Raw genomic sequence first — 57,671 nt, forward strand, 5'->3', positions numbered from 1 at the left:
GGAAATCACCTTCATTTGACTTAGTAGTGTTCACAAAGAATCCTTTGACCATTTAGTTTTTCAACACTATGAAAGTCCAATAAACTTAATTTTAGTTTATTGGACTTTTACCTTTTTTGGATACAAGCAGTACTTGAAGGGTTATTTATTGACGATAGGGAAGAATCTCTGAGACTGTTACAAATTCATAGCCTTGCCCCTGTAAATAGGCAAGTACGGCATCCAGTCCATCCGCAGTTGATTGATGAATATCATGCATTAAAACAATGGCATTATTGTGTAGATTATTTTTTACATACGGTAATAGTTGCTGTGCATTACGATGCTTCCAGTCTAATGTGTCAATCGTCCATAGTACGACAGGAATTGGTATTTGCCCGTTAATAGCATCGTTTGTTGCCCCGTATGGAGGTCGAAATACAGTAGCATCTTGATTAATTGCTTTCTTTAGTTCTGCAGAAGTTGATGTGTACTGCTTCAATACCTGCTCTTGTGAAAGCTTTGTTAATACAGGATGGTTCCATGTATGGTTACCTATTTCATGACCACGAGCAAGTACATCCTTAGCAATATCAGGGTAATACTGTACACGACCACCAAGCATAAAGAAAGTAGCTTTTGCATGGTATTTATCAAGTGTATCTAATATTTGTTCAGTGACCTTTGGATGTGGACCATCGTCAAAAGTTAAGGCGATACGTTTCGTATTGGAATCACCTGTGTTAGTTGGTTTCGTAGGTTTTATAGTCTCCATAGCAATTTGAAAATCAGAGGCTAACAACGGGTTAATTAGCGAAAGAGGAAGCTTCACTATTGGTGCACCTGCTGCTCCACTAGCAATCTCGTACTCATCGAAATAGAATTGTAACGAATCCTCTACAATGGAGAAGCGATTGAAGTTAGACCATTTAGGCTCTGTTGCTTTTTCTAGCTCATCTGTAAAGAGATCATCCTTTAATTGAAGATTTTGCTGTAAATCTTTACGTACTTGAGCTGCCAATGAAGCTAAGTTGTTTTCATCGCCTTGCAGTAATGTTTTAATGGTAATTTGTTCGCCTGTTTCGTTATTGATGAAAAATGTCTTAGTTGATACCTCATGATTTGCCCCACCTAAGTACACCATTTTTGTTAGTACAAAGGAGTAATAGTGCTCACGATACGGGAATGTTTCTAAACTAATGTTAAGCTCGCCCATAGCCTCTTTGTTTTTATTTTTTTTCATTGATGACAAATAGGTTTCTTTTGAATCCGATATGTACTGTAAAACGGCTTCATTAAATGCTTTATTGTCAGTCTGTGGATAATGAATAGCAAAAGGTGTTTGTTTATCATTAGAAACGTCTGTTACAATACGTATACCTGGAAACGCAGAGCTTTCTGTGGATAAATTACTAGGTACTGATTCTGTCTCTTTTGAGGCACTAATTTTTTGAAACTTAAAGTCATCCTTCGATAGGATAATAACTAAAATAATAGTTGTTAATGTAATAATGAGGCCGATTAATAGAAAATCAATCATCGGGCCGCGTCTTCTTCTGCGTTCCGGCATTTTTATGGATACGCTCCTTTCCTAAATTATTTTTCTATACAATCAGACGTGTTAGCCATTGAAAAAGTTATACGAATCTACAAAGTTTTGCTATCAATTTATGGGAAATTTATTTTCATATAAAATCAATTTGCTTTAATCAGCATATTACAGCCAAAGTATAGAATTAATAATTGAAATTTCAGTTGAGTTTTTTTGGGCAGTTCGATACTATTGGCAAGGAACCTTTTGAAGGAGGCAGATAGCTGTAATGGTTTTACATGAAGCGGATAATGAATTTACGATTGACTGCTTATTGCTTGCAGGGCGTATTATGATTGAAAGTGGTGCAGAAACATACCGTGTGGAGGATACGATGCTACGCATGGCACATTCTCAAAATATGCTTGATGCGCAGTGTTATGCCACACCAACTGGGATCATTTTTTCGTTAGGCAAGACACAGCCAACGAGAATCACATCAATTTCCAATAGGATTACAGATTTACAAAAAATAGCCTTGGTAAATTCAGTATCTCGGAGACTCACATCTCACATGATAACATTAGAAGAGGCTTATGACGAGCTAAAGTCGATACAAAAAACAAATTATTTTTTACCAACCTATTTACAAGTCATAGCAGCGGCTCTTGCAAGTGGGTGTTTTCTTATTATGTTTAAGGGTGGATGGGCTGATTTTCCGATTGCTTGTTTAGCGGGGGGACTAGGCTTTTTAGTGCTTGTCATGATAAATAATTTAACCAAAGTAAAGTTTTTCTCAGAATTTACAGCATCACTCGTAATCGGCTTTGTTGCCTTCTTTGCAGTCAAGTATAGCTTCGGAACAGAGCTTGATAAAATTATCATTAGCTCTGTCATGCCACTTGTACCAGGTATATTGATTACAAATGCAGTGCGTGATTTAATGGCAGGTCATTTTATGTCAGGGATGGCAAAGGGGGCAGAGGCCTTTCTAACAGCCTTTGCCATTGGTGCAGCAATTGCTGTCACTCTAGCATTTTAGGAGGCGCACAATAGCATATGATGGATATTATCATTCAATTAGTTGTTAGTTTCTTTGCCACTGCTGGGATTGCTGTTATTTTTAATGTACCTAGAAAAACACTACTTCATTGCGGCCTTGTTGGAGTTATTGGCTGGATCATCTATTATCTTTTAACAGAAAAAGGAATGGATGTCGTCAACGCTTCTTTCTTCGGATCATTTGTCATTGCGATAGTTGCTCATTTATATGCGCGGCGCTTTAAAATGCCGATGATTATTTTTATAGTAGGTGGGATCATCCCATTAGTGCCAGGTGGTATGGCCTATAATGCCATGAGGAACGTTGTAGAGGATGATTACTTACAAGGTCTACAGTATGGGTTAAAAGCATTTTTAATTACAGGAGCTATCGTTATGGGTCTTGTTTTTGCAGAGGTATTTATGCAATTAATATTCAGGTCGATTCGTTCAAGTAAAGCAAAATTACAAAAAGTCTATAAAAAATAAAATAAAAGGAGGCTGCGTTTGAAAATTTCTCTAACGGAGCCCCTTTTATTTTTCTATTTTACAAGCAATGCTTCAATTTCCTCTGGAGTAGCAGGCTTACTAATATAATAGCCTTGGATAGCGTCACAGCCATAAGTAATTAATAGGTCTGCTTGCTCTGCTGTTTCAACACCCTCTGCTACAACCTTAAGTTCCATTGATTTTCCAAGCTGCACCATGCCGTGCATTAGCTTTTGTGTCTTTTCAGATTTTAGTAAGGAGCTTGTAAATGTTTTATCAATTTTTAATGTATCTATCGGTAAAATTTGCATGTATCTGAATGAGCCGTATCCAGTACCAAAGTCATCTAGAATAAAGGAAATTCCCTCGTTCTCTAGCTTACGCATTTGCTGAGTAATGAAGCTAGCAGCCTCTGCCTCTAGGGCAAACTTTTCTGTAATTTCAATTTGGATGAGACTGGCAGGGCAGCCCGTTTTAGTTAGCTTTTCCAGAATTGATTTTGCCATATTTTTATCACGGAATTCGCGAACGGAAGAGTTTATAGATACTTTCATGTCTAGGCCAGCTTTTTTCCAAATTAATGCCTGCTCGCAAGCTTTTTCTAGCATAAAGGAACCGATATTGTTAATGAGACCAGTTTCCTCAGCAATTGGAATAAGCTCATCAGGTGCTACAACACCGATTACCTCATCCTCCCAACGGACTAATGCCTCTACAGCTGTGATTTTACCAGAATAAACATCGATTTGGGGCTGATATAATACTTTCAAATTCTTTTGATCTAGAGCCTGGAGTAAACGTTTTTCAATTAAAGCTTTTCGATTTAATGCCTTATGAGTAGCTTTAGATAATGAGACAATTTTATCGCCGCCTGCCTCACGAACATTAGAAATAGTTGCTATAGATGCTTTCATTAGTTGAGAGAATGTTGTTTGATCTTCCGGGAATCTTGTAATACCACCGCTAATAGAAATCGGTACAGCAATATTGCTGCTATAAATTGGATGCTGCTGTAGATAGGACAGGAAACCTTGGATAAACCATTCACTTAAAGGTGTGATGACAACAAAATCATTTTCATTAATGCGTGCCATTGTACTATCTTGGAAATACATTTTTATACGGTTTGTAAATTCTACAATAAGGCTTTGATCGATTTGCTGATCATGTAGCTCTTTTAATGTATAAAATTTATCGATACTTAAATAGACAAAAGAAAAGTGTCTCTCATCCTCAATCATATTGGAAATTACTTTTTCAAGTCGATGTGCATTCATAAGACCTGTTTCGGTATCGATATAAGCAATTTTTTCCAATTGATGTTGGATAGTCTTTGATTTCGTGATATCCTTCTCGATTAACATAAATTGTTGTTCATTTGTTTCTAGGCTAAACGTTGGGATAGCTGTTAGAAGTACCCAATAAGATTGACCTGTTTTCGTAATTTTTTCAACCTCACCTTGCCACGTATGACCATTGTTTAAATTACGCCAAATAGTGTTTGTAATCTTTTCACTTGCTTCATTGTCAGGGAATAGCTGCCAAAATGTTTTGCCGATGACACGCTTTGGAGTCCACTGACTTGTCTTTAGAAATTCCGCATTACATTCTAAAATAAAACCATCATGATCAAGTGTAACGGTCATAAATGATGCGTCTAACCCTTGCTTTAAATTAATGAGAGTACCGCTATTTGACACAGAATTAATCATTAATTCCGGCAGCATAAATAACAGAAGAATATAAGGCTCTCCTTGCTCTATAAATGGTTTAGCAAGCAATGCTGTAGTGATCTTTTCATTTGTAAATGTGACTACTTGAACTTTATCAATATACGTACTTTCATCATTGTGTAAGATAGCCTGAAATGTCTCGTATGATAACTCACGTAGTAGATTTTCGTGTATGAATGGAGTAGTATTTCCTTTAATATCAGTCGCTGAAATACCAAATAGTTGTTCAGCAGGTTTTCCAAAAATAATTGCTTGTCCATTTTGATTCACGACAATTGCAGGAAAAGGAAGTGAATTTAAATAATGTTCATCAATCGTAAATGATTTATGCATATGACTCATGATTATTCGATCTCCTTGGGTAATCAATATATACTAATATTATAGTTAATTATCGGGAATTAGTCATTATGAATATATTTGTAAATATTTGATGAAGAAAAATATTAGGACTTTTCTAGTGAAATGCAAGAAAAGTTTTGAAGAAAAATAACATTTTTTAGTACGTATATAGGAAGCAGGAATTGTATGGAACGTTTAAAAGGAATAATATTTATCGTTACTGGCTCGATGTTATGGGGTGCAACCGGGCCTTTAATGGAATGGTTACTTAGCCATACACCACTAACAGTGACTTTTATGTTAACAATTCGTTTAACAGTTGCAGGTATACTTTTGCTTACATATTTATTGTTAACAGGAAAAGATATTTTCGGTATTTGGCAGCAAAAACTGTGGAGTAGACAGCTTATTATATTTGGTATCGCCGGAATGTTGGGTGTGCAGTTTGCCTTTGTGGCAGCAATTAATGCGAGTAATGCAGTATTAGCAACCCTATTACAGTTTTTAGCACCGATTTTTGTTGTTGCTTATGTCTCCCTTAGTTTAAAGAAATGGCCCCCTAAATATCAAGTGTTAGGGATTATTGGTACACTTATAGGTCTTTTTCTCCTACTAACGAACGCTTCATTTGACGCTTTATTAGTTAGTAATAAAGCCTTATTGTGGGGAGTAGCTGTTGGTCTAACGTTTGCCTTCTACACTTTGTATCCAGCCCGTCTGATGAAAGAGTGGAACGTTCTACTCGTTGTTGGCTGGGGAATGCTAATAGGAGGAGGAACATTGGGGATAATTGGCCGTGTATGGCAGTCAAATTTATGGCTTGTCTTCACTGATATAAAGATAGTTGGGTTAATGCTAGCACTCATATTCTTTGGAACAGTAGCTTTTGTGCTGTTTTTAAGTAGTATGAGATATATTACAGCAGTTGAAACTAGCGTACTATCTAGTATAGAGCCCTTAACAGCTATGGCTATTTCAGTCATTGTGTTTGGTACAACTTTAGGTTTTTGGCAATTAGTTGGTGTGTTTGTTATGCTTGTTTGTGTAACATGGCTTTCTGTAGCCGGAGAAAAAGCATAAAAGTATTATCTAGCCAGGTGTTTATTACTATTTTTAAAATTCGCAAAATTCCTATAAGTAACAAGGGGGAAGAATATGAAAGAAATTTTTTCCTATGTAAAGCCTTATAAATGGACAGCATTTATAGCGTTATGTTTAATGCTGTTAGAGTTATTTGTTGAGCTGGTACAGCCGCTTATTATGGCTAAAATCATAGATGAAGGAGTACGAGCTCAGAACCAGGGGATGATTTTACAATGGGGTGCTATATTATTAGCACTTTCCTTTGTAGCCTTTTTTGCTGGTGTCATTAACTCATATTTTTCATCACATACCGCACAAAGCTTTTCCTATGATTTACGAAATGCGATGTTTGAAAAAATTCAAGCATTTACATTAGCCACCTATCAAAAATTTTCAACAGCCTCACTAATTACAAGACTAACGAATGATGTAACACAGGTTCAAACCGTGCTTTTTATGAGCCTGCGAATTATGCTTCGGGCTCCGTTAGCTGTTATTGGTAGTATTGTAATGGCTTTTGTTGTCAATGCGAAACTTGCTTTATTTTTAGTAATTGGTGCACCCATAATCTTTATTTTTCTTATTTTTATGGTGACAAAGGGCGTGTCTTATTTTGGGCTTGTTCAAAAGAGGATAGATCGATTAAATCGTGTATTGCAAGAAAATCTACAGGCTATTCGGTTGGTTAAGGCTTATTTACGAGGTACCTATGAAGCCTCTCGTTTTGATAAGGTAGCTTCACGCTTAAAATTAGATACAGTTAGGGCTTTGCGTACTATGGAGTATATTATGCCTGTACTATTATTCATCATGAATATGAGCTTACTTGCCGTTTTGTGGTTTGGGACAAAGCAAATTGCTTCAGGTACAACACCACTTGGTGATATTGTGGCGATTGTCAATTATACAATGCGTATGACAGGTTCATTTTCAATGTTTGCCTTTATTATTATTTTTTATGCCCGTGCCAAGGCTTCAGCAGAGCGTATGGCAGAAGTTTTGTCTATTGAAAATGACACTGAGCAGTCATCATCTGTAGAAAGTCCTTCTAGCGGAAGGCATTTTGGCGAATTGGCCTTTGAAAACGTTAGCTTTATATATCCAGGTGGAGACTCTCCCGTATTAGCGAATGTAAGCTTTCATGTTAAATCAGGTGAAAAATTAGCCATAATGGGTGCTACAGGTGCAGGTAAATCAACATTATTACAGCTCATTCCTCGCTTTTATGATGTCACTGAGGGGAGAATCTTAGTAGAAGGTAAGGATATTCAGCATTGGGACTTACAAGAGCTAAGAGAAATTATTGGTTATGTCCCACAGCAATCCTTATTATTTACAGGTAACATTGCAGATAATGTTCGGTGGGGTGACACTGATGCTGAAATGGCTGCTGTGCGACAGGCAACAATGCAAGCACAAATACATGCTTCTGTAGAAGATTTTCCACAGGGATACGAAACAAGAGTTGGACAGAAGGGCGTTAATCTTTCAGGTGGCCAAAAACAAAGGCTATCTATTGCAAGAGCGTTATTACGAAAAGGTCATCTATTAATGCTGGATGATAGTACAAGTGCGCTTGATGTAAAAACGGAGCAGGCATTATGGGAGGCACTGAGCGAAGAACCAGCAACTATGCTCGTTGTTACTCAGAAAATACGTACGGCTAAAGGAGCGGATCGAATATTATTAATCGATGCAGGGAAAGTAGTGGCGTATGGTACGCATAATGAGCTACTACGAACTTCTGAGCTCTATAAAAAAATCGCAGTCTCCCAGCAGGAGGTAGAGAAATAATGGCATTTTTCCAGAAACCTTTTGGCTATGAGCCGATTTTGACAAAAGAGGATGTACAGCAGGTTGTCAAGAAAAAGAAGGGACCCCGTGCCACAGATTGGCGAAGTACATTGTTGCGTTTATGGAAAATTGTCGATGAACAACGTGTACTCTTAATAATTGTGCTTTTACTTGTTATGGTAAGTTCTATTTTAGCTCTTCTTGGACCATATATAATCGGAAAAATGATAGATATGTATGTAACGCATGGTGAGCTGGCAGGTTTAGGTAAGGGCATTATGCTGTTAATCGGCATTTATGCTCTCTTAGCTGTAGCGTTATTTTTACAAAATTACTGGATGATTGGTATTGCTCAGCAAACCATTTATAGACTGCGTACAAGTGTCTTTGCACATTTTCAAAGATTGCCTATTTCATTTTTTGATCGTCGACAACATGGAGAGTTAATGAGTCGGATGACAAATGATATAGAAGCGGTAAGTTCAACATTAAATAGTTCCTTTATACAGGTGTTTTCCAGTGTTTTAACGCTAACAGGTACTGTAATTATCATGCTAAGCTTAAGCCCTTTGCTAACTGTATTAACGATGACCATTATACCAATTATGTTTTGGTCAATGCGCTGGATTACACGAAGAACAGCTCCACTATTCAAACAACAGCAGGTGGCTATTGGTACGCTTAACGGTATGATTGAAGAGACAATTTCAGGTCAACGAATTGTGAAGGCATTCTCACAAGAGGACAGAATGATGAAGGAGTTTCGTGAGAAAAGCTTGCGATTAAAAACAACAGGCTTTTGGGCTCAGACATATTCGGGCTATATCCCAAAGGTCATGAATTTCTTAAACAATATGAGCTTTACAATTGTAGCTGGGATTGGGGGCGTACTTGCTCTTTATGGACACGTGTCAATTGGAGTCATTGTTATTTTTACTGAATACGCACGTCAGTTTACTCGCCCATTAAATGATCTAGCCAATCAGTTTAATACAGTTCTATCAGCAATTGCTGGTGCTGAACGTGTATTTGCATTACTGGATGAAAAGCCTGAAGTAGAAACTGCCTCAGCACAAAAGCATAAGTTATTAGGGCAGGTGAGTTTCCAACATGTCTATTTTAAATATGAGCTAGAAGAGGAAGCTTACACGTTAAAGAATGTTAATTTTAAAGTAGAGTCAGGCCAAACAGTAGCCCTTGTTGGAGCAACGGGTGCAGGAAAGACAACTATCTTACAGCTTATTGCTAGATTTTATGAGGTAACAAAGGGTGAGGTTTTATTTGATGGTGTAAACGTTCAACAAATAGAACGACAAGCATTGCGTTCTCAAATGGCCTTTGTGCTACAGGACCCATTTTTGTTTGAAGCGTCTGTACGAGAAAATATTCGCTATGGTCGATTAGATGCAAGCGATGAAGAAATAGTAGAGGCGGCAAAACGCGCAAATGCTCACGACTTTATCATTAAGCTAAAAAATGGCTACGACACTATTCTTGCCGCAGATGGTCGAGAAATTTCACAGGGACAAAAGCAGCTGCTGTCAATAGCTCGAGCATTAATTGCTGATCCTAAGATATTATTGCTGGATGAGGCTACAAGCAGTATTGATACTGTTACTGAGCTTGCCATTCAAGAGGCCCTAGACACGCTAATGCTGGGGCGCACAAGCTTTGTGATTGCTCATCGCTTAAATACTGTACACAATGCCGATATTGTACTCGTAATGCACAGGGGCGAATTAGTGGAAGCAGGTCCTCAACAACAATTAATTGACTCTGGTGGCATTTATGCGCAAATGTTACAATCTTCTTCATATCATCTTGAAGAATAGCGCTATTTTATCTTGCTTCTTCAGATTTTTACTATGCGAAAGAAAAAATGTTTTTGTAAACCGTCCGCTGAATATTGATAAAGCCCCTCTTGGGCAGATGCCACAGATTTTGGAGAAGAGCTTTTCGAGCACACTTGAAAAAAAATCAGACGCATTACACTTGTCGTGATTGATTCATAGGAAGGAGTGATCTCTCTTTGGGATTGCTCCTTTCTTAGGTTAAACATTAAGTTAGAAAAATAGAAAAAGAATCGTTTATAAGGCGAAAAAATCAAATGGAAGTAAAGAAATTTTCTAATTCAGAAATGTAATTTATTTGTATAAATGGTATAATTATAAGGAGGGTTGAAATATTGAATAAGAGCGCTTAGTATGAATATATATCTATAAATTATAGTAGTTTTCAGTTATTATAGTCATTAACGATTGTATAAATCCATTTATTTTCTTTATATTAATAGAAAAATAGTTGATTATTAGAAGTTACTATTATATTTTGTTGCAAGCTGATTTTCTTTCTTGCTACAATAGGGCAATAGTCTGATTCAAGAACGGAGTAAACGATGAATATTTCAGTGATGACGGTGTCTTTTCCGTTAGATGGGGAAACATTAAAAGAAGTAACTTTATTATGTGAAGAAGCAACCGTACATGATTATCGTGTATATGAAACTGCGCTGGGAGTTCCGATGGCGGGATCTTTTGAAACAAAGGGCTTTATGGTCCTTGCTTATGAAGATGATAAGGATGTGTTAGTAGGAGTAGCAAGTGCTGTAGACTTAATGGGACTACATACATATGAATGGTCCCTGGTAGTAACGCCTACGTATCGTCAAAAAGGAATCGGAACCGCTTTAGTGGAGGCTTTACAGGCTGGTCTTCAAGAGCGTGGAGCAGAGGGGCAATTGGCTGTAGTAATAGATGGATCACCCTTTGGTCATACGTTTATTGAGAATAAAGGCTTTACATATAGCTTTTCAGAGGCAACTTTAGAAACAAGAGCAGAATCAGTAAAGTTAAGCAAGGATGTCGAAATTACTCTATATGCAGGTGAGCAGGCAGAGTTAATTGCCATTTATAGTGAAGCATTTGGAGATTTACCAGAAGAGTCTGAAGAACTAATAGCCTTTAATATATCTACAAATGGCAGAAAGCTATGGCTAGCCCGCAAGGACGGTGAAGTTGTTGGAACAGTGACAACCGCTCAGGAAAATGAAATTCAATGGGTCACAGCATTGGCCGTTCATCCAAATTGTGAAGGGCAGGGCATTGGTACAGCAATGCTATCCTTTTCCAAGGACTATGCAAGTAAAATAGGAGCAAAATTTGTGATGCTTGATGTGGAAATTGATAATGGAAAAGCCCTTTCTGTTTATGAAAAGGCTGGCTTTATGAAGGCACAGCAAATCGATTATTATGTAAAGCATTAGAAAGAATGGTAAGGAGCAAAAGTAAAAAACTCCTTACTTTTTTTATATGAAAGAATTTAACACTGCTTTTTTATCATAAATACCTACTATCCTCATATAGTATTAATAACCCTATGAAAGGAGTCGTTACACGTGCGCATGCCAGCATTGCCTAAAAAGAAGTCTCCTCCAAAGGAAGCACCTAGCTCATGGTGGAAAGTTGTTAAAGCGTATTTAGCCCGAGGGAAGTTTTACCGTTTACCTCCTCGGAATTAATAAAAGAGCATTTTAAAAAGTCGCCCAAATAGCGACTTTTTATTACGAATGGGAATTTTAGCTTTCTAAAAGAAACGCTTCTTTTGCTGGACCGATTAAATAGAGTTCATGCATTGCTCGTGTAAGTGCCACATATAATAGCTTTCTGTCAAGTTTTGTATCATAGAAAGGTGTATCGAATGCTGCGACGATGACTGCATCAAATTCAAGACCCTTTGCTAAATGGCTTGGCACTACAAGTAATAATTCCTGATCAATGGAATCGTTTTCTGTTAGCAGTTGGGCATTTATTTCGTGGTCAGTTAAAGCTTTCTGCATTTTGAGCGCCTCTATTGACGTTTTACAAATTAACGCAATGGATCGATGTCCTTTCGTACGTATTGATTCAAAAATTGATTTAATTTTCAGAGCATCGAATGCATTTGCTTGTATGAAGGTTGGCGCATTGCCATGACGAACTACAGGCTCCACAAGAGGTAGCTGTTCTTCCATTTGTGCTAAAACCTTATTTGCGACCTCCATGATTTCAATGGTTGTACGGTAACTTTTTTGAAGTGTCCTAAAGCTTGCACGAGGAAATAACTGTTGGACAGGCTCCCAGGCAGTTAGTGAACGATAACTATGAATACCCTGGGCTAAATCACCTACCATTGTAAACATATCTGTCTCAAGTCCAGATTTTAAAGCAGCAAGCTGGAATAAACTATAGTCCTGCACTTCATCAATAAAAACCACCCGCATTTTCCATTCATCTGAAATACCCTTTAAGCGAGCCTGTAAATAATACAATGCGGCTAAATCTTCAAGAACCCAATGTTCCTTTAGATGAGCCTGTAAAAACTGCTGTTGTTCAAGGTAATGCCACTCCGGTGCAAGCTCTGCTAAAAGCTCAGGTTTTGTAAGTAGGGTACGATATAGTGTTTTTATATTATGTTTGGAGAAACGACGCATATAAACAGTTGCTGTGGATTTAGCCTCTTTTTCGATGGCGGGTATTCGTTCATCACGCTCATCAATAAACTTTGTTACGACACGACGACGTTTGTCATCATCTCGAATTCCATTTAAAGCTTTGCCAAGTGCTTCATCATATTTTTTATGCAACATATTTAAGACGGCTTGCTTCTTTTGGCGTACATGGCTAGCTAAAATCTTTTTAATATGATCAAGCCGTTTTTCAATAGGCATATAAGAAAATTCATATAAGAATAGCTTCTTTAGATGGGAGGCGCGCATAATACAATATTTTTCGATGAATACATCCTCAAATTGCTCAGCAATTTCCTGCTCAAGCTTTTGAACATAACGCTCTATAACATCACGATAATAGAGTGAGCCCTTCATCTCAGATATCCAAGCAGTGGACTGCTGTGATTCACCCGCGACAAGCCCTTCTAACTGCTCATTAGGGTTTTGAAGTTTTAGCTTAAGCTTAGTGGCAGCTAGGACATAATCCGAAAAGGTTGTTTGGCAAATTTTATCAACGCCAAGTTCTGGCAATACGTCACCAATATAATCGATAAATAGCTTATTTGGTGCTAATATCATGAGCTGTTCAGGGTTAAAATGCTCACCCATAGTATAGAGGAAGTAAGAGATTCGATGGAGAGCTATCGTTGTTTTTCCGCTACCAGCAGCACCCTGTACGATAATAGGCTGACGAAGATGTGCTCGAATAATGTCATTCTGTTCTTTTTGAATGGTTGAGACGATTTCAGTTAAACGCACATCTGCCTTACCAGCTAATGCTTCTTGCAGCAATTCATCATTGGTCGTTAAATCAATATCCCGAATATCAAGCAATTCACCATTTTCGATTTTATATTGACGCTTGGCAAATAGGTGACCTTTATGGATTTCCCCTCGAACATCATACTCCATATCACCAAGGCGCCCATCGTAATAGACGTTAGCAACTGGTGAACGCCAATCTACAATAATTGGCTCGTGTGTCTCTCGATGGAATAATGAGGTTTTGCCGATATAAAGAAACTCCTCTGGATCACCAGTCTTTTGAAAATGAATTCTGGCAAAATACGGTTTCTTTTGAACAGCCTCTAAGCCCTCTTTCTGGTTTCGAGCCATTTCAAAAAATCGGGCGTTGGCAAGGATATTTAAATAACTCAAACTAGAGTCTAAGTAATCAAGATCTGCCATTGATTTCCGAATATTTTCCTGAGCGGATTGCAAATCTCTTCTCGATTCACTTAAAATTTGTTGCATATAATTTTTAGTGAAGGTCAGCCATTCCACCTCAGCCTGAAAATCTGGATGTTGTGCAGTCATTTTTAGCACCTCCTAAGTACTTACAATTTCAAAGTAGATTATCATACTACTATATATAATATTTACCATCAAGTGAAAGCGAAATAGGCTAATTATGTTACTATTAGAATTAGAAGCAAGAAAAATTTTTCGAATATACAATTGGAAATTTTATCACATTAAAAGGTATCAAAGGGGGTTATAGGTTTGGATATTTTCGCACATAGAGGCGTTTCTGCATATTACCCTGAAAATACGGCTGCTGCATTTCGCGCAGCATCGAGGCTTCCTATTGCAGGTATCGAATTAGATGTACATGTAACAGCTGATGGCGAGCTAGTGGTCATTCATGATGAAACAATTGATCGGACATCCAATGGCTGTGGCTATGTAAAAGATTATACCTTACAGCAGTTGCGCGGATTTGATTTTGGTTCATGGTTTTCTGTGGAATTTGAAGGTGAAAGTATTCCAACTTTGAGTGAAATACTTGAACTATTTGCAGGTACAAATCATCGTATTAATATTGAGCTTAAGACAGATGTGATACCATATAACGGGATTGAAGCTCTTGTAATGAAGGTAGTCGCTGCACACCAAATGACGGAAAGAGTGATTATTTCCTCCTTTAATCATGAGTCAATACAAATTATCTCACTGATGGCACCCTATATTGAAACCGCAGCTTTATTTGCTGAAGTTTTAGTTGATTTTAACGGCTATGCTGCTAAAATTCCAGCAAACGCAATCCATGTTAGCTTACCAGCAGCATATTGTAAATCTGTTGATAAGGCTTTGCAGGAAGGAGCACTTGTACGGGTGTATACAGTGAATGATGTCGTGCAAGCTGAGCATTTACAGGGACTTGGTATAGGAGCAATATTTACAGATGATCCAGAGAAGATTATGGCTGGATTAAGTGGGCGGAAAAAGGCTTGAATGGGGGAGAGGGCGCTGATACATGAATATCAGCGCTCTAAATCCTAGCAAATTACCATTTCGCCCGATGCTCTTCGATACAGCCAAGCATCTGCCGAATGACAAGTGTTTCTCCATTGTCTAGTAAGACCGAACCGTCGTAATAGCCGAACATTTGATGTACCTCAGATTTTACAAGTCCCGCATTTGTTGTAGAAACTCGCTCGAAAAATGGGGAGAACGTTAGTGAAACTTGATTGGAAAATTTAGTTTTGACTTTCCAACGTTGCATATAATCCTCTTGATCATAATGGAACAATAAATCTTCATGAATTTTAGTCATTTTACCATCGACGAAAACAGCATTCTCTGTCATGCCAGTTCCATCGGTCCATTTTCCGCCTAAATTTAGACCAATACGTCTACCTCGAACACGTTGCGAAGCCATTCCCCAATTCCAAGTAGCCTCACGAGGCCAAATTCCTCGACCATAATCTAAAACCGCAAAGTTTTCCTCTGGAGAAAATGTATAGCGGCGAGTACCGATTGTCACAACACCTGAAGTAGGAAGTGTATGATGCTTTCCTGTAAATTGAAAGGTTTTACGGTTCCAAGGGATGACTACATTTAAGGTTTCATCTGTAGGTGGATGCTGAATGATAAGCTTTGCACGTAAAAGATCTCCATCAAAGTTTGGGATTGAAACAGATAGATGCGTTTCATTTTGGATATAGGTCATATCAATCATCATTTCACTATTTTTGAATGTTACTGATTCTAGCACTTGAGTAGGCATTTTTAGCTTTCCGCCCAATGGTATCGTTATCGTTTTTTCAAAGTAGCGCTGAGTTTCATATTCAAGGAAATAGACGAAGCAGACCGCTGCGTAGTCTAGATGACTGATAGTCGCAGAGAATAATATTTCATCACCGTAGACACACCAATAGTTCCATTTCTTTTTGCGCATGATATGGCCACTTAAATTGCTGTTTATAAGAGGCTTTCGTGCAAATCCAATGGCAGCTGGATTTAAATTACCCTTTTTATCGCATAAAAGAGTGGTTTGTAAAATCTCCTTTTCAGCATGCTGCTTCACATTCAACATCCCTTCTGGTCATAAAATAAAAGTCTAAACTTCGTTACCCTTATTGTAGCAAAAACTATCTTAAAATTGGAAAAGATAGTGTTAAATCAGACCTCTTTCATCAATTATGCGAATAAGGACCTAATTAATAGAAATCCCACTGTTTACATATCATGAACATAAGGAGGGAAGGCGTGGCGAACATGTATAACAGGCAGGCTGCTGTACAGTACGCAAATTTATGGTGGAACAGACGAAATCCGGCATTTCCAAACTTTACGGTTGATTGTACGAATTATATATCCCAATGCTTACTTGCTGGTGGAGCGCCAATGCGAGGAGCACCGAGTAGGGATAGAGGCTGGTGGATTCAACAGGGCAATTGGAGCTTTAGCTGGTCTGTTGCACATTCTTTGAGATGGTATTTGGAAGGTTCAAAAACCGGACTGAAGGGAAGAAGGGTTCAATCCGCTGAAGAATTGGATCTTGGGGATGTGATTTTTTATGATTTTCAGGGGGATGGGAGAATTGACCACTCTGTTATTGTGACAAGTATTCAGAATGGTGTTCCTTATGTGAATGCTCATACTTCAGATAGTATTAATCGACCATATTTTTATGAGGATTCTACAGCCTATACACCAAGCATGGCTTATTATTTCTACCATATTGATGATAGTTTTGCTTAAAAAGATAGCTGTTTTAAAGCTCATCATTTTGTGATAATGTGGAAGATAGAAGAGATCCATTATAATACGATGTAATGTTATAGAAGGAGATAGTATACTATGAGCGAACAATTTTTGTCTGTTAGGGATGCCATTATTCAGCGTCGTTCCATTAAAAAATTTAATGGGCAGCCAGTAGATCGTGAAGACCTATTGGAAATTATTGATGATGCAGTATGGGCACCCAATCATGGGAATCGAGAGCCATGGCGTTTAGTTGTTGCATGTGGTAAGGAGTTATTTATGCTTCACGATTTATTGCGTGATGTAACGGTACCCAAATGGCAAGAGCTTTCTAATGAGGACTTAACAAAGCAAATGACAAAATTCACATTAGCAGGTGGCTATGCTTTTATCATCGTTCCAGAGGATGCTCGTCAAAAAGAGCGTTTAGAAGATTACGCTGCAGCAAGTATCTTTATTCAAAACATTCAATTGCTAGCATGGGATAGAGGGATTGGTTCTTGCTGGAAAACACCTGCTTTCTTAGATCAACCAAAATTCCGAGAGGCTTTAAAAGTGCAGCCTGGTGAACGTGTCATTGCAATGCTGCAAGTTGGCTATTTTGATGAAGTTCCAAAAGGAAAAGAACGAAAAAAATCACAAGATATTGTGACAATTTTTGGCCAATAAAATCATAAAATCCCCTCGCTTATAGTGATGAGGGGATTTTGATTTGCTTAAAGTTATTTTTGTAATGCAGCCACTTCAAATAAATAATCGCTTAAAACGCGCAGTCCTTTATCGAAGTTTTCTAAATGGAAATGTTCATTTGGTGCATGGAAGTTTTCACTAGACAAACCAAAGCCCATTAATACGACTGGTAATTCTAAAATTTCATCAAAGGCAGCCACGATAGGGATTGATCCACCGCCACGTGTATAGGCAGTCGGGACTTTATAAACTTTTTCATATGATCGACCAGCAGCTTGGATGAATGGGTGGTCAAATGGTGTTAAGAATGGACGCCCTTTATCGAATTCAGAGATTGCCACTTCAACACCAGTTGGCTTATGTTTTTCAACATGCGCCTTTAACAGTGCTACAATTTCTTCGGGTTCTTGATTTGGCACAAGACGGCAAGTGATTTTAGCGCCAGCCTCAGCAGGAAGGACTGTTTTTATGCCCTCACCTGAGAACCCACCAAATACACCATTTACCTCTAATGTCGGACGTGCCCAAGTGCGCTCTAAATAAGAATAACCAGCCTCACCGAATAATTCCTTGACGCCAACCTCATCCTTCACTGACTCTTCATCGAAACCAAGCGCACGATATGCTTCACGTTCTTCTTCAGTTAATGGTAATACTTTATCATAGAAGCCTTCAACTTGAATTGTGCCATGCTCATCACGGAAGGATGCCAAAATTTCTGCTAATGCATGGATAGCATTTTGTACGCCCCCACCGTAAAGACCAGAATGCAAATCACCTTTAGCTCCACGAACATCAATTTGAATACCTGTTAAACCACGTAAACCATAGCATACTGCAGGCTTACCAGGACCATAAAGTCCAGTATCAGAAATTAAAATTAAATCTGCCGCTAATTTTTCTTTATGCTCTTCTACAAAGGCAGGTAGATTAGGGCTTCCGATTTCTTCTTCGCCCTCATAAATAAATTTAACATTGACCGGTAAAGCCCCTGTAGTTGCAAATAATGCTTCAATCATTTTTAAGTGCATAAAGACTTGCCCTTTATCATCACTGGCACCACGAGCAAATAACTTATTATCACGAATTGTAGGATCAAACGGCTTACTATCCCATAAATTTAATGGGTCAACAGGCTGTACATCATAATGACCATAAAACAGAATAGTCGGTTTGCCTTCAGCATGAAGCCAATCAGCATAAACAACAGGGTGTCCAGCAGTTTGAGTGATAGAGATATTTTCAAGATTTAACTTTTCAAATGCATTAGCCAGCCATTGTGCAGCATTTTGAATATCTCCTTTATGCTCGGATAGAGAGCTAATACTAGGTATACGTAAAAATTCCTTTAATTCATTCAAATGCTCCTCACGATGTTCTGCGAAGTAGGCATCTAATTGCTGTAAATTTGTCATCTAACATCCCTCTTTCTAATTATTTCGATAATAGAAATAGTATAGCATAATTTTTTTACAGGAATGATAATATTGGATTAGTAAAACGTGATAAAGTGGGAGGTACATCAGGTTTTTGCAATATCATTTACAGTATAGCGAACGTTCTCAAGAAAGCACACAGTCGGACCGGAGATTAATCCCTCGTTGTGCAGAAGAGCTCAACATATTAAAATTTGAATGTTTAAGAAGTACTAGTTTTTATAGATTATTTTTGATCAAGCTTTATTAAGTAGTATGGAGTAAGCTGTTTAATAAGATGGTAAATATTGATTTCATTAACAATTAAATTTCAGAAAGGGGTCACTTTTTATGTCTAAAATGGTTAATATGCTTTCTATATTATGGCTCCTCAAAACAAGGAAACAATTGACTGCTAAGGAGCTAGCAAAGGAGTTAGAAATCAGTATTCGTACGGTGTATCGCTATATTGATGCATTGTGCGCAAGTGGAGTACCAATCATTGCAGATGCAGGACATAATGGTGGGTACAGTTTATTGAATGAGTTTACAAAGGTACCTTTATTTTTTAACCTAGATGAGCAGAAGGCGCTTGTTCATGCTGCAAAATTTGCAATAGATGCAGGGTATCCCTTTAGTGAAACGTTAGATGAAGCCATTTCTAAGTTAAAAATGTATACAAACGAGGAACAATTAAATCATATCAATCGCCATTTAAGGGGATTTGAAGTCATCCATCCTACTATTGAATCGTCTTTAAAATCAATTCTTCAAGAATTAGAAATTGCTGTTGCAGAAAGTTATCGATTAGTTATTGTTTATCACAAAGAAAGGGGAATTGAACCACAATCACGCCACATTGATCCTTATGGTCTTGTTTATTGGAAAGGGAAGTGGTATACGGTTGCTTACTGCCATCTACGTGAAGAAATTCGAAGTTTTCGAATCGACCGTATTCAATCATTATCCAGAACAGATAAAAAATTTGACCGGCCTTTGGAATTTTCAGCACGTTCTTTCTTTTTAAAAGGCCTTTTACCTGATTCAAACCAACACGAAAAACTTATTAAAGTCCGTATCAAAGGCAATGCACATGCACTTGATGATTTATGCCAGCATTGGTTATTTAATCATGCTTTGATAGAACGGAAAAACGACCAAGCTCTGTTTAAGGTTGATAAAGAGTCTATTCATAGCTTTGTCCCTCACTACCTTCTCTCCTATGGTAAATCTATTACCATATTAGAGCCAACTTTATTACAAGAAAAATTGGCAACGATCAGCTTTGAATTATTCAATCATTATCAAAATACTTCACTTCACTGACCGTACTTGTCAGTGAAGTTTTATTATCATGTACATGTTCAGAATTTTTTTAGGAGGCATATAAATTTATGAAGGATTTGAAATATCAATTTTATATTGCAGGTACGCCAGAGGAAGTTTGGAAGGCACTTATCTCTCCTGAGGGTACAAAACAAATTTATTATGGGTCCATCATTAAATCTACGTTTCAAGTGGGTGATCTCTTGGAGTATGTTGGTCCTGGAGTAGATGGGGATGAGACGGTGCATGTCTACGGAAAAGTATTAGAATATGAACCAAATCAGTTACTCCGATTTACTCATTATCCTGGAAAGTCTTATGTAAAAGATAATGATGCATTTGAATCAAGAATTTCTTATATTTTAGAACCAAGTGGCTCATGCACGAAATTGACACTTATTCATGACCAATGGAAAGAAGGCGATTCCACTTATAAGAACAGTGACAAGGCTTGGTGGATGATTTTAAGTAATACAAAGACTTTGGTAGAAACAGGAGGCACTCTAGACTTTGGTGAAGGTTCATAGTTGTCACAAATAAGTTAACAGAAAGGGAGTAGTAGAGCATACCCCTTCATTAATTTATATTTGAGAAAAACATAATCATGGTGCACAAAACTAGAGAATAATCCACTTTGATTTTCAAAATGGATTATTCTTAAATCATGTACTTTGCTTTGCAATCTAAGCATTTATTTATGAAGGATATACTGGATTCGTAACACATATTAATGTTTTAAAGTAAACTTCACACTTAAAATTTTACATATTAGGCTCTTTCTCAGAGAGCTCTTGAAGAAGCATTTTAATATTTTCAACTAAAGATGCTGGGGCTTTTTTTATTGATCCTGTGTCAAACGGTGGCTGGGGATCATATTCCAAAATTAATTGAACCCCTTTACTAAGATCCTCTCCAAATTCCCAGGCAACTAATTGAAGAGCCATATCAATACCTGAAGAGATTCCTGCTGCAGTTACTATTTTGCCCTGACGAACAACTCTTTCTTCTGTTGGAATTGCACCAAGCGATTGAAGGATGTCAAAAGAGCCCCAATGACTAGTTGCCTCAACATCATTTAGTAACCCAGCTGCACCTAAAATCAGAGAACCATTACATACAGATGTTGTCCATTTAGAAGTCTCGTGCATTTTACGAATCCAGTTTAATGTTTCTTCGTCATTCATTGGATTTTTGTAGTTAGGTGGGCTACAGCCAGGAACGACAAGAATATCAGCAGATGTAATTTCCGAAAAACTATAATCGGCATGTAAATAACCCATTTTAGAATCAAGCTTTATAATTCCTTTTTCTTTAGCAACAAATTTCACATTACATTGCTGTGTACCCGCAAATACCTCATAAGGTCCAATGGCATCTAATGCTGTAATTCCATCGTATAGCATAATTGTAACTTCCATCATTTATCTCTCCTCAAAGATTAATTCAGACCGAACCGTCCGGTCTGAATTAATCTTATATGTTCTTACTAATATTATCAATCTAATAATTGTTACATTTCCGTGGAGAATAAAAAAAGAACCAAAAGGAATTGAGTTTTAGACCTCTTGATTCTTAATTGAGTAGGTTTGTAGGAGTATTTTTATATGTCGGATACTATGAAGCATATGTTCATTATTTAAAGATAAACGACTTGCCATTATAGAGCCCTCTAAAGTAGAAAATAAAAAAGAGGCTAAAGAATATGAATCTATATCTTGGCAAAATTCCTGTGAGCTAATTCCTTCCTCAATAATAGATTGTATAAAAAGTAATGTTTGGTTATGGGCTTTTGCAGCCAACTCATGAAGTTCTTGGAAGCTATCATCACTTTCAATAGCCGTATTAAGAAGGGGGCATCCACCATCTACCGGGGGATTATAAACAGCGTCTTGATATATTTCAAACATAGCTATTAATTTATCTGTCGCCGAAGCTTTAAATTGTGTTGCTTTAAAATAATGCTCCCATATAATTTCCATAGAATGATTAAAAGAAGCAATAGCAATTTCATTTTTGTTTTCAAAACGTCTATATATGGCTCCCTTTGGTAATCCAGTTGCATTCATAATATCTTGTATAGAAGTTAGATTGTAGCCTTGTTTATTAAACAATTTAAGTGATGTTTGGATAATCAAATCGCGAGTTATGTCTTCCTTCATTATTAATTGTCCTCCATTACACACTGATAATTAAACAGTATAGCATAATGTTATCGGAGAATCTGATACTTCAACATAATAGAAATAAAATAAGGCCAGATTCCTGATAAGATTCCAGAGTCAGACCCTGTGTTTAATTAATGTGCTGTTTACCTAGTTCTTTTTTAGAGCTTCCAGTTGTTTCTGAAGCGTAATCTGCCAGATGTAACAGGATGGATGGAGTTTACCCGTAACGAGAAATGTAGTAGTTTAATGTCAAGCTAAAAGCAAAGAATCGTACGCAGATTGTTGTCGCTACTTTTCGCTAAGGGCTGTTAAATTAGTTAGAGGTTCTCACGTAGATATAAGCAGTAGTGAAATGGTTAAATCCACGTGAGTGTGTTTTCCTGTACTTGCTAACTTAATTCAAATTTAAGGCTTTTCGTATTATTTTTCCTTTTAATTTAGATTGAATATTGTTTTTTTCAATGACTAAACTATTTAAATCTATAGGAGCATGTGTTAATAGCTCATATCCATCATTTGTTATTAAGATTGTATCTGAATGCCTATAGCCACCTTTTCCCTCGATATAAATGCCAGGTTCAATGGTAATAATCATATTTTCTCGTAAAATTTCAGTGCTTCCCTCAGCAATAAATGGACCCTCGTGGTTACTTAAACCTATCCCATGTCCTGTTCTATGAAGCATATTTTTTTTCAATCCATAACGATCAAAATATTTTCTGGCTTCTGAGTCTATATCTGAAGCTCTAACGCCTGGCTTCACTATTTTTAATGATTGCTCCCTGGCTTGCACCATATGGTGAAATAGTTCTTGTTCATCCTTTGAGGGCTGGGCTAGAAAAAAAGTGCGCTCGCATTCTGAGGCATAGCCATTTATTCGAAAGTAAGCCATGGAGACCTGGGGACCTTCACCTAATTTATCAGTTATTGATGGGATACTATGTGGCATTGAACTTAATGGAGCTGGCCACACAATTGAGGTAAGTGAAGTAGTAATCGGATCAAATTGTTGTGAACGAATTAATTGCTTTTGCACACCATTGGAAATGGAGAAGGATTCGACAACTCCCGCCCCTTTATAAGAGGTCTCTAGTATTTTCTCAATTGCCATATCAGATTGTTTTGCACTAAATCTTATTTTTTCTAGTTCGTAGATACTTTTGACTTGACGCTGTTCTGCAACCAGATGTCCTGCCCATAGATTTTTTGTATCGATATTTAAATAGATTTCTGCTTTAACATTCATCTCAATACCTGTATGATGATAATTTTTTAGTAGCCGTTGCAAAATATCGAACCAATTGCTTCCGTTGGGTGAGGGATAATCCCAATAGGCAACGATTTCACAATCTAGCAGTCCTTTATAAACATGCGCTTCCTCTAATTTAGGAACTAGTAAGACAGGCTTTCTATCTAATGAAATAATAATGAAAAATGGGCGTTCTTCAGGCTTAAAGGTGATATTTGTAAAATACCAAATATCTTCCTCAACTGTGATAATGTATGAATCTAAAGAGTGTTTTTCCATTGTATTTTGTAATCGTTTAATGCGCATCATTAATTCTTTTGCTAACACTAAAATTACCTCCCTAAAAACTTCAACGTGATTTTCCTTGATTGTAAATAATTTAAACCATTCTGAGAAATACATAGAATAGATTGTTTTAATACTTATAGGGTATTACGATATGGGGGAGGAGGCATGATAGTGGAGCTTAGACATATAAGGTATTTTATTGTACTTGCAGAAGAATTAAATTTTAGTCGTGCAGCAGAACGTTTACATATCTCTCAACCACCTCTTAGTAGACAAATTAAGGAATTGGAGGAGGAGATAGGTGCACGCTTGTTTCATCGAACAAAACGCTATGTTGCCTTAACGAACGCAGGGGAAGTATTTCTGAAAAAAGCCTATCAAATACTTGATCAGGTCGATCAAGCCTGTACTGCAGCTAGAGCAATGGAAAGTAAAGAAGAATTGGTAATTGGCTTTACTGGTACAGCTCAGGATATTGTGCCAGCCATTCATACGTATACTGATTTATATCCTTCTGTTTCGATTGTATTACAGCAAATGACAACAGCTGAGCAGATAAAAGCATTACATGAAAAGAAAATAGATATCGGATTAGTTACTTCACCAATTCATAATGAAGAAATAAAAACTGAATTTTTAAAACGATGTCCTTTTATGCTGGTTATGCCTAAATCTCACCCTTTAGCTTTTAAACCCTCACTATATATGCATGAATTAGAACAAGAATCATTTATTATGACCACTAGATCTGCTGGTGCATTGTATTATGATAGGTTTATTGAAATTTTTCAAAATGCAGGATTTAAGCCGAATATTACGATACATGCTCATGATCTTCATACTGTGTTGACGTTGGTTTCTGCTGGTTTGGGCATTACCTTAACACCATCAACTATCCAACCATATAGTGAAGTGATTTCCAAAAAAGTGGAGGATCTTACACTCTCAATCGAAATATTTGTTGCATGGAGACAACAAAATCAAGCCGTTGCACTAAAAAAATTCCTCTCATTTTTAACAAAGTATATTGTAATGTAGAGGCATAATTCATAAATGAAACTGCTCATGTGCTATTAAGGTATGGCAGTTTCATTTTATTTCTACAAAATAACAGAAAAATAAAAATACTGATTTACGAATACTATTGAAACTAAAGTAAAAAATAGGGAAGAATGGCATGATAAAACGGTTATTTAGGGATAAGAAATATAGTAGTAAAACAATTTTTACGAATATTACAAGTGATAGTATCTAAGCTTACATGATTGTAATGAAATTGAAAGCCAATACGATAGAGTGTAATACATTATTTTGCGAGAATGTGTATAGAAGCAAGAACAAGAAGCGGAGGAATACACAATGAATGAAAAATTAGAAGGCGTATATGAGGAATTTAATCGTTACATATACCATTTATGTTTAAAACTTACTCGCAATAATGTAGAAGCTGAAGATTTAATGCAAGAAGTTTGGGTAAAGGTTGTTCGCTATGAGGATAGCGTGGCCGAGGTGGAACATATTAAAGCTTGGCTGACAACAATCACGATGAATACATTTAGAGATCGCTACCGCAAAAAAGTACGACGTAGTAAATACATGATGAACCAACCTGAAACATTAGACGTTCCGATTTTAGATTTGGTTCCCAACAATGATATTTCAACTGAAGAAAAAATTGAAAAAGATATCGTTACAAAATTAGTACAGGATAAAATGGAGCAATTAGATGCAATCTATCGAAAAACGTTATGGTATTTCTACATAGACCAATATTCACTTGCTGAAATTTCTACAATTATGAAAGTTTCCATTGGAACTGTAAAATCTCGTTTATTCCGTGCTAAAGCTCGTTTAAAAGAAATGCTAATGTCTGATGTATCAATTGTAGAAGCTGTGCTGCCAGCATAATAGTATGAATTGGCCGCAAAGCGCAATTACTTAGACGGAAGTATTCGAACGGCTAAATTAAAAAGGGATGCATTGCAAAAATGATTTTGCGATGCATCCTTTTTATATTTTATAAATTTGATAAAGGTCATTCCTGTCGATTTGGATCAAACTCAAGTAAGCATTTAGCAAAAATATCACGTAGCGTTTGAACCTCCTCAGCTGAGAGCATACCGAACATATTGTTGATAATTTCACTTACTTGTTGGCGGGATTCCTTTAAAATATTTTCGCCTTCCGTAGTAATTACTAATTGTGAGGCTCGTCTATCTGTAGCGTGCTGTGTTTTTTCAATAAAGCCAGCATTAATTAGCTTACTTGTTAAAACAGTGACACCACCTGTCGTCACTTTTAAGCGATCAGCAATGGCAGAAGGGCGTTTTGGACCCTCCTGCGATAAATAGTCTAAAATTAAAATATGGGATTTTGAAAAGCCGAGTACATTATGATTATTCCACTCGTTCGCCCACTTACGCTCAATGGAAAATACAACTTCAAACAACGAGGTAATGGCTTTCTGTTTTTCTTGATCCATATAGGTCATCTCCAAAACTGTTTTAACTTTCTTGTGCCAATCTTGTCATCGCATTTAATTCGTAAGCACGTACTTTACGTGGAATAAAACGACGGATGTCCATTTCATTGTACCCAACTTGAATACGTTTTTCATCAATTATGATTGGGCTACGTAGCATTCTTGGATGAGCTTGGATAATAGCAAATAGCTCTTGAATTGAAAGTTGATCAATATCAATATTTAAATTTTTAAAATCATTTGAGTTTGTTGCAATAATTTCGTCTGTTCCATCTTCTGTCATACTTAAAATTTCTTTGAACTCTGCAAGTGTTAGTGGATGTGAAGTAATACGTTTTTCTTTATATTCAATATTGTGATCTTTTAACCATTTAAGTGCTTTTCTGGATGAAGAACAGCTCGCTTGTGAGTAAATTGTAACTGTCATTCTTCATTCCTCGCTTTCTTTTTTAGATTATATTTTATAAATATCTTATTAGTAAGTTAAATAGGTTATACATATATCTTACTAGTAAGCTATATATAAATCAATAGTTAATTAAAAAAACTTCATAGAAAAAGGCTATTTTTTTCAACTATATTAAAGTATACGCAGAAAAGAACGAAAAGTTTCGTAAATTCAGCTTACAATGATGTAAGTTTATCCAATACACATATATGAAGATTATAGAATGTAGAAAGTAAATCTAATAGATAGCACGATAGTCTGATTTAAAGGAAGTGCTATAGTTGCTATTCCACTGATTATATTATGATGAAATATTGGGGTTTATGCATAAAAAATATATCAATTTGGATTTTTAGGATTGAGACGTTGTGGTAATAGGGAAGTGCTCAGGTAGGCAGAGTAACCGCTCGGGTAGCCGAAGAAAGCGCTCAGGTAAGCGGAAGATTAGCTCAGGTGGGGGAGAAAGTCGCTCAGGTAGGTAGGGGAACCGCTCGGGTAGCCGAAGAAACTGCTCAGGTAAGCGTAAGATTAGCTCGGGTGAGAGTAAGTCGCTCAGGTAGGCAGAGTAACCGCTCGGGTAGCCGAAGAAACTGCTCAGGTAAGCCGCTCAACAACTTCTCAATCAAATAAAAGAGGCAGTCCCAAGCGATAGGTACATCACACTGGAATTGCCCCAATTTAAATTAGCTTTGTTGTCCTGAAGTAAACCAATCTTGGACGTTCCATACTTTAGTTGCGAGACCTTCATAAAAATCAGGCTCATGGCTAACGAGTACGATTGTCCCTTTAAAGTCTTTCATGGCACGTTTTAATTCGTCTTTTGCATCAACATCTAAGTGGTTTGTTGGTTCGTCAAATACTAGCCAGTTTGCTTCTTCCATCATTAGCTTACATAAGCGTACTTTGGCTTGCTCACCACCAGATAAAGAGTTCAGTGGGCGTGTAATATGCTCCGTTTTTAGTCCAGCGCGTGCTAATGCTGCTCGCACCTGGGCTTGCTCCATTGAAGGGAAGGCATTCCAAACATCATCGATTGGTGTAATTTTATCAGCCTTTACCTCCTGTTCAAAGTAAGAAGGATAAAGGTAATCCCCACGAACTACCTTTCCATCAAGTGGATTGATTTTACCAAGCATTGTTTTTAACAATGTAGATTTCCCTACACCATTCATCCCGACAAGCGCGATTTTTTCACCGCGCTCAATATTGAAAGTTAGTGGGGGAAGTAATGGCTTTTCCTTGTCATAGCCAATCACTAGGTTTTCAGCCTCCACCACATAGCGACTTGAGGAACGTGCCTCTTTAAAGCCGAATTCAGGTTTTACTGCAGTTTCAGGACGATCAATACGTTCTAAACGATCGAGCTGTTTTGCACGAGATTTTGCACGACCTGTCGTTGAATAGCGTGCTTTATTTTTTGCAATGAAATCCTCTTGTTTTTTAATGAACTCTTGCTGCTTTTCATAAGCCTCAATATGCTGACGTTTATTAATTTCAGCAAGCTCTAGAAATTTTTCGTAGGTTGCTGTATAGCGAGTTAATTTTGAAAATTCTAGCTGGAAAATTACATCAACCGTTTCATTCATAAACTCAGTATCGTGCGAAATTAATAAGAATGCATGTGGATAATTCTTTAAATAGATTTTCAACCATGAAATATGCTCTTCATCCAAATAGTTCGTCGGCTCGTCTAATAATAAAACTTTGGGCTTTTCTAATAAAAGCTTTGCTAGTAAAACCTTTGTACGTTGTCCACCAGAAAGAGCCGCCACATCACGCTCTAATCCGATGGCGTCAAGACCTAGGCCTCGTGCAACCTCTTCAATTTTCATATCAAGTGTATAAAAATCACCTGCGTCAAGAGCATCCTGTACCTCAGCCATTTGCTCTAATAACACTTCTAATTCTTCCGGTGTTGCGTAAGCCATTTTTCCTGTAATGTCATTTAGTTCTTCTTCTTTTTTATATAAAGGAAGAAAGGCATCACGTAATACATCGCGCATAGTACGTCCAGCCGTCAGAACAGTATGCTGATCTAAATAACCATAATGGGTTCCTGGTAGCCATTCTACCTTGCCAGTATCGTGAATTGTTTGCCCCGTAATGATACCCATTAATGTAGACTTACCAACACCGTTTGCTCCTACAAGTCCAATATGATCCCCTTCTACTAAGCGAAAGGATACATCCTTAAAGAGAGTACGGTCACCGAATGAATGACCTAAATTTTCAACTGTTAATATTGCCATATATGTTCCTCCAACTATTTATCCTGTTTATTTCTTAAAGTTCTGCTAATTGTTTATTTAACTCTGCTAGTTTTGTTTCCATATTCGCAAGGCGTTGCTCTGCTTTTGCCACCTGATCATTATGACCAGTGGATTCAAGCTTTTCAATGTCACCCTGTAAATTTATATAGTCCATTTTTAGTTCTTTAATTTGGTATTCAATATCGCTTTTTGTTGGCATGATGATTGCTCCTTTTACATATTTGTATTGCGAATGCGTATAAAAGCGATGGAGGCTTTTCCCATCCCCCACCGCTTATTCGTTAAAATCAATTGGGTACGTATCATGTTTGACATCACAAATGCTATACCAGCACATAAGTGAAAAATTCTAATATATTGTATCATATTCACCTTCAAAGTAGCACTAAGTTGAAGCGATATTATGTCGATCGTAGGCGAAGTCTAATAGCATGGAATGCAATGTTTCATTGTTACTGACTAGATTGAGTTGTCGTTGCTTTTTGACAGCTCTTTCACTTCGGGCTTCATGTAATAGGAACTCCATGACAGCATTTTGAATTTGTGATTGCTTCATTTTGCGGCCAAGACCAAGATGAATAAAGCCATTCTGTTCGCGAGGAAATGCATGCAGAAGTTCGGCCTCTGTCTGTGCAAGGGTAATACAAGGAACGCCATACGAGGCGATTTTATAAGGTGTGTAATTGGCATTACAAATAATAACGTCAGCCTTTGGTAGTAGTTTTAGGAGTGCATTTTTATCACGAAGGATAGCTGTGTTGCGACGACTGAGCACCATCATTTGCAAATCCTCGATTGCATGTCGATAGCTATCATCAATCATCACGGTAATTTGTAGTGGAATTTGTAGCTGTGTTAAGTGTCGAAGAGTGCGGTAGGTAAGGTTATGCTCGTCCCCATCCTCAAAGGCAACAACGATATGAGGTGGGTCTTCAGGCGTTTTACTTTCTGGAATATCGTTGAAACTCTGATATGCTTCAGGTACTGCATAAACAAAGCTGCCACCTATATAATGTGATGGTAAGTAATCTCTTACTTCTGGATAGAGTGCTAGTAAAACACAATCGCAGGCTTGACCACCATCACCAAAATCATCAAAGTGAATTATAGTTTTGCAGTATGGACGTAAATTCTCTACTTGCCAGCTTTCGGAGTTACGGCCATCCCTTACAATTAAATCTGGTTGTAGCTCCTTTATTTGCTTAGTTAGTTCATCGAAATGGTCGAATAGCATTGGAGAAAGGTTTTCATGCATTAAAATTTGAATCCCATCATTTGAAGGGGTTTTTACAAATATGAGAACTTTTTCATTTGTAAATAGCTTGGCTAACGTTGCAACCCGTTCAAAAGGATACAGCCCTTTATCAATACAGCTTTCAATAATGAAAACAATCGTCTTTTTCAGTTCTGTTGCTTGAGTTTCGTTTTGCAAATGTATCCCATCCTTTCATCTGTCTATTTAAATTATGGCGAGTGAAGGGCAAGTATGTGTAAAAATTAGGATTAGATTATGTGGAATATGAATTCTTTCAATCTAATAGCCTTAGTTAGAGCTTTCTCATCAAAAAAAGATTGTGATAAAAAACGCTTCATTTACCGATAAATAAAGTAGGAAGCTTAATAGAATTGTTTTGTTAGATATACTAATGTGAAGGGGGTACATCCAATGGGAATGCGTGCTGCAATTGTCGTAGGGGCTACAGGTTTAACTGGTACCTCTCTTGTGGAACAATTATGTGAAAATGATGAGTATGTTTCAGTTTTAGTAATTGCACGAAGAAAGCCCGAGTTTAAACATCCAAAGCTTGAAGTGAAAATCCGTGATTTCGATACTTTAGAGGAAAAGGATATAGAATTTGCACATGAATTGTATTGTTGTCTTGGGACAACGATAAAAAAAGCAGGTTCTCGTGAAATGTTCGAAAAAGTTGATTTTGAATACCCGCTGGCAATCGCCTCATTAGCAAAAAAACGGGGTATCCCTCATATGCTTGTAATTACAGCGATGGGGGCAAATGAGGGCTCTCCATTTTACTATAATCGTGTAAAAGGGAAGTTAGAGCATGATTTGATAGAGCTAGGCTTACAGAGACTTTCAATTATACGCCCGTCATTATTAGTGGGTGAGCGAGAGGAATTTCGCTTGGGTGAAAAGGCCGGTGAGAAAGTGTTAAAGGTGGCCAAACCTCTATTAGTGGGACCGCTTAAACGTTCCAGGGCAATTGATGCCTCACAAGTTGCAAAGGCGATGATTGTTATTGCACTGCATGGTAAGAAACAGCCTGTAGCTATTTATCAATCTCAAGAATTAGCGACGCTAGATTTCCCAGAAATAAAGGAAGAGGATGTTTCGCGAGAGAATTTATTTAATTGGGAAAAACACAAACTATCTTCTGAAATTGATGAAGGCAATAAAGTAAACCGAGAAGTCATCATAAATCGGGATAAATATAAAATTGAGGAAACTGTTATAGATAGGGAAGTAAATTTTCATCATAGAGAGGATGAATAAAAATGCCACCTCAAACAAATCGAGGGTAATTGCGTTCCGCCTAAAGACTGAATTTGCAGGTTTCGCTATTGCGCTGCTTTTCGTGCCTTTATTCATTTGTTACAATATTATTGTAGAAGATGACTGTGGAGGCAAAGTGAACATGAAAATTTTACTCGTTGATGGCACAATGTTTGGTCGTAAAACAGGTGCTATTTTAGAGCAGGTGGAGCAGTATATTAAGGAATTAAATGCTAATTTCGATTTAGAAATTATGCATTTTAGTCAATATAAGCATCAAATTGTTGACGGTTCACCGTTAAATGATGATATGAAGGAAATGATTCAAAAGTTTGAGGAAGCGGATGCGTATATTATCGCCACCCCCATTTTCCAAGCATCAATTCCAGGTGTTTTGAAGAATGCCTTTGATTTCTTACATCCGAAAACAATGCGCTATAAGCCAGTGTCAATCGTAGCAAATGGTGGTACTTATCAACATCATTTAGTAGTAGAAAATCAATTAAAGCCAATTTTAGACTACTTCCGTGCACTTGTTACACCTAACTATGTATACACACATACATCTCATTTTGATGCAGACAATCATATTATAGATGAAGATGTTCATAATCGTTTACGTGAGCTAGCTCGTGTGTTTGTTCAGTATTGTGAAATGAGCAAAACATTGCCAAAGGAAACAATTGACCAACATTAAGAGTAAATCTTTATCTTCATCCAGCAGAAGACTCCTATCTCTACAGGTGGTGAGATGAATGCGGTATTGGTTCCTTTTCAGTGGGTGTCCAAACACCTACTGAATGAAGATAAAGCCCCCGGCGGATGTCACGGATTTTAAAAGGAATGAATTGTGCGGGCACAATTTAAAATCCGGACGCAATTACGCCAAGGCGAAATTGATCCCTTGCATGGTGGAAGAAAATCACTATGCAGGGGATTTTTCTTTTTAAGTATCCTTTTTCATTGTGATAAAATAGGATTTTAGCAATCGGAAAGGAGGGCTGCTCATGCAGGACATCGCTTTACTAGAAAAGCAACGCTGCAATCTTATTTTGACGAATAAGGCCAAGGAAGCGGTAGAGGAATGCTCGGCAAATGAGCATGCCTTTTTTGCGTTACAAAAATCTTTTACCGTGTACATAGAAAAGCGTAAAGCTAAAACGATAGGCGAAACGTTTTTATCCGTTTATTTTAATGCTGAGCATAATGAAAAACTAAACGAAGTTCTAGCAAAAAAAACAGCCATTATGGATTGTGTGTTAAAGGTGGAGGGCCTGTTAGCTACAAATATTCGTTTTGTCCATATGCATGGCCCGATTAATACCAATCGACGTTTGCCAGCAGCATTACAATTTATCACAAAGCCCAATAATGGTGCAGGCATTCCACTTGAGCTTCATACAAAGATTAGAGAGCTACCAATCGCTGAGGAACGCACAGAATATGTGAAAAAACGTATTTCGAGCTGGGAAGGCTATTTAAAGATTCAAGAACGAGATGCAACGATTGATGATATTCATACAGAATTTAAACAAAGCTATTTTAATGAAGATTTTACAAGGCTTACGATTGTATGCCCTTATATAAAGTCTAAGGAATGGAAGCAGCTTGAAGGTTTAAGTGTTAGCATTCAAGGAGTTCGTGGTGAAATTGGACAAGTATTAAAAACAAATGCAGGAAAACAAACAGTAGAAATTGACCTAAAACCTTTTGTACAGGATTTAGCTCGTAAAAATCAGCTTCATTTACGTTCTAAGCAGGCAAGCTTTAGTAATTTTGCTACATTGAGTCAAATAAGACGATTACGCAATGGGTTTACAAAGCTTGAAAAGGGCGAGGCGGTTAATCCTCATCTAGAAACAATCCTATTTGAAAGACGTCCAACTGTACGAGCAGCAAAGCTACCCGAGGATATCTCTTTTCATAACCATTTAAATGAATATCAGCAACGAGCTGTCTTAGGGGCATTGTCTGTTGAAGATTTGTACGTAATTCAGGGACCTCCTGGAACCGGAAAGACTACTGTTATATCTGAAATTTGTCAGCAAAATGTCAAGGCGGGCTTAAAAACACTTGTTGCTTCTCAATCGAATTTAGCGGTTGATAATGCACTAGGCCGCCTTCTTTCCAATCAGGAAATTCGAATTTTACGCTATGGTAGAACAGAAAGCATTGAAGAAGAAGGTAAAAAATTTATAGAGGAAAATGTTGCACTCCATTGGCGTGAGCAAACTCTAGCAGCGATTAAAGAGGAAATTTTATCCTTTACAGAGCGTGAACAGGAGCTAAAGGCAAGCATAATCAAGGCTCATGAAGAACAGGACAAATTGAAGGTATGGCTTGAGGAACTGACAAAAGAGATTGCGTCAAAAGAGCAGGCTGCAATAGATGAGCCCATTTTACAGCAGGAAATTCAAGCATTAAAAAAGGAATTAAAGGCAACAAAAGCAGATCAGCAGGAATGTGAGGCGCAAAAAGGGCATTACGAAAAACAACTGGCGCAAATTGAGCCTACTGTAAAGTCGCTTGAACAGGTTCTTACTGAAAATCCATCGGCTGAGCAGCTACAAAATATGGTAAAAGAGGTTACTCAAAATATTGAGAAACTAGAAGCTGCTGCCCAATATAAGGAGCTACAGGAACAAAAGCAACAGTTAGCTTACCAGTTTAAGGATATTCAAGTGAAATATGAGGAAGAAAGCGATCGACTGCATTTAATGAAGGAAGCTCAAAAATATATTGATACTTTACTTTCCTATGAGCTAATTCAGCGCTTTTTACAGCATTATCAAATACGACCATCCTATGTACTATCACAGCAAATAGAAAGGATTCGTCATTTAGAGGATGCTAAAGATTTAAAGGCATGGGCAACCATTAATACGCGACTACAAAAGGCCATTGCGAAGCTTGAGTCATTACTTGCAGATGATGCTAGAGAACGTGCACTTGCTAAAAGTAGAGTACAGCCAGTTCAGTCGTTTTCATTGCAAAATTTAACAGGCGTCTTTGCGCAGCTTAATCAAGCCTTTCAAGATGGGCAATCACCATCAGCTGAGCAGCTTGAAAGCTATTTGCTAGGACTGTATATGCGTCGCGATTTTGTCTGGCAAAAAGGTGTTGCCCTCAAGCAGCAACAGCAGCATAAGGATCAAGAATTTGAATTGCTGCGTAAAAGTATTAGCTCTTTAATTCATCAAGAATGTGCCATTACGAGCTTTGACGTTCAAAGCTTACAGAGACAATTGCAGCCCTTTTTGCAGCATACAGAGCGACTCCAGCAGCTAGCTGAGACATTCCAAATTGATGGGGAACCAGAGGAATCTGTAGAGCAGTTGAAAATACTTATATCGCAATCAAAGTCCTCCCTTCAGACCGCGCAAAAGCAGCTAGAAGCAGTTGAGCAGGCTAATTTACAGCTCCTACCAAAGAAGAAAATACTTCAAACAGCACAAACTAGCTTACAAGAAGTTGAACAGCAGCTTTTACAAATAGACGAAAGCATAAAGGAAATAAATATTGCTGGATTAAAGAAGGAAAAGCAACTCACTGCTTGCACTAAGCTCCTTCAATCAACACCAGAGCGTACTTATGAGGAAGTAGAGGTAGCGATTAAATCTTCTCAAACAGCTTTAGAAGAAATGCAATGTAAGGAACAGCAGCTACCTCTTCGGAAAAAATTACAGGAGCAATGGAGAGATAAGCTACAAAACGCTACTGAATATGATTTAGATGAAATTCGTAAATTATATGTACGTCATGCTAATGTTATAGGTACAACATGTGTAGCTTCGGCTAGTAAGGAGTTTATGGAAAACTATCCTACATTTGATGTGGTTATAATCGATGAAGTATCCAAGGCAACACCACCAGAACTTTTATTACCAATGCTAAAGGGGAAGAAGATTATCTTAGTGGGTGATCATCATCAGCTACCACCATTACTTGGAGATGATACATTAGAGGAAACCTTAAAGACAATGCTGGATGAAAATCCAAACTTTGAGGGTGCACAGGAATTAAAGAACTTGCTACGTGAATCCTTATTTGAACGTTTATTTAATAATCTGCCTCATACTCATAAACAAATGCTTGCATTGCAGTATCGTATGCATGAAAAAATTATGCATAGTATCACACCGTTTTATGCAAAGGAAGAGAATGGCTTACAATGTGGTTTACCAGATTCCGATGCTGCACGCGATCATTGCTTAGAAGGTCAGTTCGTTAGCCAAGATGACCATTTGTTGTGGATTGATATTCCTACCGAGAAACCTTATCTAGAGGAACAGGTAAAGGGTGGGACGAGTCGCTTCAATGAGGGGGAAATACAAACTATCCGGCGTATTTTAATAGATTTAAATGATGCTGTTATTGCAGCAAAAGAGGCTGGTCGAATGCCACAAGATGCACAAAAAAGCGTTGGTGTCATTAGTTTCTATGGTGAGCAGGTTAAGAAAATAAATCGTCTTCTTCAGCAGGAATTACAATTATCTCATCTACAATTTAGAACAGGGACTGTCGATAAGTTCCAAGGGATGGAGATGGATGTCATATTAGTGAGTATGGTCCGTAATACACCTAAAGGAGGAGACATTGGCTTTGCAAGAGATTATCGCCGTTTAAACGTCGCCTTATCTCGTGCGCGAGAGCTATTATTGCTTGTTGGAAGCGCTGATATGTTTGCGAAACGTGCTAAGCATCAGGATACGCGAGAAATGTATAGCAATCTCTTAAATACAGTAAAATCCTATAATGGCTTGCGTAATCATGAAGGACAGGTGATGTAGATTTGTCAAAATTACAGCAACGCTTATTGCGTGAACTTCAACAAAATCGAATGATTAAAATTGCTAAAACGGATGAATGGTGTATTCCAATCCGCACAGTAGAAGTGACATATGAACCTGTTCGTCGCTCGACAATGGATGTTTTAATGACCATGCTATTAACTAGCATACGTGAAGCGAATTTTAGTAGTGCACAGGAGCTAAGTGAGCTATTACTTGTTGACCCATTATTCATAGCAGATTTAGTGTCATTAATGTCTAGAGTCAATTTAATTGACAAGCAGGAAGGCTTTTATCAATTAACATCCAAAGGACAGCAGCAACTGGAGCGTGGCATTTTTGAGGAGGAGCTAGAGCTAGAGACGGCTACCTTATATTATAGTCCATGCCATCTCGCGTTTCTTGCTGTTGACGTGGATCGTATGGAGGAGTACGAAGAGTTACCAGAGCTATATCGCTATATGGATAAAGAGGCAGAGCAGAAGGAGCATTTTGAAGAAGCTACATTAATAGCAGCACTTCAGCAAGAGGATGGCGAAGAAGCTGGTATCTCTCAAAAAATAATCTCAAAAATTGTTCAAGCAGATGCAAAGCAAATTAATGATATTCCATGCCTTGAATTTGTTCTTTATGATAAAGAGCAGGATATTCTGTTTGCGCGTGTTTGGAACACCCTAATGCATCAATGGGATCAGGACCTTGAACAACAGCTTACAGAAAAAGAACAGCTACGGTGGCGTGAACAATATTTATAAGACAAAAAACGAACGTGATTAGCGTTCGTTTTTTGCTTTTAGAGAAAGGTGATAAAAGCAAAAAATAGGGTGATAAATTGAAAAAATGTCTCGATAAATTGATAAGTCTGCATATATTACTACAAATAAAGGGAGGGGACAGATGTTTACGATTAGTTTATGTATGATTGTTAAAAACGAGGAATGTATTATTGAAAGATGCCTAGATTCTGTTCAGCATGTAGTGGATGAAATCAATATTATTGATACGGGATCGACTGATCGTACAAAAGATATCGTCCAAAACTATACCTCACGTATTTATGATTTTATATGGTGTGATGATTTTGCGAGGGCACGTAACTTTTCCTTTCAGCAGGCTACGAAAGATTATATCCTTTGGCTTGATGCAGATGATGTGATAACAAGAGAGCATCAACAAAAGCTACTGCAGCTTAAACATTCTTTGTATCCTAATGTCGATGCTGTTTCTATGGATTATGATATAGCGCTGGATGCTGATGGCAGTGTAGAGTCACGTGAAAAAAGATATCGTCTAGTAAAACGGCAATGTCATTTTCAATGGTATGATGCTGTTCACGAATATTTAGAAGTATCGGGCCAGCTTTATCATAGCGATATAGCGGTGACACATTTACCTTTAAAAAGAGATGTTCATCGTAATATTCGTATTTATGAACGTTTAAAGAAAGAAGGGTATTCATTTTCAGCTAGAGATACGTTTCATTATGCCAATGAGTTAAAAAACCATCAGCGTTTTTTAGAAGCGATTAATCAATATCATCGTTTCCTAGATTCTGTAACAGGCTCTGCTGACGATAAAATTCAGGCTTGCTTAAGTTTAGCAGATTGCTACCAGGAGCTTCATGATGTCAAACAAGCGAATCAAGTTATTGTGCAATCATTACTGTATGATCGACCAAGACCAGAAACATGCTGTCGAATGGGTCAATTTTTTATGGAGCAATTTAAAAATAAAGAGGCTATTTATTGGTACTCACAAGCCTTGCAGCAGCCTTCCGAACCGTTATTTAGTATTCATAAGCCTGTTTTTTCTACATGGCTTCCTCATTTACAGCTAAGCCTGCTGTACAATCGCTTGCATCTTTATGAAAATGCACATCAACATAATGAGTTAGCCCGTCAATTCAAACCGAATGACCCTCGTATACTCGACAATCGAAAGTACTTGCTTAAGCAATTAAAAAAATAATAACTTAAGGGAAAGGAACATCAATAAAATGAATATAAATACCATGGCCAATTAACACGGCAATAAAAACAACAACAGTCATAAAAATGACATTTCGAGGTCTAAAATTTCGTGCTTCCATCTAACCATCTCCTTTTCGAATCAAAGAATATTCTGTCAATTCAACATATGTTTGAAGAGTTAGAGTATGCAATATTTTTTGATGGGTAGAAAAGGAACACATTCATATGCCTGAATGTGTTCTTAAATCGCAAAATGTAAAGCTCTTATGCTATATTAAACACAATGATTGACGAAAGGATGTTTACAATTTGGCTAAAAGTTTAGTACTAGCAGAAAAACCTTCAGTAGCCCGCGATATTGCAAATGTATTGAAGTGTCATAAAAAAGGAAACGGATTTTTAGAGGGAGATAAATATATTGTAACTTGGGCACTTGGTCATTTAGTAACACTAGCAGATCCTGAAAGCTACGATGTGAAATATAAAACATGGAACTTGGAAGACTTACCTATGCTGCCAGAACGGCTTCGCTTAACAGTTATTAAGCAATCAGGAAAGCAATATAATGCTGTAAAGTCACAATTAAATCGTAATGATGTAAAAGAAATTATTATTGCAACAGATGCTGGACGTGAAGGTGAATTAGTAGCCCGCTGGATTATTGCAAAAGCAAATGTGAAGAAGCCTATGAAACGACTATGGATTTCATCAGTCACAGATAAAGCTATCAAAGAGGGATTTGCCAATTTAAAGCCGGGTAACAACTATGATAATTTATACGCTGCTGCTGTTGCCCGTTCGGAGGCTGATTGGTACATTGGTTTAAATGCAACTCGTGCATTAACTACAAGATTTAATGCACAGTTGAACTGTGGTCGCGTACAAACTCCAACTGTGGCAATTATTGCTGCACGTGAAGATGAAATTAAAAACTTTAAACCACAAACCTATTATGGTATTGAAGCACAAACAGATTCCTTAAAGCTTACTTGGCAAGACGCAAACGGCAATTCGCGTAGCTTTAATAAAGAAAAAACGGATGTTATTGTCAAAGCATTAGGCAGCCAGGATGCAAAGATTGTTGCACTTGACCGTAAGCCTAAAAAATCATTTGCCCCAGGTCTTTATGATTTAACAGAATTACAGCGTGATGCCAATAAATTATTTGGCTATTCGGCAAAAGAAACATTAAATATTATGCAAAAGCTCTATGAATCTCATAAGGTACTGACATATCCTCGTACAGATTCACGTTATTTATCATCTGATCTTGTAGGCACACTGCCAGAGCGTCTCAAAGCATGTGGCATTGGTGAATATCGTTCATTAACTAATAAAATCTTAACAAAGCCAATTAAAGCGAATAAATCGTTTGTAGATGATAGTAAAGTTTCTGATCATCATGCCATTATTCCAACTGAAGGCTATGTAAATTTATCTGCATTCAATGATAAAGAGCGTAAAATTTATGATTTAGTAGTAAAGAGATTTTTAGCTGTCTTATTCCCAGCTCATGAATATGAGCAGTTAACGGTACAAGCCCAAATCGGTAATGAAAAATTTATAGCTAGAGGAAAAACAGTAATAAATGCTGGTTGGAAAGAGGTTTATCAAAATCGATTTGATGATGATGAATCCACTGATGATGTTAAGGAGCAGCTCCTTCCTCGTTTAGAGCAAGGGCAGGTATTAAAAACAAAGCTAATTGCCCAAACATCAGGTCAAACAAAACCACCTGCACGCTTTACAGAGGCAACATTATTATCAGCAATGGAAAATCCTACGAAGTATATGGACACCCATGATAAGAAGCTAGCGGATACGTTAAAATCTACAGGTGGGCTAGGAACGGTTGCTACACGCGCAGATATAATTGACAAGCTTTTCAACTCTTTTTTAATTGAAAAGCGTGGAGGGAAAGAAATTTATATCACCTCTAAGGGTCGTCAGCTCCTAGACCTAGTGCCAGAAGAATTGCGTTCTCCTGCTACGACAGCGGAGTGGGAACAAAAGCTTGAGTTGATTGCCAAAGGGAAATTAAAAAAAGATGCGTTCATTCATGAAATGAAAGAGCATACAAAAGAAATTGTAGCTGAAATAAAAGGCAGTGCTAAAAAATATAAGCACGACAATATTTCAACAAAGTCCTGTCCGGATTGTGGTAAGCCAATGCTTGAGGTTAATGGTAAAAAGGGCAAAATGCTTGTATGCCAAGATCGAGAGTGTGGCCACCGGAAAAATGTATCCCGTGTCACAAACGCACGATGCCCACAATGTAAGAAAAAGCTAGAGCTTCGTGGTGAAGGTGAAGGACAAATTTTTGTGTGTAAATGTGGATATCGTGAAAAATTATCAGCATTTGAAGCCCGTCGTAAAAAAGAAGGTGGCGGTAAAGTTGATAAGCGCAGTGTGCAGAAATACTTGAAGCAGCAAGAGAAAGAGACTGAGCCACTTAATAATGCATTCGCAGATTTGTTAAAGGGTTTAAAATTAGATGAATAACTCTAAAAAGCAGCAGTTTTTGTTAAACTGTTGCTTTTTCTAATTTCTCACAACGCCATACTCATTACTTAACGAAAAATAAGAAAGCAACATTTCAAATATTGTTCCATGATAAGATTCTGTCTGTATTAGGGGACCATCTGAATGAAGCCGTTTAATACAAAAAGGATTCAACTACTATTTAAACAGGGAGATGGGCGTATGGAAAAACTAGTTGGCAAAATTGCTCTTGTGACAGGAGCGAGTCGAGGAATAGGACGTAGTATTGCATTACGTTTGGCTCAAGAGGGTGCATTTGTGGCAGTGCATTATGGAAAAAAGCAAAAGGAGGCGGAAGTAGTTGTTCGTCAGATTGAGCAAGCTGGTGGAAGGGCCTGTGCGATTGGTGCAGATTTGAGTACACTAGAGGGTATTCATGAGTTATTTATGAAGTTAGATAATCGTGTTTTAGAGCATACCGGCAGTAAGCAAATTGATATTTTAGTTAACAATGCTGGGATTGGTCAAATTGTCACTTTAGAGGAGACAACAGAGGAATCCTTTGAAGAGATTATGAAAATAAACGTCAAGGCACCACTTTTTGTTACGAAGCAAGCTTTACCACGCTTAAAAGATGGGGGAAGCATTATTAATATCTCTTCCTTTGTAACGCGTGTAGCATCACCAAGTGTATTCGCCTACAGTATGTCAAAAGGAGCTATTGACACATTGACTCGTCTTTTAGCCAAGCAATTGGGGAGCCGTCATATTACGGTCAATGCTATTCAGCCTGGAATTATTAACACAGAGATGAATGCTGAAACCTTGCAACATCCTGATGGACAAAAATATGCGGCGGGCCTTTCAACCTTCAAGAGATGGGGGGAGCCTGAAGATGTGGCGGATATTGCAGTATTTTTAGCATCCTCAGACAGCCGTTGGATAACTGGTCAATTACTGGATGCTAGTGGTGGATCTCATTTATAGAAATGCCTATCTGTTGAAATAACCTAATAAGAGCAACCCTGTAAAAGTTCGTGGTTACAGGGTTTTTTGATTTATGCTTAAAATTAACCATATAAACAGAAATTTCAGAAAACGTATTGAATTACGAAAAAAACTGTGATACTCTATGTAACATGTAAAATGAAGTTTAAACTTCAAAAACAAATAAAAAAAGGATGTACTTCTTTGAGAGATGATCGAACAATTCAACAAGTCATTCAAGATAAATTTCAAGAGCTTTCTAAAAGCCAACAAAAAGTAGCAACTTTTATTCTGAAAAATTTGCAGATAGTTGGCGTTCATTCGGCAGCATATGTTGGTGAAAAAGCAGGTGTCAGTGAAACAACGGTCATACGCTTTTGCTATGCGATAGGGCTTTCTGGCTATGCTCAGTTACAGCGAGAAATAACCTTGCATTTATTCAATGAAGGGAAAACAAGCAGCTTGCAAAATTATTTGCATTCAAAGCAGGTTCTTTTTGAAAATCCACGTTTTTATGAGAAGACAATGGAAAAGGATGCATCGCATATTTTACAGGTGGCAAAGGGCATTAATGAGGAAGATTTTAATAAAGCTACGAAGCTGTTGCATACAAGGAAAAAAATTTATATTGCTGGTAATGGCTCCTCCTATTTAGCGGCACAATGGCTACACTTTACTTTAAATCTTTTGAGGCCAAATGTTGTGCTATTAAACTTTGAAACGAGTGAGGTCATTCGTGCTATACAGGATATTGACGAGGAAAGTGTTGTCATCATTTTATCGTTCCATCGTTATTTTAAAGAACCGATTCAATTTGCGGCAGAAATACAAGAAAAAAATTGTGAGATTATCGGCATTACGGATGCTCAAATTGCACCAATTACACAATATTCGACGATTACCTTTGTTAACGAACAGCAAGAGATGTCAACAATTGATGCTATGCCTGCACTAGTATCATTCTTGAATACATTAATTGCAGGGATGACGGCACATGATCATGACTATTATGAAAATCAGCGCGTAAAATATGATGATTTCCAAAATAGCTTTTTAGCAAATCGATGGAGTTGAACAACATGAATCAAGTTTTACAAAACCTACAGCCGCGATTGGCTGATATATTTACACATCTACATGAACATCCAGAAATAAGCTGGCAAGAGCATGAAACGACACAATATATTGCCGCTATATTAAGAGAGGCACAGATGGAGCCTCATTTATTCGACGATATGACAGGACTTTATGTGGATATTGGGAAAGGAGAACCGAAAGTAGGCTTTCGTACCGACATAGATGCGCTTTGGCAGGAGGTAGATGGTGTCTTTAAGGCTAATCATTCTTGTGGACATGATGGTCATATGACGATGGCTATTGGGACAGCGCTTCTTTTAAAGGATATGGAGCATTTACTTTCCGGGGCGGTTCGTATTTTATTTCAGCCTGCTGAAGAAAAAGCGCAAGGTGCTAGTGCATTGGTCAAGAAGGGGCTTGTGGATAACCTAGAATATTTATTTGGTGTTCATGTTCGTCCGTTAAAGGAGCTAGAGGATGGGACATATGCACCTGCACTATACCACGGTGCAGCCAAACTCTTTACAGGAACCATTATCGGGGAGGAGGCTCATGGTGCACGACCAGAGCTAGGAATAAACGCCATTGAGGTTGGCGCAGCAATTGTAGAGGGTTTACAAAAAATTTGGACGGACCCCAATGTCTCAGCTTCTGTCAAAATGACGCAATTTAATGCTGGAGGCTCTTCCACTAATATTATCCCTGGAAAAGCAACCTTTAGCATTGATGCCCGAGCTCAAACGAATGAGGTCATGCAAATTATTACAGAGGGAGTAGAACGAGTAAGGGCATCAATAGAGGCAATGTATGGTGCTAAAATTGACATTAAAGTTGAAGCACATATTGTTGCCGCATTAGTTCATGATGCAGCATTACAGCATATGAACGCCGCTATAATCGATGTGGTCGGTGAAAAGGCCTGTGCATCACCTGTTGTGACACCTGGTGGGGAAGATTTTCATTTTTATACGTTCGAGCGGCCTCATCTAAAAGCTACAATGCTGGGTTTAGGTTGTGGTGTTACACCAGGTCTTCATCATCCCAAAATGACCTTTAATCAAGATAGACTACTTACTGGTGTAAATATTATTACAAGAGCGATTTTACGTGCGCTTTAGCAGAATTATTACCCAATAAATTTGGGATACAAGAGAGAAAGAAGAGAAGGCCATGATTGATATAAAAGAAATAAACACGATCGATCAATTGGAGCATGTTCAGCAATTAGAATATGAGGTCTGGGATATGCCTCCCATACCTCTCCATCAAACTTTAACAGCAGTGAAGAATGGAGGGATTGTTGTTGGTGCTTATGATGGGGAGCGTTTAGTTGGATTTAGCTATGGTTTTTCAGGATTTCGAGAGGGAAAAAGCTTCTTATGCTCACATATGTTGGGGATTGATAAAAATTATCGTTCACAAGGGATAGGTGAAAAATTAAAGCTGGCACAAAGAGCGATTGCGATTGATCGGGGCTATGATTTAATGGTATGGACCTTTGATCCTTTAGAAACGCGTAATGCCTATTTAAATCTTTCGAAATTAAAGGGTATTTGTTATACGTATATCGAAAATTGCTACGGTGAAATGCAGGATGGTTTAAATAAAGGGCTACCGTCCGATCGTTTCGAGGTAAGTTGGCATTTAACATCTGACTATGTGATACAGGATATCGTAATTGAAGTAACTAATCCAGTTCCTGTGGCAAGCTGTAGCCTAAATGAGCAAGGCCTTCTACGCTTAGAAATAACTGAAAATTTAAAATATACAAAAGAATTTTATGTGTTGCCAGTACCGAAGGATTTTCAAGCATTGAAAGTGCAAAATCCAGATTTGGCATTAGATTGGCGTTTTAAAACACGCCATATTTTACAGCAGCTATTTGCACAGGGATATGCTGTTGTGAAATTACAGCAACAAGAAAAATACAATGAATATGTGCTGACGAAAAAAACAGCCTTACCACTGGAAGGGGAAAAATAAGATGAAAATTACAGAAATCACAATTCGACAACTCAAAATGAAATTAAAGGCACCATTTACAACAAGCTTTGGCACATTTCATGATAGAGATTTTTTAGTGTTAGAGGCGAAAGATGAATCTGGAATCGTTGGCTGGGGTGAATCTGTTGCCTTTCACTCTCCTTGGTACAATGAAGAAACGCTACAAACTAACTGGCATATGTTAGAAGACTTCCTAATACCTCTTTTGTTGAATAAAGAGATTCAGCATCCAGACGAAGTGAATGAACTATTTAAGCCTATCCGCAAAAATAATATGGCGAAATCAACAATTGAAGGAGCAATTTGGGATATCTATGCACAGCAGACGAAGCAAACACTGGCAGCAGCACTAGGGGGGAAAAAGGACAAAATTGAAGTAGGAATCAGTATTGGCATCCAGAATTCAATTGACGATTTGGTAACGCTAGTGGATGGATATGTACGGGAAGGCTATAAGCGCATGAAAATTAAAATAAAGCCTGGCTGGGACGTAGAGGTAATGCGTACATTACGTGAAACGTTTCCCAATGTAGCGTTTATGGCAGATGCAAATTCAGCCTATAATCTTGAGGATGCTGCAACACTCAAGCAACTTGATGCCTTTCATTTAACAATGATTGAACAGCCATTAGCATCAGATGACATCATTGATCATGCTACATTACAAAAACTAATTGATACACCCATTTGTTTGGATGAAAGTATTCATTCATTAGAGGATGCTCGTAAGGCGGTAGAATTGGGCAGTACAAAAATTATAAATATTAAAATTGGCCGTGTGGGTGGCTTGACAGAAGCAAGGAAAATTCACGATTATTGTGAGGCCAATAATATTCCAGTTTGGTGTGGTGGTATGTTAGAGTCTGGCATTGGTCGCGCTCATAACGTCGCATTAACAACTCTATCTAATTTCATTTTACCAGGTGATACTGCTGGCTCAAATCGCTATTGGGAAAAAGACATCATCGATCCTGAAGTTATCGTGAAGGATGGTTATATAGAAGTACCTCAGCAACCAGGAATTGGCTATGAAATTAATAGAGAAACGATTGAATCATTTACAGTTGCAAAAAAAACATATCAATAATTTGACAAGTAAATTGAGATTAGTAGGTGTTCTATGAAAAAAAGTTGGCAAATTGGAGGCGCATTTGTAGGATTAATCGTTGGAGCTGGCTTTGCATCAGGTCAAGAAATTATGCAATATTTCACGAGCTTTGGCTTGTACGGTATTGTAGGAGGAATTGTTGCAACCTTTGCCTTTGCATTTTTGGGTATGAGTCTAGCACAATTAGGGACAGATCTACAAACGACATCTCATAAAGAGGTTATTTATTACATTGGTGGGCGTTATATTGGGGTTATTTTAGATATTGTTATTACGTTTTTCTTATTTGGCGTTGCAGTCGTTATGTTTGCAGGGTCAGGGTCAACATTTCAGCAAATGTTCGGTATTAACCCAATGATTGGTAGTATCTTTATGATGCTTATAACGATTTTAACACTACTGTTAAATGTTAAAAATATTATTAATATAATAGCATTAGTGACACCGTATTTAATGGGGATTATTTTTATTATTTTAATTTACTCCATATTCACAATGGACTTAACGGTTGCAGAGCAAAACACTTTAGCAAAAGAGCAAACGTCTGCAGCATCAAATTGGCTAATGGGTGCTTTACTTTATGTATCTTATAATATTGCGGCTGGTGCAGCGATGTTAATTGTTATGGGTGGGACTGTAAAAGAACGTAAAGTTGCTGGTATTGGTGGCATGCTAGGCGGACTAATGCTAGGTGTCTTAATAATATTAATTAATATTGCCATGTTCGTAAAAATGGATGTAGTTGGTGGGGTAGCGATGCCAACATTAGAGCTTGCTAAGCAAATCCATCCTGTAGTAGGGGTGTTAATGTCCATCGCTTTATTAGGAATGATGTATAATACAGCTGTTGGTATGTTTTATGCATTTACAGTGCGTTTTATAGCGCCTGAGCATAAATATTTTAAACTAGGTATTGTGGTCATTGGTTTACTAGGCTTTGCAGCAAGCTTAGTCGGGTTTACAACTTTGGTTGGTAAGGTATATTCAACAATGGGCTATTTAGGCTTTGCTCTAATTATAGCGGTTGTCATGTCTTGGCTACGAAAACCGAAAAATTTATCTTGATTCAAGGTAGTAAGATAAATGCGTTTTCTAATTCAGCGGACATACCCAATTTTTGAGTGAGATCAAAAATTCTTCTTCCCTTTTGCCATTGCATTGGCATTAGGAATTTTTTTATGAAATCAGTGATGAAAGCTAAAGAGCAATCATACAGTAAGTATGTATTTGGTGATTTTAAATTTCTACTTAATGTATGATAAATTCTCGTAATTTTAAATAAAATCTATATTAACTGCTAGACACCTTTTTTTATGAATGCTATATTAATGTTGTCATAGTATTTTTATAATTAGGAAAAATAAAATTAATCAACATGACTTTCTTTCAATGTTTTTTCTAAATTATAAGGAGTAATAGAGTAAAGAGCTAGATGAAGGATGATAGATGCCTATGGTAAAGAAAACGTTAAAACAAAGAATTGTAGACGCTTCAGTCATGCTGTTTCAGCAAGATGGCTATCACAATGTAACTGTTGATCGCATTGTCGAATATATTGGGGCATCAAAGGGTGGATTTTATCATAATTTTAAATCGAAAGATGAATTGTTATATGAAATTCACGATGTATTTATTTCGTATGTTATTAAGCAGTCACAGGATGCCTATGACAAGTACGATACACCGATTACACGCTTATGTGCAATGCTGCAAACACTGACACAAGTATTTGATATGTATCAGGCACATATTACTGTTTTTTATGAGGAAAGTCGTTCACTTCCAGAGGAATATAGTGAAATTATTCATAAAAAAAGGGATCAATATCGGGATATTTTACAAAAAGTAATAGGAGAGGGCCAACAAACCAAAGATTTTCGTACGGAATTACCGTGTACAATTGTCACAATGGCCATTGTTGGAATGATTAACTGGACATATAAATGGTATAAACAAACGGGTCCATTGACAATGGAGGAAATTACAGAGGTCTTCACTGATATGGTATTACGTGCGATTGTGACAGAACAAGCAATGGAGGAAGCAAAACAATTTATGGTAAAGGGGTAGCCAGTAATATCACTGGTTTTATTAATTGTTTTTACAAACCGACTAGTCGGTACTTTTCTTCGTTCAGTAAAAGACTTCCGCCTTTAAGGTGGTGGATGAATAGGATGTGGTTCCTTTACAGTGGGTGTCCAGACTTCTATTGAAAAAAAGAGAGACTCATTCTTGTCGATATGACCGATATCATATCGGCTCTCGTGCAGTCTGGGCACCATTCCAAATCTGGACGTAATTACGCCAAGGCGATATTGATTAATGCATGCAACTGTCATCTGAGCAATCTGCTATGGCAAATTAGAAATTAGGGGGACTAGGGATGAACTTTAAATTAACGAAAGAACAAGCGATGATTCGAGACATGGTACGTGATTTTGCGGAAAAAGAAATTAAACCGTATGCTCGTGAGGTTGATGAGACATCTACAATGAGAATAGAGAGCTTTAAAAAAATGGCTGAGCTAGGCTTATTGGGTATTCCGTTTCCTGAAGAATATGGCGGTTCAGGTGGGGATACGGTGTCTTACGCACTAGCAGTCGAAGAAATTGGGCGTGCATGTGGAGGTACTGGATTAAGCTATGCTGCGGCTGTTAGCTTAGGGGCATCACCAATCTATAATTTCGGCACAGAGGAGCAAAAGCAGGAATGGCTTGTTCCGTTAGCAAAAGGTGAGACATTAGGATCATTCGGTTTAACAGAGCCTAATGCAGGTTCAGATGCTGGTGGTACGCGAACAACAGCTGTTATTGATGGTGATGATTACGTTATTAATGGGGAAAAATGCTGGATCACAAATGCAGGCTATGCACGTCAAATTATAGTAACAGCAGTAACAGGTAAGCGTGAAGATGGTAAAAAAATTATTTCATCTATTATTGTTCCAACGAATACACCTGGTGTAACGATAAATTGCAATTACGACAAAATGGGTGTTCGTGGCTCCAATACTTGTGAAATTGTTTTACAGAATGTGCGTGTCCCAAGAGCTAATCTTTTAGGGGACGAAAAACGAGGATTTAGTCAGTTTTTAAATACGCTGGATGGTGGACGAATTTCAATTGCGGCTTTATCAGTAGGAATTGCACAGGCTGCCTATGAAAAGGCATTAAAATTCGCTAAAGAACGGGAGCAATTTGGTGCACCAATATCAAAGCTACAGGCTATCCAGTTTAAACTAGCTGATATGGCAATGGAGATAGAGCTTGCGCGTACATTAGTACATAAGGCGGCATGGCTTAAGGATCAAAAGAAACCATTTGGAAAGGAAGCTGCAATGGCAAAATTATTTGCTTCTGAAATGGGCTTCCGTACTTGTAATCAAGCAATTCAAATTCATGGTGGTTCAGGCTATATGAAAGAATACGATGTCGAGCGCCATCTACGTGATATTAAATTAATGGAAATCGGTGAGGGAACATCAGAAATTCAACGTCTCGTTATTTCTCGTCTAATTGGCTGTTAAAAAACCTTTGCTGAAAAGAGTTAAATAGCATAATAAAGGAGGATTCTCATGGCAGAACTTGTGTATCAAACTATTGGTCAATTGCTAGATGAACAATCTGAGAAGTATCCACAGCACGAAGCATTAGTATATACAGATAGGGATTTACGAATGACCTATGAGCAGTTAAATCGTCAAAGTCGTTTAGTTGCAAGAGGGCTAATGGCTCTTGGTATAGAAAAGGGCGAACATATCGCAGTATGGACAACAAATGTTCCAGAATGGGTACAGTTACAATTTGGTACAGGCAAAATGGGCGCCCCAATCGTCACAGTGAATACAAATTATCGTGCAAGTGAGTTGGAATATTTATTAAAGCAATCCGATGCAAAAACAATTTTTTTAATTGAAAATTATCGCGACCATTCTTTTATCAATACACTACAAGAGTTATGTCCAGAGCTTGAGCATTGTGAACCTGGTAATTTACAAGCTAAGCGACTGCCTTTATTGAAGAATGTTATTTTAATCGGTGAGACGAAATATCCTGGAGTACTGAATTGGTCTGAGGTTTTAGCTGCTGCTGAGCAAGTAACAGAGAAGCAATTAAATCAAAGACAGCAATCACTTCATTACGATGAAGTTATTAATATTCAATATACTTCTGGTACAACAGGCTTTCCAAAGGGCGTGATGTTGACGCATTATAACCTAGTGAATAATGCTTTAAATATTGCAGAATGCATGCAATTAACCTCTAAGGATCGTTTATGTATTCCTGTACCGTTCTTCCATTGCTTCGGATGCGTCATTGGAACACTGGCTATCACAACATCTGGTGGGACGATGGTGCCAGTACAGGAATTTTCACCTGCTGAGGTACTGAGAACAGTTGAAAAAGAAAAATGCACAGCGTTGCATGGTGTACCAACGATGTTTATTAGTGAGCTCAATTTACCGAATTTTGAGTCATTTGATCTATCCTCATTACGTACGGGTGTTATGGCTGGCTCTAACTGCCCTATTGAGGTGATGAAGGCTGTTATCGAAAAAATGGGGATGAAGGATATTACCATCTGCTACGGTCAAACAGAATCATCGCCAGTAATTACACAAACAAGAACAGATGACCCACTCGCATTAAAGGTAGAAACAGTTGGGCGTGCACTACCGAATCTAGAAGTTAAAATTGTCGTTCCTGGTACAGATGAAGAAGCTGCACCACTTGAGCAAGGTGAGCTTTGCACAAGAGGCTATCACGTGATGAAAGGTTATTATAAGAATCCAGAAGAAACGGATCTTGCCATCGATCAGCAAGGCTGGCTGCATACGGGAGATTTAGCAACGATGGATGAAGGGGGCTATATCCGAGTAANNTCGTAAAAAAGATATGATTATTCGTGGTGGTGAAAATTTATATCCGAGAGAAATTGAGGAGTTCCTATACAAGCATCCAAAAATTTCTGATGTACAGGTGGCTGGTGTTCCTGATCCAGTTTATGGGGAGGAAGCGGCTGCTTGGATTATCCTGAAAGATGGAGAACAAGCAACAGAAGAAGAGATTCGGGACTTTTGCAGAGATAAAATTTCTAGACATAAAATTCCGCGACATATTTTCTTTATTGATCATTATCCAATGACTGCATCAGGGAAGGTTCAAAAGTATAAATTACGTGAGAATTTTGTTGCGACAGTAATGTAGGAAGGGGGCGGTGATATGTTCAAGAAGGTTTTAATTGCTAATCGTGGGGAGATCGCTAGGCGGATTATAAGAACGTGTAAGCGACTAAATGTTCAAACAGTTGCAGTGTATTCAGAGGCGGATGCTGCCAGTCTTCATGTTAAAGATGCTGATGAAGCATATTGTGTAGGAAAGCCGCCTGTTGCACAGAGCTATTTAAATATTGATCGTATCCTTGAAATTGCACAGGAAAGCGGTGCAGATGCTGTTCATCCAGGCTATGGCTTATTATCAGAGAACGCTGATTTTGCTAAGCGTTGTACAGAGGCAGGCCTTACATTTATTGGACCGAGTGCGGATGTTATTGCCTCGATGGGAAGTAAATTAGAGGCAAGAAAAACGATGAAGGCAGCGGGTGTCCCAATTGTAGAAGGTGTAGAAACACCTATTGCAAATGTAGAAGAGGCAGTTGCAATTGCTGCACGTCTTGGCTATCCAGTGATGTTAAAAGCTTCTGCTGGTGGTGGCGGTATCGGTATGCAGCTTGTTGAAAATTCTGAGGAGCTTGCAAAGGCATTTGAGGGAAATCAAAAGCGAGCACAGTCATTTTTCGGAGACGGCACAATGTATATGGAGCGATTTATTGCCAATCCGCACCATGTTGAGGTTCAAATAATTGCAGACCATCATGGCAATGTTGTACCACTCTTCGAACGGGAGTGTTCAATCCAGAGGAGAAACCAAAAAGTAGTGGAGGAGGCACCATCTCCCTTCATTTCAGATGAAACAAGAGAGCGTATGCTAGAAGTGTCCGTCAAGGCAGCAAAGCATATTGGATATGTGAATGCTGGTACGATTGAATATCTAGTAGATGCGAATCAACAATTTTACTTTTTAGAGATGAATACACGTCTACAGGTGGAGCATCCCGTAACAGAGGAAATTACAAAGCTGGATTTGGTGGAGGAGCAATTAAAGATTGCAGCAAAAATGCCGTTAACGTTTACACGAGAGAGTATTCGTAAAGAAGGGCATGCCATTGAAGTACGCATATACGCTGAAAATCCTTCCACGTTTTTCCCTTCGCCCGGTATTATCACAGCGCTAGAGCTACCTCAGGGAGAAGGTATTCGACATGAATGTGGTGTAGAGGCAGATTCAACGGTAACACCTTTCTATGATCCAATGATAAGCAAGTTAATTGTGTGGGGAAATACACGCGCAATTGCATGTGAAAGACTTATTCAAGCACTTCAAACTTATAAAGTGGAAGGAATTCAAACAAATATTCCAATGCTCTTGAAGACAGTTACACATGAACAATTTTTAAAAGGCAATACAACGACTAAATTTGTGGATGAATATTATTTACCGCAATTAGCATAGTCAAAATAAAAAATATTCAAAGCATTCGCACCCTCTTCTAACGCGTGCGAATGCCCTACTTAAAATTAGGAGTGATGGACAATGGCAACAGTAAAAGCAAGCATGGCGGGAACAGTATGGAAAATCGTGGTGGCAGAAGGAGAAAAAGTGACAGCTGGTCAAGATGTAGCAATATTAGAATCCATGAAAATGGAGATTCCAATTGCGGCAGAAGAGGATGGCGTGGTTACAAAAATCATTGCCAATGAAGGAGATTTCATTAATGTTGATGATGATATTTTAGAAATTGAATAAGAAGGGGGCTTCTGGATGCAACTACCAACACATGTAACGATCAAGGAAGTAGGCCCTCGTGATGGCTTGCAAAATGAGAAGACTCATCTATCAACTGCTGACAAGGTACAGCTAGTAAATTTACTTAGTCATACAGGTTTGAATTATATAGAGGTCACATCCTTTGTTCATCCAAAATGGATACCGCAATTGGCAGATGCAGTAGAAGTGCTTCAAGCCATTAAACGGCAAAAAGATATTACGTATGCAGCACTCGTACCGAATATGCGCGGCTTAGAGCGGGCATTGCAGGCAGAAGTAGATGAAGTGAGCGTTTTTATGTCAGCCAGTGAAAGCCATAATCAAAGCAATATAAATAAAACGATTAAAGACACATTTCCGATAATAGAGGAAGTAGTTACAGGGGCCAAGGCAGCTCATAAAAATGTGCGTGGATATATTTCAACAGTGATAGGCTGCCCCTATGAAGGTTACATACAACCAGAAAAGGTTTTGAGAGTGACTGAAAAATTATTAGAAATGGGTGTCGATGAAATTTCACTTGGTGACACGATTGGCATTGGCGTGCCGACTCAGGTTGAAAGCTTATTAAACGAATTGCTAAAAAGGTACCCTGTAGAGCATTTTGCAATGCATTTTCATGATACACGAGGTACTGCACTCGCTAACATCCTAAAATCCATAGAAATGGGCATAACAAAATTTGATAGTGCACTTGGTGGACTAGGGGGATGTCCATATGCTAAGGGAGCTTCAGGCAATGTGGCCACGGAGGATTTATTGTATTTATTGGATGGAATGGGTATTAAAACAGGTGTAGAGATGAATAAAGTGCTAGAGGCGGCACTTTTTATAGAAAAGAAACTTGGAAAGACTGTTGCATCTAAACAGATGACAATTGTCCGTAATGAAAGGAGTGCGATTCAATAATGACGCAACTCGTTCGTTTTGAAATAGTAGAAGGAAGCATTGGACTTATAACACTAACAAGACCTGACGCTGCAAATGCGATGTCTGTCCAACTACTGAAAGAGTTAGGTGCAACACTTGATCACATCAACGGAGATTCAGCAGTACGAGTAGTGCTATTAACTGGTGCTGGGGAAAAGGCATTTTGCGCAGGTGCTGATTTAAAAGAGCGTAAGGGTATGTCTGATCAACAGGTTAGGCAGATTGTCCAGTTAATTGGTGCAACTGTAACGAAAGTAGAGGCACTTTCCCAACCTGTCATTGCTGTATTAAATGGTGTCGCCTTTGGAGGTGGTCTAGAGTTAGCGTTAGCATGTGATTTACGTATTGCTGCTAAACATGTAAAAGTCGGACTTACTGAGACTTCTCTTGGCATTATTCCAGGAGCAGGTGGCACGCAGCGTCTTCCACGTTTAATCGGCATAGGAAAAGCAAAAGAGTTAATCTATACAGCGCGTCGATTAAGTGCTGAGGAAGCTAAGGACTATGGCATTGTGGAGTACGTTTACGAGGGCCATGAGGTACATGCTAAGGCAATACAGCTTGCACAAGAAATGGCTAAAAATGCTCCGCTTTCCTTAATTCAGGCAAAATTAGCGATGAACCAGGGGATTGAGGTGGATTTAGCAAGTGGCTTAAAAATTGAATCGCTCGCATATAGTGCTCTGATCCCTACACAAGATCGATTAGAGGGTTTGCTTGCTTTCCAAGAAAAGCGCACACCACAATACTCAGGGAAATAATATGGAACTGTAATTAACATTCTGTTGCTGCTGTATAAAACAGATGCAGCAAGGATGGATGTGGTGGATTGTAGGAGATAGTTTATCTACATTCAGTAAATGTCTTTTGTATCGAAAGCAAAGCGGTAGCTACAATTACGCCAAGGCGAAATTGATATTTTGTAAGAAACCAAAAGGCCACTAAGTGCCATGATATTATGGCATAACTGATTGGGCAAAGGGAGGAATTAACATGAGCAATATTTCGACAGATAATTCAACTACACTAAAGGATAAAATTTTAGCAGGTGGTTTACCGAAATATCATGATAAAAATGCACAACAAGGAAAGCTCTTTGTACGGGAACGACTGGAATTATTACTAGACGATGGATTACAATCAGAGGATGGTCTCTATGCGAACTGTTTAGCAGGTGATTTGCCAGCAGATGGTGTAGTAACAGGAATCGGTAAAATACATGGTCGTACTGTCTGTGTATTAGCGAATGATTCAACAATTAAGGCAGGCTCTTGGGGTAAACGTACAGTAGAAAAAATGATTCGTATTCAAGAAACAGCTGAAAAGTTAAACTGTCCATTACTTTATCTAGTTGATTCAGCAGGTGCTCGTATTACAGACCAATTAGAGATGTTCCCTGGACGAAGAGGTGCAGGGCGTATCTTCTACAATCAAGTAAAACTTTCTGGGAAAGTACCACAAATATGCCTATTGTTTGGACCATCCGCAGCAGGTGGCGCTTATATTCCTGCCTTTTGCGATATCGTTGTCATGGTAGAGGGCAATGCATCCATGTATTTAGGTTCTCCACGTATGGCAGAAATGGTTATTGGGGAAAAGGTAGATTTAGAAACAATGGGTGGTGCAAAAATGCACTGTTCAATTTCTGGCTGTGGAGATGTACTCGTTAAAACAGAGCAGGAAGCCATTGCATATGCTAGAAAATATTTAGGCTATTTCCCAAATAACTATGCAGAACGTAGCAGGGTCGAAGAGGCAAAACCACCCGCATCATTTGATAAGTCTATTGAAGAATTAATTCCTGAAAATCAAAATGTTCCTTTCGATATGTATAAATTAATCGATCGGATTATTGATGAAGATTCATTTTGTGAAGTTAAAAAATTATTTGCTCCCGAACTAATAACGGGGCTTGGTCGTATTAAAGGACAATCGGTTGGCATCATTGCAAACCAGCCTCGTGTAAAAGGAGGCGTATTATTCCACGATTCGGCTGATAAAGCTGCAAAATTTATTTCCCTTTGTGATGCGTTCAATATACCGCTCCTTTTCCTTGCAGATGTACCAGGCTTTATGATTGGAACGCAGGTTGAAAAGGCTGGCATTATCCGCCATGGTGCAAAGATGATATTTGCTATGAGCGAGGCAACAGTTCCAAAGCTGACGGTCATTGTTCGTAAGGCATATGGGGCAGGATTGTATGCCATGGCAGGCCCAGCATTCGAGCCGGATTGCTGTATTGCACTAACCAATGCTCAAATAGCCGTAATGGGACCTGAGGCCGCAGTGAACGCTGTGTATGCCAATAAAATTGCAGAGCTTCCGAAAGAGGAGCAAGCAAGCTTTATTGCGGAAAAACGCAAAGAATATCAGGAGGAAATTGATGTTTATCGTTTAGCATCAGAGCTAATCATTGACGATGTGATTGCGCCGAATGATTTAAGAACAGTACTTGAATCACGTTTAGAGCTATATATGTCAAAATACTTATTATTCTCAGAACGTAAACATGGAGTAAATCCAGTATAAAAGCATTGGAGAGACCTTTCCCTAATGCTAGGTTTGTGCAGAAATCCCGTAGATAAACGACAAGGCCGGCTCAATGGTATGAGTCGGCTTTTTGAAATCTGTCTAAACATGCTTAAATATAAACCTAACTTAATATATTTCTTGCATGGGAATGGGAGGCATATTAAAATATGGGAAGAATCTAAAGGAAGTAGGGTTGTTTAGGCATGCAAAAAAATAATATTTCTAATATGCAAGGTGATGCCAAACTCCCATTGCCTTATCGTTCATGGATTGATACATATTATTCTCCCATAAAGATAATAGGGTGGGTAATTTTTTGTATCTACTCATTTATTGCTTTTTATAAATTAGTCATTGATCGTCTAGTAGACGTCATCCTAGTTTTATGGAAGAACGAATACTCACTCGTTGAATTAGGTCTGTTTGATTATAGTGACTGGCGATTAACCACAAATTTTGTACCCTTTGAAACTATTCTACGCTATATAAACTACTCTCAGTATTTTAATTTGGAAATCATAATTATTAATTTACTTGGCAATTTATTAATATTTACACCAATGGGTTTTTTGTTGCCTTTGCTATCCAAAAGGTTTCGTAAAGCTTGGGCAGTGATTTGTGTAGGTTTTTTATCCAGCTTAGCAGTAGAAACGATACAATTTATTTTTACGGTTGGCTCTGCAGATATTGATGATTTAATTTTAAATACGCTTGGTGCATGGTTTGGTTATCTAGCCTATAAAAGTATCCTTATTAAACCTAAAAAAAAATAGTAGAAACAGTCTATGCCAAAAGACTGTTTTTTTGTATGGAATTAACACTATTTGGAAGGTGAAAAAAGTATTAAGTTTCGTAGAAATGTTATAATTAAAAGAAAATATAGGATTTTATAAAGGTATTTATACCTATGTTAATGAAAATTGATTATTTCTTTAGGAGGTTAGTAGTAATTTGTACTTGAATTTAATATAGAAAATTCCGATAATGAGTGTACAGAAATTGTTCAGGTGGTAGAGATATAGTTAATAGAGGGTTATTATCATATCTAATATTTAACTTGCATATTAAGTAAGAAAGCAGAGGTGATTATATGAAAATATCAAGTTTAATAGAACATGAAAGAATTTCACCTTCAAATCGCAAGAAAGTATTACAGCGAAAAGAAGCAGGGGATGCCTATCGAAAAAATGCTTTGTATTTTCAGCCAAAGAAAAATCCAATATTGCAAGAGCTTGAGAATTTATTATTAGGACAAAAAGATTTAGACCTCTACGAGCAACAAAAAGAGCAATCACAGGAAGTCACGCCCCACCAACAAGCCATTTTTCAAGAGATGGAACAAACAAAAAAGAATGTGCTGGCTCATGAACAAGCAAATAAGATGGTCAGCAGTGAGGGGGTTGAATCAATTTCCTCCTTCCAGCTATCAGATGATGAAGATGTAGTTGGAATAAATCCAGAAAATACTTTGCGGATTTTAGAGCAGATACGGAATGCAGCATTAACACCAGCACAGCCTTCCACCCAAGATTTACGTATAGCGGCAAGTGCAAATGCGCAAATTCAACAAATTCAGGCACAATTACAGGGGC

The 57,671-nt window shown here is 37.9% G+C and carries 47 protein-coding genes and 1 pseudogene (1 of these 48 running past the window's edge); 35 read left to right on the forward strand and 13 right to left on the reverse strand.

Features of this window, described 5'->3' with window-relative positions:
* Positions 1-145: 145 nt before the first annotated feature.
* Positions 146-1,549, reverse strand: coding sequence for a polysaccharide deacetylase family protein (locus tag B2R82_RS06520; protein ID WP_286924088.1), 1,404 nt, complete (start codon positions 1,547-1,549; stop codon positions 146-148).
* A 250-nt stretch (positions 1,550-1,799) separates the two neighbouring features.
* Here B2R82_RS06520 and B2R82_RS06525 point away from each other — a divergent pair, with 250 nt between their 5' ends.
* Both B2R82_RS06525 and B2R82_RS06530 read left to right on the forward strand, forming a co-directional pair.
* Positions 1,800-2,552, forward strand: coding sequence for a threonine/serine exporter family protein (locus B2R82_RS06525; RefSeq protein WP_283870598.1), 753 nt, complete (start codon positions 1,800-1,802; stop codon positions 2,550-2,552).
* Positions 2,553-2,572: 20 nt separating this feature from the next.
* Positions 2,573-3,040, forward strand: coding sequence for a threonine/serine exporter family protein (locus B2R82_RS06530; protein ID WP_286924139.1), 468 nt, complete (start codon positions 2,573-2,575; stop codon positions 3,038-3,040).
* Between the two features lie 53 nt (positions 3,041-3,093).
* On the opposite strand, the gene B2R82_RS06535 is transcribed toward B2R82_RS06530, so the two are convergent.
* On the reverse strand, positions 3,094-5,115 hold the full coding sequence (locus B2R82_RS06535; protein ID WP_286924089.1) for an EAL domain-containing protein: 2,022 nt from the start codon (positions 5,113-5,115) through the stop codon (positions 3,094-3,096).
* Between the two features lie 186 nt (positions 5,116-5,301).
* Between B2R82_RS06535 and B2R82_RS06540 the strand changes: the two genes are divergently transcribed.
* From B2R82_RS06540 to B2R82_RS06555, 4 genes are all read left to right on the forward strand, one after another.
* Entirely contained in the window at positions 5,302-6,195 is an 894-nt protein-coding gene (locus tag B2R82_RS06540) for a DMT family transporter (protein ID WP_286924090.1), read from the forward strand.
* A 75-nt stretch (positions 6,196-6,270) separates the two neighbouring features.
* Positions 6,271-7,992 carry an ABC transporter ATP-binding protein gene (locus B2R82_RS06545; protein ID WP_286924092.1) on the forward strand — a complete coding sequence of 574 codons (1,722 nt, stop codon included), beginning with the start codon at positions 6,271-6,273 and terminating at the stop codon, positions 7,990-7,992.
* Positions 7,992-9,824 carry an ABC transporter ATP-binding protein gene (locus tag B2R82_RS06550; RefSeq protein WP_286924093.1) on the forward strand — a complete coding sequence of 611 codons (1,833 nt, stop codon included), beginning with the start codon at positions 7,992-7,994 and terminating at the stop codon, positions 9,822-9,824. Before B2R82_RS06545 ends, B2R82_RS06550 begins: the two co-directional genes overlap by 1 nt.
* Positions 9,825-10,387: 563 nt before the next feature.
* On the forward strand, positions 10,388-11,254 hold the full coding sequence (locus B2R82_RS06555; protein WP_286924094.1) for a GNAT family N-acetyltransferase: 867 nt from the start codon (positions 10,388-10,390) through the stop codon (positions 11,252-11,254).
* Between the two features lie 312 nt (positions 11,255-11,566).
* On the opposite strand, the gene helD is transcribed toward B2R82_RS06555, so the two are convergent.
* Positions 11,567-13,795 (reverse strand): RNA polymerase recycling motor HelD, encoded by a 2,229-nt coding sequence (gene helD, locus B2R82_RS06560; protein ID WP_286924095.1) that lies wholly within the window; start codon positions 13,793-13,795, stop codon positions 11,567-11,569.
* Positions 13,796-13,981: 186 nt separating this feature from the next.
* On the opposite strand from helD, the gene B2R82_RS06565 reads away from it, so the two are divergent.
* Positions 13,982-14,713 carry a glycerophosphodiester phosphodiesterase gene (locus tag B2R82_RS06565; protein ID WP_286924096.1) on the forward strand — a complete coding sequence of 244 codons (732 nt, stop codon included), beginning with the start codon at positions 13,982-13,984 and terminating at the stop codon, positions 14,711-14,713.
* A 52-nt stretch (positions 14,714-14,765) separates the two neighbouring features.
* Here the strand turns inward: B2R82_RS06565 and B2R82_RS06570 are convergent, their stop codons facing one another.
* Positions 14,766-15,788: a DUF2804 domain-containing protein gene (locus B2R82_RS06570; protein ID WP_286924097.1), complete on the reverse strand. Its 1,023-nt coding sequence runs from the start codon at positions 15,786-15,788 to the stop codon at positions 14,766-14,768.
* A 182-nt stretch (positions 15,789-15,970) separates the two neighbouring features.
* Here B2R82_RS06570 and B2R82_RS06575 point away from each other — a divergent pair, with 182 nt between their 5' ends.
* Both B2R82_RS06575 and B2R82_RS06580 read left to right on the forward strand, forming a co-directional pair.
* Positions 15,971-16,465 (forward strand): amidase domain-containing protein, encoded by a 495-nt coding sequence (locus B2R82_RS06575; protein ID WP_286924098.1) that lies wholly within the window; start codon positions 15,971-15,973, stop codon positions 16,463-16,465.
* Between the two features lie 99 nt (positions 16,466-16,564).
* Positions 16,565-17,137, forward strand: a complete 573-nt coding sequence (locus tag B2R82_RS06580) for a nitroreductase family protein (RefSeq protein WP_286924099.1) — start codon at positions 16,565-16,567, stop codon at positions 17,135-17,137.
* 53 nt (positions 17,138-17,190) lie between these two features.
* On the opposite strand, the gene B2R82_RS06585 is transcribed toward B2R82_RS06580, so the two are convergent.
* Complete coding sequence (locus B2R82_RS06585; RefSeq protein WP_286924100.1) at positions 17,191-18,573, reverse strand: dipeptidase; 1,383 nt, start codon at positions 18,571-18,573, stop codon at positions 17,191-17,193.
* 351 nt (positions 18,574-18,924) lie between these two features.
* Between B2R82_RS06585 and B2R82_RS06590 the strand changes: the two genes are divergently transcribed.
* On the forward strand, positions 18,925-19,899 hold the full coding sequence (locus B2R82_RS06590) for a helix-turn-helix transcriptional regulator (protein ID WP_286924101.1): 975 nt from the start codon (positions 18,925-18,927) through the stop codon (positions 19,897-19,899).
* 68 nt (positions 19,900-19,967) lie between these two features.
* Positions 19,968-20,426: an SRPBCC domain-containing protein gene (locus B2R82_RS06595; protein ID WP_286924102.1), complete on the forward strand. Its 459-nt coding sequence runs from the start codon at positions 19,968-19,970 to the stop codon at positions 20,424-20,426.
* A gap of 234 nt (positions 20,427-20,660) precedes the next feature.
* On the opposite strand, the gene B2R82_RS06600 is transcribed toward B2R82_RS06595, so the two are convergent.
* The 3 genes from B2R82_RS06600 to B2R82_RS06610 form a co-directional block, all read right to left on the reverse strand.
* On the reverse strand, positions 20,661-21,317 hold the full coding sequence (locus B2R82_RS06600) for a DJ-1/PfpI family protein (protein WP_286924103.1): 657 nt from the start codon (positions 21,315-21,317) through the stop codon (positions 20,661-20,663).
* A 138-nt stretch (positions 21,318-21,455) separates the two neighbouring features.
* Positions 21,456-22,061, reverse strand: a complete 606-nt coding sequence (locus tag B2R82_RS06605; RefSeq protein ID WP_376781209.1) for a TetR/AcrR family transcriptional regulator — start codon at positions 22,059-22,061, stop codon at positions 21,456-21,458.
* 397 nt (positions 22,062-22,458) lie between these two features.
* On the reverse strand, positions 22,459-23,640 hold the full coding sequence (locus B2R82_RS06610) for a M24 family metallopeptidase (RefSeq protein WP_286924105.1): 1,182 nt from the start codon (positions 23,638-23,640) through the stop codon (positions 22,459-22,461).
* Between the two features lie 132 nt (positions 23,641-23,772).
* On the opposite strand from B2R82_RS06610, the gene B2R82_RS06615 reads away from it, so the two are divergent.
* Positions 23,773-24,639 carry a LysR substrate-binding domain-containing protein gene (locus B2R82_RS06615; RefSeq protein WP_286924106.1) on the forward strand — a complete coding sequence of 289 codons (867 nt, stop codon included), beginning with the start codon at positions 23,773-23,775 and terminating at the stop codon, positions 24,637-24,639.
* Between the two features lie 321 nt (positions 24,640-24,960).
* Entirely contained in the window at positions 24,961-25,509 is a 549-nt protein-coding gene (locus B2R82_RS06620) for an RNA polymerase sigma factor (RefSeq protein ID WP_283870618.1), read from the forward strand.
* A 127-nt stretch (positions 25,510-25,636) separates the two neighbouring features.
* Here B2R82_RS06620 and B2R82_RS06625 read toward each other — a convergent pair whose 3' ends face one another.
* The 5 genes from B2R82_RS06625 to B2R82_RS06645 form a co-directional block, all read right to left on the reverse strand.
* Positions 25,637-26,083 carry a MarR family winged helix-turn-helix transcriptional regulator gene (locus B2R82_RS06625; RefSeq protein ID WP_054772073.1) on the reverse strand — a complete coding sequence of 149 codons (447 nt, stop codon included), beginning with the start codon at positions 26,081-26,083 and terminating at the stop codon, positions 25,637-25,639.
* Positions 26,084-26,105: 22 nt separating this feature from the next.
* On the reverse strand, positions 26,106-26,510 hold the full coding sequence (gene spx, locus B2R82_RS06630; protein WP_004225558.1) for a transcriptional regulator Spx: 405 nt from the start codon (positions 26,508-26,510) through the stop codon (positions 26,106-26,108).
* A gap of 704 nt (positions 26,511-27,214) precedes the next feature.
* Positions 27,215-28,780, reverse strand: a complete 1,566-nt coding sequence (locus B2R82_RS06635; RefSeq protein ID WP_286924107.1) for an ABC-F family ATP-binding cassette domain-containing protein — start codon at positions 28,778-28,780, stop codon at positions 27,215-27,217.
* A gap of 34 nt (positions 28,781-28,814) precedes the next feature.
* A complete protein-coding gene (locus tag B2R82_RS06640) occupies positions 28,815-29,000 on the reverse strand; it encodes an SE1832 family protein (RefSeq protein WP_286924108.1) in 186 nt (61 codons plus the stop codon).
* 186 nt (positions 29,001-29,186) lie between these two features.
* Positions 29,187-30,233: a PseG/SpsG family protein gene (locus tag B2R82_RS06645; protein WP_286924109.1), complete on the reverse strand. Its 1,047-nt coding sequence runs from the start codon at positions 30,231-30,233 to the stop codon at positions 29,187-29,189.
* A 234-nt stretch (positions 30,234-30,467) separates the two neighbouring features.
* On the opposite strand from B2R82_RS06645, the gene B2R82_RS06650 reads away from it, so the two are divergent.
* The 22 genes and pseudogenes from B2R82_RS06650 to B2R82_RS06755 all read left to right on the forward strand — a co-directional run.
* Positions 30,468-31,313, forward strand: a complete 846-nt coding sequence (locus B2R82_RS06650) for an NAD(P)H-binding protein (RefSeq protein WP_286924110.1) — start codon at positions 30,468-30,470, stop codon at positions 31,311-31,313.
* A 142-nt stretch (positions 31,314-31,455) separates the two neighbouring features.
* A complete protein-coding gene (locus tag B2R82_RS06655; protein ID WP_286924140.1) occupies positions 31,456-32,010 on the forward strand; it encodes an NADPH-dependent FMN reductase in 555 nt (184 codons plus the stop codon).
* A gap of 310 nt (positions 32,011-32,320) precedes the next feature.
* Positions 32,321-36,103 carry a DEAD/DEAH box helicase gene (locus B2R82_RS06660; RefSeq protein ID WP_286924111.1) on the forward strand — a complete coding sequence of 1,261 codons (3,783 nt, stop codon included), beginning with the start codon at positions 32,321-32,323 and terminating at the stop codon, positions 36,101-36,103.
* Between the two features lie 2 nt (positions 36,104-36,105).
* A complete protein-coding gene (locus B2R82_RS06665; RefSeq protein WP_286924112.1) occupies positions 36,106-36,858 on the forward strand; it encodes a hypothetical protein in 753 nt (250 codons plus the stop codon).
* A 142-nt stretch (positions 36,859-37,000) separates the two neighbouring features.
* Positions 37,001-38,071 (forward strand): glycosyltransferase family 2 protein, encoded by a 1,071-nt coding sequence (locus B2R82_RS06670; protein ID WP_286924113.1) that lies wholly within the window; start codon positions 37,001-37,003, stop codon positions 38,069-38,071.
* Between the two features lie 311 nt (positions 38,072-38,382).
* The gene (locus B2R82_RS06675; RefSeq protein WP_286924114.1) at positions 38,383-40,575 is read left to right on the forward strand and encodes a DNA topoisomerase III; all 2,193 of its coding nucleotides are present in this window, start codon (positions 38,383-38,385) and stop codon (positions 40,573-40,575) included.
* Positions 40,576-40,776: 201 nt separating this feature from the next.
* Positions 40,777-41,541, forward strand: coding sequence for an SDR family oxidoreductase (locus B2R82_RS06680; protein ID WP_286924141.1), 765 nt, complete (start codon positions 40,777-40,779; stop codon positions 41,539-41,541).
* A 204-nt stretch (positions 41,542-41,745) separates the two neighbouring features.
* Positions 41,746-42,615: a MurR/RpiR family transcriptional regulator gene (locus tag B2R82_RS06685; RefSeq protein WP_286924115.1), complete on the forward strand. Its 870-nt coding sequence runs from the start codon at positions 41,746-41,748 to the stop codon at positions 42,613-42,615.
* 5 nt (positions 42,616-42,620) lie between these two features.
* Positions 42,621-43,736, forward strand: a complete 1,116-nt coding sequence (locus B2R82_RS06690) for a M20 peptidase aminoacylase family protein (RefSeq protein ID WP_286924116.1) — start codon at positions 42,621-42,623, stop codon at positions 43,734-43,736.
* Positions 43,737-43,788: 52 nt separating this feature from the next.
* Positions 43,789-44,601 (forward strand): GNAT family N-acetyltransferase, encoded by an 813-nt coding sequence (locus B2R82_RS06695; protein WP_286924117.1) that lies wholly within the window; start codon positions 43,789-43,791, stop codon positions 44,599-44,601.
* A 1-nt stretch (position 44,602) separates the two neighbouring features.
* On the forward strand, positions 44,603-45,709 hold the full coding sequence (gene menC / locus B2R82_RS06700) for an o-succinylbenzoate synthase (RefSeq protein ID WP_286924118.1): 1,107 nt from the start codon (positions 44,603-44,605) through the stop codon (positions 45,707-45,709).
* Positions 45,710-45,742: 33 nt separating this feature from the next.
* A complete protein-coding gene (locus B2R82_RS06705; RefSeq protein ID WP_286924119.1) occupies positions 45,743-46,795 on the forward strand; it encodes a hypothetical protein in 1,053 nt (350 codons plus the stop codon).
* A 387-nt stretch (positions 46,796-47,182) separates the two neighbouring features.
* Positions 47,183-47,800 carry a TetR/AcrR family transcriptional regulator gene (locus tag B2R82_RS06710; protein WP_286924120.1) on the forward strand — a complete coding sequence of 206 codons (618 nt, stop codon included), beginning with the start codon at positions 47,183-47,185 and terminating at the stop codon, positions 47,798-47,800.
* 313 nt (positions 47,801-48,113) lie between these two features.
* Complete coding sequence (locus B2R82_RS06715; RefSeq protein WP_286924121.1) at positions 48,114-49,256, forward strand: acyl-CoA dehydrogenase; 1,143 nt, start codon at positions 48,114-48,116, stop codon at positions 49,254-49,256.
* Positions 49,257-49,304: 48 nt separating this feature from the next.
* Positions 49,305-50,937: pseudogene (locus B2R82_RS06720) on the forward strand (AMP-binding protein).
* A gap of 15 nt (positions 50,938-50,952) precedes the next feature.
* Positions 50,953-52,302 (forward strand): acetyl-CoA carboxylase biotin carboxylase subunit, encoded by a 1,350-nt coding sequence (locus B2R82_RS06725; RefSeq protein ID WP_286924122.1) that lies wholly within the window; start codon positions 50,953-50,955, stop codon positions 52,300-52,302.
* Positions 52,303-52,383: 81 nt separating this feature from the next.
* Positions 52,384-52,596, forward strand: coding sequence for an acetyl-CoA carboxylase biotin carboxyl carrier protein subunit (locus tag B2R82_RS06730; RefSeq protein ID WP_031418413.1), 213 nt, complete (start codon positions 52,384-52,386; stop codon positions 52,594-52,596).
* 15 nt (positions 52,597-52,611) lie between these two features.
* Entirely contained in the window at positions 52,612-53,526 is a 915-nt protein-coding gene (locus B2R82_RS06735) for a hydroxymethylglutaryl-CoA lyase (protein ID WP_286924123.1), read from the forward strand.
* A complete protein-coding gene (locus B2R82_RS06740; protein ID WP_286924124.1) occupies positions 53,526-54,308 on the forward strand; it encodes an enoyl-CoA hydratase in 783 nt (260 codons plus the stop codon). The genes B2R82_RS06735 and B2R82_RS06740 overlap by 1 nt, the downstream gene beginning before the upstream one ends.
* A 232-nt stretch (positions 54,309-54,540) precedes the next feature.
* Entirely contained in the window at positions 54,541-56,076 is a 1,536-nt protein-coding gene (locus B2R82_RS06745) for an acyl-CoA carboxylase subunit beta (protein ID WP_286924125.1), read from the forward strand.
* A gap of 206 nt (positions 56,077-56,282) precedes the next feature.
* Positions 56,283-56,852 carry a VanZ family protein gene (locus B2R82_RS06750; RefSeq protein ID WP_286924126.1) on the forward strand — a complete coding sequence of 190 codons (570 nt, stop codon included), beginning with the start codon at positions 56,283-56,285 and terminating at the stop codon, positions 56,850-56,852.
* Between the two features lie 317 nt (positions 56,853-57,169).
* Positions 57,170-57,671, forward strand: partial view of a hypothetical protein gene (locus B2R82_RS06755; protein WP_286924127.1) — the 5' portion only. 257 nt of this gene lie beyond the right edge of the window; only the first 502 of its 759 coding nucleotides appear in the window; the start codon lies at positions 57,170-57,172; its stop codon lies off the right edge, out of view.

Source organism: Lysinibacillus sp. UBA6686 (assembly GCF_002455205.1).
Taxonomy (GTDB): domain Bacteria; phylum Bacillota; class Bacilli; order Bacillales_A; family Planococcaceae; genus Lysinibacillus; species Lysinibacillus pakistanensis.

What these genes read in the sequence shown, in the direction of transcription:
- B2R82_RS06520 (WP_286924088.1), bottom strand. Translation starts at nt 1,549, where the DNA reads ATGCCGGAACGCAGAAGAAGACGCGGCCCGATGATTGATTTTCTATTA.
- B2R82_RS06525 (WP_283870598.1), top strand. Translation starts at nt 1,800, where the DNA reads ATGGTTTTACATGAAGCGGATAATGAATTTACGATTGACTGCTTATTG.
- B2R82_RS06530 (WP_286924139.1), top strand. Translation starts at nt 2,573, where the DNA reads ATGGATATTATCATTCAATTAGTTGTTAGTTTCTTTGCCACTGCTGGG.
- B2R82_RS06535 (WP_286924089.1), bottom strand. Translation starts at nt 5,115, where the DNA reads ATGAGTCATATGCATAAATCATTTACGATTGATGAACATTATTTAAAT.
- B2R82_RS06540 (WP_286924090.1), top strand. Translation starts at nt 5,302, where the DNA reads ATGGAACGTTTAAAAGGAATAATATTTATCGTTACTGGCTCGATGTTA.
- B2R82_RS06545 (WP_286924092.1), top strand. Translation starts at nt 6,271, where the DNA reads ATGAAAGAAATTTTTTCCTATGTAAAGCCTTATAAATGGACAGCATTT.
- B2R82_RS06550 (WP_286924093.1), top strand. Translation starts at nt 7,992, where the DNA reads ATGGCATTTTTCCAGAAACCTTTTGGCTATGAGCCGATTTTGACAAAA.
- B2R82_RS06555 (WP_286924094.1), top strand. Translation starts at nt 10,388, where the DNA reads ATGAATATTTCAGTGATGACGGTGTCTTTTCCGTTAGATGGGGAAACA.
- helD (WP_286924095.1), bottom strand. Translation starts at nt 13,795, where the DNA reads ATGACTGCACAACATCCAGATTTTCAGGCTGAGGTGGAATGGCTGACC.
- B2R82_RS06580 (WP_286924099.1), top strand. Translation starts at nt 16,565, where the DNA reads ATGAGCGAACAATTTTTGTCTGTTAGGGATGCCATTATTCAGCGTCGT.
- B2R82_RS06585 (WP_286924100.1), bottom strand. Translation starts at nt 18,573, where the DNA reads ATGACAAATTTACAGCAATTAGATGCCTACTTCGCAGAACATCGTGAG.
- B2R82_RS06590 (WP_286924101.1), top strand. Translation starts at nt 18,925, where the DNA reads ATGTCTAAAATGGTTAATATGCTTTCTATATTATGGCTCCTCAAAACA.
- B2R82_RS06595 (WP_286924102.1), top strand. Translation starts at nt 19,968, where the DNA reads ATGAAGGATTTGAAATATCAATTTTATATTGCAGGTACGCCAGAGGAA.
- B2R82_RS06600 (WP_286924103.1), bottom strand. Translation starts at nt 21,317, where the DNA reads ATGGAAGTTACAATTATGCTATACGATGGAATTACAGCATTAGATGCC.
- B2R82_RS06620 (WP_283870618.1), top strand. Translation starts at nt 24,961, where the DNA reads ATGAATGAAAAATTAGAAGGCGTATATGAGGAATTTAATCGTTACATA.
- B2R82_RS06625 (WP_054772073.1), bottom strand. Translation starts at nt 26,083, where the DNA reads ATGGATCAAGAAAAACAGAAAGCCATTACCTCGTTGTTTGAAGTTGTA.
- spx (WP_004225558.1), bottom strand. Translation starts at nt 26,510, where the DNA reads ATGACAGTTACAATTTACTCACAAGCGAGCTGTTCTTCATCCAGAAAA.
- B2R82_RS06635 (WP_286924107.1), bottom strand. Translation starts at nt 28,780, where the DNA reads ATGGCAATATTAACAGTTGAAAATTTAGGTCATTCATTCGGTGACCGT.
- B2R82_RS06640 (WP_286924108.1), bottom strand. Translation starts at nt 29,000, where the DNA reads ATGCCAACAAAAAGCGATATTGAATACCAAATTAAAGAACTAAAAATG.
- B2R82_RS06650 (WP_286924110.1), top strand. Translation starts at nt 30,468, where the DNA reads ATGGGAATGCGTGCTGCAATTGTCGTAGGGGCTACAGGTTTAACTGGT.
- B2R82_RS06655 (WP_286924140.1), top strand. Translation starts at nt 31,456, where the DNA reads ATGAAAATTTTACTCGTTGATGGCACAATGTTTGGTCGTAAAACAGGT.
- B2R82_RS06660 (WP_286924111.1), top strand. Translation starts at nt 32,321, where the DNA reads ATGCAGGACATCGCTTTACTAGAAAAGCAACGCTGCAATCTTATTTTG.
- B2R82_RS06670 (WP_286924113.1), top strand. Translation starts at nt 37,001, where the DNA reads ATGTTTACGATTAGTTTATGTATGATTGTTAAAAACGAGGAATGTATT.
- B2R82_RS06680 (WP_286924141.1), top strand. Translation starts at nt 40,777, where the DNA reads ATGGAAAAACTAGTTGGCAAAATTGCTCTTGTGACAGGAGCGAGTCGA.
- B2R82_RS06690 (WP_286924116.1), top strand. Translation starts at nt 42,621, where the DNA reads ATGAATCAAGTTTTACAAAACCTACAGCCGCGATTGGCTGATATATTT.
- B2R82_RS06695 (WP_286924117.1), top strand. Translation starts at nt 43,789, where the DNA reads ATGATTGATATAAAAGAAATAAACACGATCGATCAATTGGAGCATGTT.
- menC (WP_286924118.1), top strand. Translation starts at nt 44,603, where the DNA reads ATGAAAATTACAGAAATCACAATTCGACAACTCAAAATGAAATTAAAG.
- B2R82_RS06705 (WP_286924119.1), top strand. Translation starts at nt 45,743, where the DNA reads ATGAAAAAAAGTTGGCAAATTGGAGGCGCATTTGTAGGATTAATCGTT.
- B2R82_RS06710 (WP_286924120.1), top strand. Translation starts at nt 47,183, where the DNA reads ATGGTAAAGAAAACGTTAAAACAAAGAATTGTAGACGCTTCAGTCATG.
- B2R82_RS06715 (WP_286924121.1), top strand. Translation starts at nt 48,114, where the DNA reads ATGAACTTTAAATTAACGAAAGAACAAGCGATGATTCGAGACATGGTA.
- B2R82_RS06725 (WP_286924122.1), top strand. Translation starts at nt 50,953, where the DNA reads ATGTTCAAGAAGGTTTTAATTGCTAATCGTGGGGAGATCGCTAGGCGG.
- B2R82_RS06730 (WP_031418413.1), top strand. Translation starts at nt 52,384, where the DNA reads ATGGCAACAGTAAAAGCAAGCATGGCGGGAACAGTATGGAAAATCGTG.
- B2R82_RS06735 (WP_286924123.1), top strand. Translation starts at nt 52,612, where the DNA reads ATGCAACTACCAACACATGTAACGATCAAGGAAGTAGGCCCTCGTGAT.
- B2R82_RS06740 (WP_286924124.1), top strand. Translation starts at nt 53,526, where the DNA reads ATGACGCAACTCGTTCGTTTTGAAATAGTAGAAGGAAGCATTGGACTT.
- B2R82_RS06745 (WP_286924125.1), top strand. Translation starts at nt 54,541, where the DNA reads ATGAGCAATATTTCGACAGATAATTCAACTACACTAAAGGATAAAATT.
- B2R82_RS06750 (WP_286924126.1), top strand. Translation starts at nt 56,283, where the DNA reads ATGCAAAAAAATAATATTTCTAATATGCAAGGTGATGCCAAACTCCCA.